A 41,935-nucleotide genomic window follows, 5' to 3' on the forward strand; every position below is an offset into this window, starting at 1 on the left:
CGTTTATCAATTCGTTTAGGGGGTTGTTCATTTTTAATTACTCATTTTATTAATTGAGTAATTAACTAGATTTAAGACATGCAAAATAGCGATGTTCATCGCAATAAATTTAAGAAAATACAAAATAGAAACGGGTACATTCGTCAATATACCCGCGATTAACCTGTGTTTAACTTGTATTCATGGTTTTAACTCTTAATTAAAATAAAATCTGAGTGCACTCTTCGGATCTCAACACCCCTGGCAAACAATCCATATATCGAACAGCGCTGGCTTATAAATTATGCGCGCACCAGATGTTCGTCGCCCGTGCTTCGGTGGCGTCATCTTATGAAATGATTACAAATAGCAAAAACTTTGATTAAGCCGTTCTTTGCACCCAGTGTTTTTTATTATTGGGTGAACGAATGATTTTATTTGCTTTATTTAATGAGGTAATAGCGCGGCAGAAATCGGCTTTAGTTAACCCTAATTGCTTTTGTAATTTATCGTTTAGAGGCCTTGGTTGATGTAACGCTTCAAACACTAGCTCAACATGTGTTTTTGGCTGAATAGGAACAACTGTATCGTCTTTTGTTTTTATGATGCTAGTCTTTGCGCCAAACAACGCACACTGAAACTCAAACGCATCAATCAGGCTTGTGTCGTTCGTGTATAAACAAAACTCAACGTTTTTAATTTGTGATTTTGGTATTGAGGTGAGAATACGCGATAAGTAAGCGATGATGTAAAAATCAGCTTGGTTAGACGAACTAGGGTAATCTGATAAGCACAAAAATAGTTGCTGTTCGCATACGCGTTTAATGCTTTCAACTTTTGAAAAAACAAACACTTTATCAATAATTGTGGCGTTTACTTTCTCAAGTTCCTTAAGGCCGATATTTTCGGCATCAACAAAAATCATTTTCATCATAAAATCCTTTTACACTAATGTTGAATTTTGATTATTCAATACTTACATGTAGCAGTCAAACACACCAACTAGCAATATTCATTGCTAGTTACTACAAAATTAGGCTCGATATGATTCTCGTAATCACTGTGTGATGAAAATAGCCTTCGACTAATAGCCTCATTGCTTTGCAATTCAACTATAGGCACTTTAACCGCTCGTCATTGCTGGGTTTTGCTACGCAAAGCAATGACTCTGCGTGCTACGCACTGGGCGCTTAAAGTGCTCGCGCTATCTACCGAGCTACGCTCTGTAGTAACCGCCTTTCCGCCCGTTTTTAATTGTGGCTGTTTTTACAAAACGTTTAGCCACTATTAACGTGCTGCTTTCTGACGAAAGCTGAGGTTCGCTTTCGAGTTTTACAAACTCTTAGCGAATTTTGCTGAAGGCAAAACGAAAATGCGGTTACTACAGACCAGCTGTAGATAGCGCGGCTTCATTTGACTTGTCATGCTGACAACTAAAATTACGCGCTTGTTGGCATCATGCTGATGCGCTTTTTATTGCATTTTGCTTGCAGCAAACTGCTGCTTTTGTTCTTTCAGAAGGCGCTATATTTTGACTATTTGCCAATCTGATCCGCGTAAGTCGTTATAGGCGTCTGTCATTTTTTGTTCGCTATGGCCACAGAGCTGGCGAGTGTCGATGCCTTGTTCACGGTACAAGCGCTCAGATAAAGATCTTATTTCATGGAAGCTCGCTGGTGTGCTGCTCCAATTAATACCTGTTTTATCGCGGGCATTTTTAAAATGACGAGTTAAAAGAATAGGGCTCACTGCATCACCTATTTTAGCTTTATTACGGTTTTTTGTATGGTGTAATACAAAGTCACTTTCAATATTGTGATGCGCTAATTTAATGACATCATGTATTGATTGATCAATTATTCTTAACTTAAGAGCTAACGGTATTTTTAAAAGCTTGCCAGTCTTTAACTGAAAAACATGTAAATAGTCGTTTTCAAGATAGGAGTAGGGAGCAAATCTAACTAACTTTTGAAACGAATCGCCCGCATCATTGGTGTCGATAAAGTGGTTTGGGTTTTCTTTATATTTATTGAAACGTTCTTCCCAATCGCTACCTTTGAATTTTCTTAGAAGACATAGGTCAGTCCTACGTTGTGCCGTGACGAGAGCTAAAAGACTCGCTAATTTGAAGGGCTTGTAATCAAATTGAGCTGAGATTTGCTCAAATTGCGATAGTGATAAACGAGATTTTGTGACTTTAGCAACGGGCTTTTTAGTTGTTTTAGCTGGATTAAACATAGAATCGACTTCACCAGCTTGTGCCGCTTCTGTGAATATGTCGATGTACACACTTCTCACAGCCTGAGCTGAGCGCACTTTTCCTTCTTTTAAATAGCTATCAAGTAAAGCTTTAACGAGTTTAGTTGTGATGGCATCAAGTTTGTATTTACCATGTGCTTTATTAATTCGGTTAATTAATCCGCGGCGAACTTTCCAAGTGTTTGGTTTCAAAGCACCAGATTTTAGTTTATCTTCTTGAACAGCTGTGTATTGAGTAAGCCATGTGCTGAGTTTAATGCTTTTGCTCGAAGTTTTGGCTGTGTTTACTATCAAAGTAACCTTAGCACTAGCAACTAATGGGATAAGGCAAGCATTGAGCTTCCGTGCTGTTTCTATAGCTTGTGTTACATCGCTACCAAGGCCTCGATATTGCTTGACGCCAGTGAATTCTTTAAATCCAAATCTGGGGTCTTTATACTGGCAAGCAACACCTGTTCGACTTCTTCTATCACGTCTTACGTAAAGATTTTCGACGCCATGTTGGTTTAGCTCATTTCTCATCTAATCCAAGGCCTGTTTTATTTATAACTCTTTAATTCTCCTAATTTATATGATAAAAGTCATGAATATGTTTTACGCCTGTAAAAGATATTCTTATGCTATTCAATCTCAGCAAAGCTAGTGCGTGGTGCTAGATAAGTTTCAGTTATTTTACTTTTTGGTGAATGCCCTAATGAGGATCTAACTCCTTTGCTCGCACATTGTGAATTTTCAATTTCGTCATCTATGGTGCTTGTTTTAGTTTCTTGTACAAGGCGTTCACCATCGCGACCATTGTATTTTTCTGATAGTCTGGCTGCAAGACTCCGAAGTTCATATAATGAAGGCGGAGTGCCACTTGCCCAGGTTAAATTAAGTTTAGCAATCTGCTTTTTAAAATTATCTGCTACAGCTTTTGGTGAGATTGGATCTCCCGATTTTGCTCGCCCGCGCCCTTTTTGATAACTTAAAACGAAATCCGATTCTACTGTTATGTATTCCTCTATTTCTTTTAGTATTTCACCTGCGCTTTTGATATTTTCATCTACCTTATGTGAGAATGGTACAGTACGAAATGTTCCTTTTTTTGTTTCGAAAATACGAAATACTTGAGCATCTTTATCAATATAAGAATATGGTAAGTTTTTAATTACATCTTTAAACGTTTTGACTTCAGAATTCGAAAATTTCCCGTCGTTATAGTTTTGTACTCTTTGTTCATAATCTTGCCCTCTCTCTTTTCTCATTATGGATACTTCAATAGGTCTTGCATTTAGTACGAGACAAAGGTCATTGAATAATTTATATATTTTTGGTTGACTATTATTCGCCTGAATTTTAATAAATACCTTATATTCAAGTCTCGATCGCTTAACTTTTACTTTTATAGACTTGAGCTTGTTTAGGTCGTTTAGATTAAAGTCAAAGTAACCTTGTTGTGATCCATGTTTTAAAAGTCTTTTGTAACCATTTTTAAGTTGTTGAGCAGCTCTTTTTTTTCCTTTACTTATTAAAACGGCCATATGTTTTGATATATTTTCTATTGTTAGATACTCAGGCGAGAGATTACCAAAAATCTTTGCGATTCTGTTATAAGGCGTGTTGTATGTTTTAATAGTAGCAGCTGCTAAATTATCTCGAATGTGCTCTTGTTTAATTGAGCTAATTACGGAATTCACTGTTAATTGTTCATTATTGGTTTGCACCAACTTATGCTCAATAGGGCTGATTGTAATTTCTGGTTCGACAGTTTTTAAGTATGTTCCATTATTTCTAATTTTGTATTCCTCTTTGTAAGCTTTAATCTCGGCAATTGATAATTGTGCGAATGCTTCTAGGATTTCATTTGCCTTTGTATTTGCGGTCTCTTTACAGCTGCCAAGTGATAGTCGCTTTACGTTGCTTTTGTATAAGCCATGTAAACCATAAAATGGATTGTTCATTTGGAAACTTTCCTTAGTTGCTGATCTATCGTCTGACTTGCCATAGACGCCAGTAGGAAGGCCTATTGATAATGAATTTATTTTTTGTACAGGCATAATTATCCTAAAAGTTGTTGTAATTTTTGGTTTATTTTATTGCGTTCATCTATGGTTTTTAGCTTGGGCTTCAAATCAACAAGCTTATTAATATATTTGGCATTTCTAATAACTTTATATTTACCACCATGTTTTTCTGGGGTAGGAAAAATTAAACCTTTTTGGCACCATCGGCGAACTGTTTGTGCACAGTAAGCATCGCCATAATTTAAGTGCCACCAAGTTTTTAGATCTACGAAGTTATTCAAGTTTTGTACTCCAAGTAGTTAATTTCCCCTATTAGAAAATAATTTTTGAAATGTACAAAACTTCGATTAAGCAAAAAAAATAATATCTTTTTCTAGTTAAAACAGTGCAATAGGAGGAGGGTTTTATATATTTTGCTTATTTTTAATAAAAATATTTTTAGCATTGAATACTGTTAGCCTAAAAAATAAACAAAAATTACTGGTTGTGATTTATGTAGGAAATCAATAGTAGGTTTAACTTTAATAAGGATTAACGTTAAAAATATGGTTTGTTGGGCATGTTAGGAATATATTATCTAGAATTTAAAAATGCTTATTAATTGAATTTTATGACAATTAACAAAAATGGAATTAATTTGAATGACAAACTCTAATGTTTCCCAAATAGATAACCTCGAAGAACTTTTAGTTGATTGGCAAAGCAAATTTCCTGAAGGCTTACATTTTAATATAGATGGAATTATTTCTGTTGATGATTGGGAAAAATGCGATGTAAAAGTTTTGTTTGTTTTAAAAGAAACTAATAAAGCTAAGCAAAATATAGTCTCGGCAATTAATAGAGCTTTAACAACAAAAAAAAGCGGTTGGTGGAAGGGTAAAGTTCTTCGTAGAGTTGGACGTTGGGCCTATGGTTTACAAAATTATAATGGTGAAGTCCCTGCTATAAGAGATGCAAAACTAAATTTAAAAGCAGCAATTAAAAGTATTGCATATATTAACATTAGAAAAACCGCTGGAGGGGCTAGAACTAATAAAAAGTCTTTTGATGCTCATGCAGCTGAGTTTGCTCCTTACGTTCGTAGGCAAATTGAATTAATAAAACCGGATATAATAGTTCTTGGTGGTACTTATAAGCAAATTAAGAAGTATGTATTTCCAGAACTTAGTAAAGTAAGTGAACGAGTGCATAAGCATGAGGACATGTTGTTTATTAACGCTTTCCATCCGGCGGCTGTTAAGCAGGCATCAATTCTTTACCAACAAGTTGTAGGAAATTACCATAATTATAAAAAAGAGAATATGAACTGACTTGACTGCTGTATAACAAGAAAGTGTAGCAACCTTAATCGATGATCGCGATTGAGGTTTTTCACTAAATTAGGAAAGTCTATTACTTTGGTTTCAGCAATAGCTGATAATTTATAACGTTAATCAGAATTAAAGTGAATTATTCTTTAAATTCTGACAGCTTGCCGAATAGTCCACTTTTTGACTTTGCGTCATTATTTCACCTTTTATTTCACTCAATTTCATAGGCCTCTTAAACTTGTCAGAAGCAACGTTAGTTGTTCTCTAAACCACTATTTATTCGTTTCACATCGTTAAAATAAATCAGCTTAATCGTAATTTCGTGTACTCATTCCGTTTGTTTACTATTGTCAAAAATTGGAGGCTTTTCTCCTAGAATTCTCCTAAAATATTCCCCACAAAAAATGTAACCTATTGATAGCTAAAGATATGTTATGATAGGTGTAAGAAGTGTCAAAAACTGGAGTAAGTTATTGTGGATAAAGGGAAAAATCGGCCTTTTCGAGTGCTAGTCGTATGCATGGGTAATATTTGCCGTTCGCCTACGGGTGAAGCGGTGCTTAAAGCTAAGGCGATTGATACGGGTATAGCTATAGAAGTGGATTCGGCTGGCACTATTGCTTATCACGCTGGGGAGCGCTCAGATCCGCGTTCTCGTGCTGCGGGTGAGGCGCGTGGCTATGATTTCTCGATGATCCGTGCGCGGCAAGTAACAGCAAATGATTTTGAATATTTTGATGAGATCCTTTGTGCGGATAAGCAAAACTTGGCGGACTTACAAGCGATATGTCCGAATCAATATCAAGACAAAATAAAGTTATTTTTAAGTTACGGTGATATGGGCGAAAACGAAATACCCGACCCTTATTATGGTGGTGATCAAGGGTTTGAAACCGTGTTGGACTTGGTTGAAAATGCCTGTGATGCTTTTTTAAAATCACTCGATAACAAACGAGTGTGATTTAGTAGATTAATTAAAAAATTACGATAATTTTAAAAGGCACAAATCAGTTTGTGCCTTTTAACTTTGCCTGTAACGTAAAGGTTTACAGGGTAATTACACAATTGCGCCCTGCATCTTTTGCTTTGTATACAGCAACATCAGCTCTTTTGATGGTTTCTTCAATGGTGTGTTCTAAGCCCATTTCAGCGACCCCAAAGCTTGCGGTCAGTTTAATAATTTTATGTTCATGTTGGATTGACATGTTTTCAACTGATACGCGCAATCGCTCAGCCAATAGCGATGCTTGTTTTTCTGTAGTGTATGGCAAAATGATTATAAACTCTTCGCCACCATATCTACATAGAACATCCTCTAATCGCAATTGTGTTAAGCAGTTTTTTGCAAACTGTGCGAGTACAATATCGCCCGCTTCGTGACCAAATTCATCATTAACTTGTTTAAAGTGATCTAAATCGATCATTATCAGTGATAGTGGTGTTTGCAAACGATATTGCGAATTTTTAGCACTTTGAACCCGTTCGTTAAAATAGCGGCGATTTTTGAGACCTGTAAGGGTGTCTACAAATGCCATTTCTTTAAGTTGATTTTGAAGCTTTAGTGTTTCTAAAGCCATCAATCGTCTACTACAACTATCAGCGAGTGATTCAGCGTAAACAATATCCTCGTTAGTCCAAATATGATGATTTGCATAAGATTCGCAGCTCACCACGCCATGTGGTTTACCATTATGATAAATCACCGTATCGAGTAGCGCTCGTGAACAATTATTGTTATGAATTTTCAACTCGATGGTTCGATTATCTAGTTCGACATTGTTCGCGGCAACAGTATGCCCTAAAAGTATTTGTTCAAAATACACCGGATATTGTTGTATTGCTAAGCTTTGACAAAACTCTTCTTGATTGTGGGTACTTGCAATACAGTTTAATTGGCTTGGTTTGTCTAAATCATTAACTAACCAAACGGATATTTTATCAACACAGAGAAAGTGTAAGCCTTCACTAAGCAGATCTTTTAACAGTTCATCAAAGCTTTCAGCAAACTCAATGCTATGAGAACTAACGCGACGCAACCTTTGGCGTGCTTGTTGAGGTGTCAACATACAACTACAGCCCTTTAAAAGTGTGCTTCCATACACAGGAAAATAACTTTTTCACCAACTATAGTATTGCTTTTGGGTAATTATTGTTTGATGTAGCGCAATAAACCAACGTTATTAGAGCTAATAATCGATTTAACGTATTAGATAAGCTCCTCGTAATAAGTCGAGATAGTATTCTTAAACGACTTCCCCTAATATACGCCTAGTTTTTATTTAAGGAGAAAATTAAGGCTATGTCACAGCAAAAAGACACGCTGAGAGACTATGCTATGACCTTTTTGAAAGGTGCAGGTATGGGCGCAGCTGATGTAGTACCTGGCGTTTCGGGTGGCACCATTGCATTTATCACGGGGATTTACGAACGATTACTTACCGCCATACGCAGTGTTAATTTAACCGCATTTAAAGTATTAAAAGACCAGGGTATCAAGTCACTTTGGCAACATATTGACGGGAACTTTTTAGTGGCTGTGTTTAGTGGATTGGCTATCAGTGCATTATCACTTGCTAAAATAATTACTTATTTATTAGCACATCATCAAACCTTTGTGTGGTCTTTTTTCTTTGGATTGATTATTGCCTCATTTTTACATATTGCTAAACAGCTTGAAAAATGGGATATCAAAACTGTTTTAGCATGTATTTTAGGAACCGTGATTGCCTTTACCATTACCTCTTTAGCGCCAGCTGAGGCTAATGCGAGCTGGTGGTATTATTTTGTGGCAGGCGCAATCGCTATTTGTGCCATGATTTTACCGGGTATTTCTGGCAGTTTTATTTTATTGTTGCTTGGTATGTATGGTCATGTTTTAGCAGCCGTAACATCGTTAAATTTCACGCTGATAGGCCTGTTTTTAGGCGGTTGTGTTGTTGGCTTAATGACGTTTTCACACTTCTTAGGCTGGTTATTAGCGCGCTTTAGAGATGTCACTTTTGCATTACTGGCTGGATTTTTATTTGGTTCGCTTAATTTACTATGGCCTTGGAAGCAAGTAGTAAGTACTTATACCAATTCAAAAGGTATTGAGAAGCCATTAAGCCAAACTAATATTGGCCCGGAAACCTATCAAATGGTGACAGGGCAAGATCCACAAACATTGATCTGTTTTGCCTTAGCTGTATTTGGCTTAGGCTTAATTTTAGCGATTGAAAAAATCACTGCGGATAAGCCAAAAGGCTAAATTTACAGTATTTTATAGAGTAAAGCCCGAGCTGTTGCCTCGGGCTTTTTAATGGCTTAAATAATGATGGCTGAATAATACCAATTCACTTAACTAGCTGAGCACAGTAGTGGACTAAATATCATGCTAACTGTGTTAAATTTTATACATGTAAAACAACGGCATAAGAAAATTATGCCTTTATATCATTTTATTTTTCAGCGCTATTATTGATCACATACTTAATATATTTAGTATAAAAAGTGTGCTAAATCTATTTTTTATGATACAAATTACTTGAACATAAAATAACCGTTAGTGAAGTGTTATGTGTCGTAAAAATAAGTTAATAATGCGCGTGGTATTGAGCGAACTGATGACGAATCATCCAAAGCCAATTAAGCGCCATGAATTAGTTTTGTCGGGAGTGGCAGAAAGCGATGTTGATACGGTAATCGATTATTTAACACAAGAGAACTACGTTAGCTGTGATGAACAAGGGCATCTTATTCTCTCCAGTGAGTTTGAACCTAATAGTTAACTGTTGTTTATTTTGTATAAAAAAGCCCGAAACACTGTTTCGGGCTTTTTAGTGCTTTGCTTAATTGTTAATTAGAAAGCGTAACGTGCTTCAAAGCTAATGTAACGAGCACCTAAACGACCTGATGTCATTCCCCAATTTGGGTTAACTTCTTGACCGTTTGCGCCATCACGAGCATTCGCTTGCACAACCGATGTTTGTGTATCGAAGTTAAACAAGTTATATGCTGTCGCTTTTAGCTCTAACGGATTACCTGCAACTGAAATATTGTATGCAAGGCTTAAATCAAACTCTTTTAACCAGTCAGTTTCGCCAAAAGTGCCACGTGGTGCTGGGTTACCGTCTGCATCATAGAAAGACACATGATCATAACCACGACTATTACATTCATCCCATACCGAGCCTTCAGCACAGCTATCTACACCCAGAGGGTGACGAGAGAATTTACTGATTGGTACACCTGATGTGATACGCATATTAAAGCCAAGTACTAATTCATCCGTAATGTTGTAATAACCATTCATTTTGAATGAATGACGGCGGTCATTTGGTAGATTACCATTTGAGTGATCCATTAAATCAGCATAGTCATATGAGGTTGTCCAACCTGGATCGGCTTGGCCGTTATCAGTTCGCACTAAACCTTCTGTGTTACCCCAACTATGCGACCAAGTGTATGACGCGTTATAGTGGAAATCTCTGCCAATTTTGCCAGATAAGGTATTTTCGATTGCACCGTACTTACGCTCAGGATCAGGTAAACCGATGTAATCTGCTGGGATCAGTATGCGCTCTGCAGTACCATCGCCATTTGTATCGTAAAATACTTCTAAATCAGTGCCTGGGTTATTAAGAATATAAGCATAACCTGGATCGCTATTGATACCATTTTCAGCAAACCATTTACGCATTACAGGTGCATAGTTGGTATCTTCAATTGATTCTTTTAGGTCACGGTAAATACCGCGAACACCATAAACTAGGTCGCCATCAAGAAATTCGCCTTGATAACCAATGGTGATTTCATCAGAGTACATGGCTTCTAGGTCTTGGCTAACAATCATGCCAGTATCAATTTCACCAGTTTGTACTACTTCTTCACCAATATATGCGCCTGTGCTTGGTGAACCATCAGGAAGCAGAACGGCTTGACCATCAGCATCCACTTCACCTACTTCGTAGTAATAACTAATATCACGACGTTGACCACCTTGTGTAATGTTCATATTTGCTGAAACAGGTTGGTAGTAACGACCAAATGTTGCAAATACTTTTGATGTGCCGTCACCTAAGTCATAGATAGCTTGTAAACGAGGCGCAATTTGGTTATCCACATCAACATATTTTTCACCGGTTGAAACCGTGTTGTAAACGCTTGAATAACGTAAGCCTAGGTTAAGCGTTAGTTGATCGGTTACTGTCCAAGTATCTTGAATATAAAATGCGGTTGAATTTACTTCTGAATCAGTAAAGTCAGTACGTACACGCTGCTCAATAAATGCTTCGCCTGCCGGATGGTCAACAGGGTTGCCATTCCATGCATACATTGGATACCACCAACCTGCACGATCACCAACACCGTTCGGACTATTTACATAATCTACGTCGATATTAACGTAATCAAAGCCAACTTTGATGTCATGATCTTCTAACGTCCAGCTAAAGTCAGCACGTAATTGGTCGCGAATAAATTCACTTTCTGTGATTGAAGAAGCTGATTCTTGTGATAGCTTTACCCAACCGCCAGTTAGTTGTGACCAAACCAGTGGATCAGAGCTTGTTGCTGAATTATATGTTTTATCAACAGTACGTCCCGCAACAACTTCAACTGACATATCGTCATTGATAATGCCTGAATAAGTTAAACCAAAAATATCACCGCCTGAGCGAGATTTGTAATCACTTAAATATTCGCCAACTTCTTGCGTTTCCCAATCATTTGCATAGGTTTTACCTTTGCCTTTGTTGGTAAAACCAATAGCAGTTGCAGTAAGTGAATGATCATCAGTAATAAACCAGTCTACTGTTGCAAGGTAACGGTCAGATGTGCTCTCGCCAATATCAATGGTATTGCTACCAGCTGCTTCATAATCGCTTTTTTGTGGCGCATAAACACCGTAGAAGAAAAGCGTGTCTTCAATTAAAGCGCCACCTGCGGAGAATGAAAAACGTGTGAAGGTGCTTTCATCTTGTGCGCTGTTCGAGAAGTAATTTCCTTCACGATCAATCATATTTTTATGATGAGAACGCGTCGCTTCTGGGTCAATACGTGCGTATGCTTCGAATTCCCAGTCGTTACTACCTGATTTTGAAATAGCATTAACAATGCCGCCTAAAGCACCGCCAAATTTAGGGTCAATGCCACCCGTCATTACTTCAGTTTGTTCAACACCTTCCCAAGGCAGGTTAATTGAACCGATACCCGTTTTGATATTGGTAATGTTAATACCATTTAAGTAATACGCATTTTCTGCAGAAGAGCTACCACCAATACTGGCAGCGCCAAACTCACCATTACTTACAACACCAGGAGAAAGTAGGGCAATGGCTTCAAAACCTGTTTCAACGGGTAATCGTTTTAATTCCGCTTGTGTTACAACAATGCCGCCTGTAGATGATTCCATATCTACACGGGCAATTCTGCTGCCAGTGATTTCAATGGTTTCCATATTTGTACCAACTGAGTACATGGTGTTGTTAAATACAACTGAACCACCTACAGTTACTAGGATATTCTGCTCTAAGACTTGCTCATAACCTTCTTTTTCAATAGTAAGTGTGTACTCACCAATCGGAAGTTTACGAAGTGTATAACTACCATCATCTGATGTTGTAATGGAACGAGTAACACCTTTGGTTTTATGTTTAAGCGTAACTGTAGCGTTTGCGAGTTGCTGCTGTTCGGCGCTTGATACCACCCCTTTCACAGTGCCGTTAAAGGTATCGTTAGCTAAAGCAGGTAAACTAACAGCCATTGCAGATGCCACAGCAAGTGCGCAAGCAGAGCGTTTAAGTATGTTGCTTGTTTTTATCATTATTGCTTATCCTGATTGATTTATAGGTATAATGTATACAGTATGTAAATTGATGTTACAGATCAGGTTGTCACTTGTAAAGATTGTATACATTATAATTTATTCTTAGTCAGATAAGGCTTTCTTATAAATTGCTTGAGAATTTGATGTGCTTAATTTAAGTGTTTGATTATAAATAAATTTAAATTTTTTGAAGAGAAGGGTTGTAGTCTTCTTAATATTTTAAAACGTATTTATTATGTAGAGAATAAATTAAATTGTATTTTCTGCATTAATTTGAATGTTGGCTATATAGGGTTTTACCCACGCAAACCTGTAGTTAGTTGAAACTAATTAAATAGTTCATCTAACGTATAAATGGCTTGGTGCTCCGTTTGATTTTGATAAACATCAAGTAGTTTATGTGCTACCTGCTGCCCAGAAATTGGTCTGTAGCGTTTTAACCAAGGAAGTTTACAAAGTGTTGGTAGAATAACACTTGCGAGAGTTTCAATTATTCTAAACTCTTGCCGTTTACCAAGTAATAATGACGGTTGTAAAATTGAAATGCGTTTAAAACAAAGTGCTTTTACTTTTTCTTCAAGCTCTCCTTTCATTTTAAGGTAAGGGCTGCGGCTATTGCTATTTGCACCGCTAGAAGATACGAGTAAGTAATCTTGTATATTGTTATTAGCTGCCATTTCGGCAATTAAATATTGGTAATTTAGGTCAACTCTTCGCTGCGCCTCAATTGTTTTAGCTTTCTTTTTAGTAGTACCTAAGCATGAAAAAAGCACATCACCTTTAAATAAATGGCTGTGTTCTGCTAACTTTTCGAAATCAACAATGTGGCATTTTAGTTTTGCATGGTTAAAAACGAGTTCTCTTCTTGCAATTACAACGACTTCTGAAATGTCATTTGTTTTACAGAGTAATTTAACAAGCTCATTTCCAACTAAGCCTGTTGCACCAATAACGATTGCTTTTTTCGACATGAAAAGGCCTAAATATTTGTAATTACAACGCGTAAAGCCAGCAATAAAAAGGCAAAAGCTAATAGTTTATTGATAATATGTGCGTAGCGGGTAAGGTCGAATTTTTGGTTCGCTTTACTTGTGATAACACTCACAATGCAATACCAAAGTGTATCAATGGTAAATACCGTTAAGCACATAATGAACCCTTGATACACAGTAATGGTTTCAGGATCTATAAATTGTGAGAAAAGTGCCAAAAAGAAAATTGCCAATTTAGGGTTTAAAAAAGCAATCGCAAAACCATCTCTAGCAGCGTAAAGAGAACTGCTTGAAGATGCTTTATCAAAACTAAACTTGCTGTTACCTGCCTTTAAAATGTTATAAGCCAAATACACTAAATAAATAGCGCCACCAAATAACAACACTTTGTAAGCAATTGGAAATTGGTGAATAAGTCCCGCTAAACCAACAACAGCAAGCGCTGCGTAAATGCCTACACCAATACCATGTGCGACACTCGCAACTAATCCGTGTTTTAAACCTTGTGCCATCGAATGCGACAAAACTACAGCTAAACTAGGGCCTGGTGACATCGCACCAACAGCACAAATTCCAGCTAAGCTAAGCCAAAGTCCCAACTCCATATTCACTCCAATTTATTATAATGCCCACTTAGGGTTATTTTTATTCATTAAGCCAAAAAAACGCAGACTTTTATAGACTAATATTTGCTTAAGTAATTTATGGCTTGTATATCTTATTTTGATATTAACAGTTATAGCCATGGCCTTTTGGCTCGTTAACTAAGTCACTAACCAAGTGATTAAACCGTGTTTCTTCTCATTAGAACTAAGGTGAATCGAGAGATAAACAGCAGCGCTTTTGCTTTTAAAAGCGATTTCTTATTCGAACTAACCTACTACACAAAGGTAATTAGCTTCTAATTATTTTCGCAATCAGATTGGTAAATAATCTTGACCCATTCTGGGTGATCAATAAAAGGGTTGCGATTAGCTTGAAACTCATAAATGGTGTCGTTTCTATTTATTTCAAAAGCATCAATAGGGTCGGCAAAGTGCCAGCGGTATAAAGTACATAAATCGCCAAGCTGACCAACTTCACTGGTTAAATCGGTTCGTTTTGTATCGTAATATGAAACTACTTCGAGATCGGGCATATCTTTATGGGAGTCAATCTCATACATCACATCCATATAAAAAATCATACGCGCTATGTCACCTTTTACACCATCATTGGGCTCAAACCACAGCGATTTATTCTTTTTATTATTTGGCGCCTCTTTTAAAGGGTACCCCCCTTCAAAAAAATCATTATCACTGCGCTTAGTATTCAATGAAACATCGGCAGGCTTAAGATGATGTAAATCGGTATAACCTTGTTGGGACTTTTTAGGAAACCCATGACTTTTGGGCCAGATATGTTCTCTATTCCAATAATCTTGTTGACGGCTATTAATGCCACTGCCATTATTTTTCTTTGCAATAGAGGTGTTTTTATAAATTAAACGAATATTGTTCGCATTATTTGGATCTTCATCTGTGAAGGTAAGGGCTGTCCAAACTTGTTTATAACTTAAGTTATTAAATTCACGGTTAATGTCTTTGTGCACAGCGTGTTTAAATGCTTTTATATTCTGTTTATCAACCTTATAACTGCTAAGATAATAATCCTCTGCATCAAAATTCGCGCGATTTTTCACTTTAACTAATGAAGGGCAATTCGTACAAATACTTGTTTGTGAAAGAAGATCAAAGCTTGTTAAAAAAATGACAAGCGCAAGAGCAAACCACATTTTTGGCATAAAACACATTATTATTCTTATTATCGGCAGGCGAATTGTAACGACTTTATTGCTAAATTTGCAATCAAAGTTGTACTGGAACAGACTCCGCTAGAAACTATTACGCGGTTCGTTCAGAAAACCTGCACTTTAAGTAAGTGTTTGACTTGGTTGATTTTGTTTTTAGCGTTATGGCGTTTTAAATTTCGCCATAAGACTAAATTGCTATATACTTGAGCAAATTAAAGGCTATTGTTCACGCCCAAAATTGCTTTGGCACACAAATTTATTATATCGCGATAAGCAATACCGATTTTATTGATTACACGATCAAGAAACGAGCCAAATACCTCATTGAGAGCGTTGAAAAACTCTAATGTAGAGCAACTACATTTTATATTTTTAACAGATTACTGAGTCGAGTTTCTATTGCAATGAGTGCCAGTAAATTAATGCAATTGTATAAATAATTCTTCGGAATATAAACGTTAGGTGATAAATGACTGCAGAGTTAAAAAAGAGAGTTGCTATTTTAGAGGGCATGCTAAGCATTGTTGGTGCCTGTATTTTTAGCAAAGATTTAGAAGGACGCTACACCTACGTTAATCAAGCAGTATTAGATGTGTTTGATTTGCCCGAAGAAGAAGTGCTCGGAAAAGACGATAGCCATTTTTTTGATTTAGCACAGTCAAGAGAAGTTATCGAAAACGACCAAATGGTAATGCGTACCGGTAAGATTTTACAAAAAGAAGAAACTAATTTTGTAAAAGCATTTAACCGTGAAATAACTTATCAAATCATTAAAAAACCACTTTATGACGAGAATAATAACTTAATTGGCGTTTGTGGCATCGCAAACGATATTACTGAGCAACGCCAGCTGCAAAGTAAAGTAGAAGACCAAAACAAGTTACTTGATATTGTGCTCGATAATGTGGCTGCCCATATTTACATGAAAGACGATTCCCGAGAGTTTATTTATGTAAATGCTAAAGTTTCCGAATTATTTGGACTGCCAGTTGAACAAATTATTGGTGCAAAAGAACAAGATATTTTGCCACCAGAGATGGCTGCACATTTTCATGAAAGTGACTCAGAATTATTTGTCAGTGGTGTAAAACAAACCATTGAAGAAACAGTGTCAGATGACGATGGTAATACACGTCATTACTTAAGTGTTAAGGTGCCGTTTGAACAACACGGGCGCAAATCGCTTATTGGGTTTTCAACCGAAGTTACAGAGCTTTATCAGCTAAAAGAGCAGTTCCGTAAACAAGCTAACACAGACTATTTAACCAATTTGTATAATCGTCGCTATTTTGTTGAAACGGCAGAGCGCGAGTTTAAGCGCGCAGAGCGAAGCAACGCGCCGTTTGCGCTGATGTCATTAGATATTGATCATTTCAAAAAAATTAATGATAAACACGGTCATCCAATTGGTGATGTTGTTTTACAGTCTTTTGCGACTAGTTTATCTGCAAACCTACGTGACGAAGATGTGCTGGCACGTATCGGAGGCGAAGAGTTTGCAATACTATTGCCAAATACGCCATTTGAGAAAGCCCAAATGGTGGCTGAACGTATTCGTGAATATCAAGCGAGCAATCCAATCAAGACCGAAAAAGGCGACATTTTAGCTAAAGTAAGTATCGGATTGGTGATGAAAGCAAGTGATGATATTAATTTTGAAACCATGTTTAAACGTGTAGATAAAGCACTTTACCAAGCTAAAGAGCAAGGCCGTAACCGAGTTGTTGCACATAATTAAAGAGTAACAGTTTGCACTGCATTCAATCTTCTTGATTGTTTAACTGTTATTTAATTTCATTTGTGAGTTTTAAAAAAGGTGCTAATTGTAGCGGACTGACTTAAATATTAGTTAGATTTTTTTAGAGAATGCTCTTTAAAACCTTATAGCGCAGTGTGTTTATTGTTAATAACCACTCGCTTAATAGGGTTTAATCTATTAAAATAACGGTAAAATAAAACAGGAACAGAGAATTATTATGTCGTTACCTCCTTGCCCAAGCTGCAAATCAGAATACGTTTACCAAGATCAAGAAAATTTAGTGTGTCCAGAGTGTGCGTTCGAGTGGAACCCTGAAGAGCAAGCACAGGAAGATGCGATTGAAGTGAAAGATGCAAATGGTGCGTTACTTGCTGAAGGCGATAAAGTGACTGTTATTAAAGATCTTAAAATCAAAGGCAGTTCACAAGTAATTAAAATTGGTACTAAAGCACTTGTTCGCCGTGTATTTGATAAAAAAGACCACGAGTTAGACTGTCGCGTTGATGGTGTAGGCGAGATGATGGTTACCGCTAGATTCGTTAAAAAAGCATAATTGATTTATGTTTTTTAACGGCGAGCGCGAGCTCGCCGTTTTTGTTTTTAAACCTACCAAATACGATTAATTGACACTTTGCATCATACGTAATTGTTCAACCATTTGATTAATTTGCGGGTTATTTGGCACCAAGGTTGCCAAATTTTCTGCGTAGTAAAGCGCTTGTTTAAACTGGTTTAGTTGAATATAGCTTTGTGCCAAACTATAGCTGATATCAGGGTTGTTAGGGGTTATGGCAAAGGCCTTTTCGAAATTACGGATTGCAAGCAGTGGTTTATTTTGGTCTTGCAGCAATAGCGCATAAGTATATACATAGCTTGCATTGTTTGGTGCAAATTGAGCGGCCTTTTCTAAACTACTTAATGCTTGTTCTTTTTGATTACTACGAATTTGACTCATCGATAAAGCGTAGTGAACTTCACTTGCCTGATTATTAATTTTCAATGCTTGATTGAGAATATCTGCTACCTTGTGCTCTTTGCCTTGTTGGCGATATAAATCAGCCAAATTGACATAGGCAGGCATAAAGATTGGCTCTATTTTAATTGCATTTTGATAATGCGTTTCAGCTTGGTTTTGCTGATTTAATTCAAGCGCCAAAATACCTAAGTTTGTGTGTGAAAAGCCTCGCTCGCTATTGTATTGTTGGCTTTCTTTGTATTCTTCGAGTCCTTTCGCTAAACGTGCCTTATCAGCTTTGGCCAGCTCACTTGGAAAAGGCTCAACCATCATCGCAGCTAAACCACGTGCAGCTTCAATGCGAACACTTTTATGTTTATCTTCCAATAAATGATTATAAATACGCCATCTATCTGTTACGGGGTAAGGCGTTGCAGCATTAATAGCTGCTAAGCGTTGTAAGGGCTCGGCAGCTTTCACCGCGCGCGCGATTGCCACCAGTGCATTATTGCCGGGAGTGTTTCGCATACGTGTTAAGGCAGATGCGCGGATAATATCCGAATAGTTGTTGTCTTGCGCAATGCGAGTCAGCAATGTATCTGCTCCCGGTGCACGGTTATCTGCGCGGTAAAAACTAGTGGCAAAATGTTCAGCACCAATATGCTTGGGTGTTTTATGTAGTTGATTAAGTTGTTTTACAGCCCAGTTAGCCGATTTATCTTGATGGCATGTATTACATGCGTTAGAAACACCGGTTGTGATTGTTAAGTCAGGTCGTGGCACTTTAAAGCTATGATCGCGTCTAGCATCAACTTGCATATAGGTTGTGGTTGGCATATGACAATCAACACATTGACTACCCGGCTGATTAATAGGGTGGCCATGGTGCTTTGGTGTATCAAAAGTTGTGCTTGCGTGGCACTGCGTACAAGTTTGATTGCCAGCAAATTTAAGTTTTCCACTATGTGGATTGTGGCAGTTGGTACAAGTAACGCCTGCGTCATGCATTTTGCTCTGTGCAAAAGAGCCCCAAACATAGTTTTCATCCCATACTTGCCCGTCTACTTGATAAAGTTCGGAAGTAATTAATGCCGGTTGAAATGCATTTAAAAAGTCATGGGGGTGTTGTCGGTCGTTTAGGTTTGAGCGTCTTCCATGGCAGCTAGCACACATAGGTACTTGCTCTGATGGTTTAAGTGCTTGCACACTTGTCATTTTGCCGTTGCTGTCACTTTTAAAAAGCGGGGTTTGTGGCCCAATGTTTATATCAAAACCTTTGTTATTTATAGTGTTATCGCCATTTGCCCATTTTAAGTGTTGTTCGCTATTTCCGTGGCATGCATTACAGCTCACATTGATAGCAGAATAACTTGAGTTAAAAGTGTTAGTGCTTAAATCAAAATTCTTTTTAAATTCAGTGGAATGACAATCAGCGCACATATGATTCCAATTTTGGCCCTTTTGACTCCAATGGAACTCATCTTGTGCTTTTTGCTCTGGGTGCAAAACAAACCAACGTTGACCGCCCTCAGCTTTCTCTCGGCTATCCCATGCAAACGGAAAAAACTGATAGTGGCCATTGCCAAAGTCAAACATATATTGCTGGAGTGGTAAATAACCGAAGGTATAAGCAACATGATAGCGAGTCATTTCGCCTGCCAAATTAGGCATTTCGATGGCATAGTTTTCGCCGTCTTTAAAAAAGCGTACTTGCGTGTTTTGAAATGGAAAAGTTACATTATCAAAGTTGCCTAAAACCGAGGTTGCATTTGGCTTTTCCATGGCATGAAAATGGTGCGACGTTTGCCAGTCTTTAACTTGGCTTTGATGGCATGAAACGCATCTTTGTTCAGCTGTGTTAGTAGATAGTGCATTTGCAGATGTTACAACTGAGAGGCAACCTATAAAAACGAAAGCAAAAAACGCTTTAACCATATTCCATTATCTTTTTGTAGAGTTTTGATACTTATAACAAGTTGCTTTGATAAAGGCAAAAAATAGACATTAAATTTGATTTAACGTGTTATAAGTTATAGCTATTTTAATCTGTGTATTTTGCTAAATTAATCGTTATAGTATGTTATTCAGAACCAGAATAAACACCTTTGTGCATCGAAAGTTCAGGGAGAATTTTATGCAAATACCACATCTTCAGAGCCTTTTTCTTGCACTGCTAATCGTGTTTTTTAATCAAACTTTATTAGCTTCAGAGCAAACACCACAGCAGCGTTTAGATATTGAAATCAGTAACTATACAAAAATATGCACTACCAGTGAGTGCGCAAAAAGCATGCAAAAAATGCGTAAGTTTGCCCGCTGGAAAGAGGCAAAAGCACAGTTGATTTTAGGTTTTGCTTATTTATATGGCGATGGTGTTGAACAAGATACAGAAGAAGCCATTAAATGGTTAAAACGAACGGTTTTTAATGATAATCCGGGGGCAAAAAAGTTCGCGTTAAAAGCAACGCAAACCCTTGAAAAAATGTACCGCCAAGGTATCGGTGTAGAGCAAAACGTAGCGCAAGCGGATGAGTATTTCTCACTTCTTGTGGAGCAAGGTTATGCGCCAACACTTTATAAACTAGCACTATCATATGAAGAAAAAGACATTAAAAAGAGCATTAGCTACTTAGTTCAAGCTAGCGAAACACATTATGCCCCTGCAATTTATCGCTTAGCGCAAATTCATCAATTAGGTTATGGCGTTGCACAAAATGATTTGTTGGCAGGTAGTTATTATAAACAGTTGGTAGTAAAAGATTATCTTGATAGTCGCGAACAGCTAAGTGGCATTATTGCATCACTTAAAACTAACCCTACACCAGAGGGAACTGAGCAACTAGTTGAATTTGAAAGAATGCTCAATATCGAAGTGATTACTGTTAACCCCGATGGTGTTGTTGCAGAAGATAAATTAAGTAATTCACTTGCACAATTCAAGCGTAGCAAAGGAAAATTTACACCCGCGACAGGTAGCCGTATTAAAGGGCGTAGTTGCGGTAAAACCTCAAATTCATGTGGCACAATTCAAAGTGATGAATTAGAAGATTTAATTAATGAAGGTGCTGGTAGTACTGATGGCAATTAGCCTCATTAAACATGTTTGCTCGAACTAAGTCGAGCAAACTTAACTCGCGAGCTTTTAAGTTATTTAAAACAGCAATACTCAGTTCTAAATCTAGCTAGCAACGGTGTTTTTACTTTTGCGCTTGTAGTTTTAGCCGCTTTTCTCACATTCAAACGGAGTTTTGCTTGCTGCAAACTCTGCTCAATCTTATCATCTAAATAGACCGCCAAAACAAGCGCTAAGATAGTAAAAATAGGTGCATAAATAAATGACGAAACAATATCGCCTTTGATTGTTAGGTTGATTATGAGTGGCATTGAAATTACCAAGGCCGCAACCAAGCGATAAGCTATTAACAGTGTTTGAGACATAACTAACATCCTTTTAGAGTAAGCAATATTTATGTCTTTACTTTAGTGGTTTTGATTGGAAACGACAAAAGGATAATATTCACCTAATAGGTGAATGAAATTCACCTATATTGATTTATTATTGCTTTTTAAAGGATCAGATTCGAGAGGGCTTTAGGTATAGAGTTCGGGTGAAGATACGAGCCAGTTGATAAAACAGCGAATATCATGACGATTAGCATCTTCTTCTCGATAAACAGCATACAAACCTCGTTTGAATGGCACAAATTCATTAAAAGGTGTAGTTAATGTATTGTTGTTTATTTTACTGTTTTCTATAGGGAAAATGCCAAGTGCCAATCCTAAACCTTGGCTTGCAGCGTTAATTGATGAATCATAATCAGAAAAGGTAAGTGAGCGTTTGGTTTGGGTAAGCAATGTACCTGTTGCTTTAGACCATTGTGACCACACATCGTCCATGTAGGATAAATCAATTAAGGGTAACGCATTCACATCGTCAGGCGCATTCACTTGGTATTTATTTAAAAACGACTTCGAACATACTGCGGAGATGGTTAAATCGAGTAATTTTTGGCTTATCGTATCTGGCCAGTTACCCTGACCAATGCGAATAGCTAAGTCAATGTCGTCGAAGCGTAAATCAGACACATGGTTACCTGTTTCAATGCGTAATTCAATTTCCGGGTGCATTGCTTGAAAGGCGCCCAATTTAGGGATGATGATATGACTTGCCATTGTCGTAAAGCATGAAATTTTAAGTGATTGTGATGAAAACCGATTTCGTACTTTACGTGTTCCTTGCTCGAAACATTCAAGCCCCTGTTGCACAAAATTTAAATACATTTCACCTGCATTATTCAACACCACACCACGGCTTTTACGTTGGAACAAACTAAAACCGAGCTGCTCTTCAAGCGCTTTAATTTGATGGCTTACTGCTGAAGGTGTGATGCATAGTTCGTTACTCGCCGATTTAAAGTTTTGATGACGGGCTGCGGCCTCAAAGATACTAAGTAAATGCAGAGGTGGGTATTTAGAGCGCATATTCTAAACCTTGCTGTGATTTTTATCTTAGCAACTGTATTCAATTGATGAATCAAATTCAACACAAAGCTGGTTGCGATTGTGCTCTACAAATGGACTTTCTTATAAAATGAATGAAAGCCTAATAATGTGACCAGTCGCTATGGTGTTTGGTATTTATCTAGGTACAATTGAAAACGTTTAATTTTTAATTAGTTAGCTAGAGTTTCTTGTGAAAAAAATAATAAGTAAAGTCGCCTTTGAGTTAATTGTTATCACCCTTGGTGTGTTAATCGCACTAGGTATTAATGCCTGGTATAACAATTTCCAACAACGCCAAGATGCAGAGCAATTACTAACGAAAATTGCTTACGAATTACAACAGAATATCCATCGCTTAGAGCTTGCTTCGGCCAGTTATAATGCAAGCATTGAGCAGTCTAAAAAGTACGAACAATTATTTGAAGAGACTGGCGAAAGCGACGGTTATGAATTTGTGCTAAAAATGTTGATTATTGAACAAGGCGCTTGGCAGTTTTCAAAAACGCGTCAGGAACTAAATACTTTACCTGTTGAATTATTGATTTCATTGGATATGGCCAGTCGCAGTACATCTGAGGCGAAAGAAATGGTGAATCAGTTTATATTTCAAGGTCATGATGAACTAAATGAGTTAGTCGATAACGATATGAATGCACGCTACCTTGATGGCATGGAAAGAGAATTAAAGCAAATTAAATTTTATCTTGATTATGCTTTGTTAAGCTCAAAAAATGCGTTATCTCATTTAGAAGAGTTTCGTGAAAGTGGCAAAATTAGCGCTAAAAAAGAAAACGTTGAGCTCTCTACGACCTTATAAACACCATTTTAAATAAACGCAAAGCATCAGGCCGATATATGACTTTAACAAGCTAAATATTGATGCTTTGCCTTTGTAAAAACCCCCTTAATTGTAAAACCCATTTATGATTGCTATTGAAAAGTTAACTGCGCAACATTTAGAACAGCTGAGCAAAGTTGTTTTAGCGAAAGATCAAATTCAATTTGCATGCAGTGCTGAAGAGTTTTTTAAAAGAGAGCAATCAGCGCGTGCATTTACATGTAATTAAGCACACTTCAAAAGTGATTGGCTTTTTTAAACTTGATTGCGGCTATCACGAAGATTATGCATTTTGCCCAAGTAATGGATTAGGGCTGCGCTCATTTGTAATTGATAAGCGTCTGCAAGGGCAAGGCTTAGGTCAAGTTACCATAAAGGTGTTAATTGCGTATTTAAAACAACATTACTCACATTACTGTTGGCTTTATTTAACGGTTAATTGTAAAGATAGATTGGCAAAAAGTTGTTACCAAAAAGCGGGGTTCTTGGAAGAAAAGGCGCTGTATTTAGATGGCCCGGCTGGCCCCCAACATATTATGTACATGGCGCTTTAATGCTTAATTTTTTAAATAATAAATTAGGCCTTTTATTTAAGCTGGTTAAATATGAAGTGTTGTTTTGAATAAGGAATGCCACTATGAAATATACCGGAAGTTGCCACTGTAAAGCGGTGCAATTTGAATTTGAAAGCGCACCTATTTATGATGCATTGCAGTGTAATTGCTCCATTTGTATTCGTAAAAATGCCATTATGTCGAAAGAATATTTCGGTGCTGATAGGTTTAGATTACTCTCTGGCGAGTCATTTTTAAAAACGTATCGCTTTGGCGATCATGATGTGCATCATTACTTTTGTCAGCAATGTGGTATCTATCCATTCCACGACACACTTTATCAACCAGGCAGTTACCGCATCAATTTAGGCTGTGTTGACAATTTAGAGCCGCGCGAACTGGCGATTACATATTTTGATGGTCGCAATGAATTGTGATTCATTTAAAAAAATGAATGTAACATTCGTTTTAATTTGTTTTATTGTTTAGAGGTTCAGTTGCATACTAGTGATGTGAATTAAACAATGGAGAGAAAATATGAATGCAATAATACACACTATAAAACAAGTGCTTAATGCTCCAGTTACTGAGCCAAAACAAGTCTGTAATTACCCAAATAATTATTATGGCGATCAATACTGTAAATAATGGCGATTTGATTTCGTTTTACGCGCTGGTATCAAGTAATTAGTTGATACCACGCTAGTTTCTTTTTATCAAAAACTCGTTAATTTTTAATTATAAGCCTTGTTGCAATTCTATCTTCCCTTGGCAGGCGCTGCTAAAACAGTGTATTTTACCGCTTTGTAGTTTTGCTAGGAGTTGGTCGTGTCTTCAAAAAACCTATTAAAAGAACAACGGGTTGCTTTTATTTTAGACGATCTTGAAAAACGTTACCCGAACCCGCCCATTCCATTAGATCATAACGATCCGTATACCTTGTTAGTGGCAGTGTTATTGTCAGCGCAATGTACAGACGAACGCGTCAATCAGGTTACGCCTAAACTTTGGCAACTTGCAGATAACCCTTTCGATATGGCGTTGCAGAATGTTGAAGATATTCAAGCGATTATTCGCCCTTGTGGGTTATCACCGCAAAAGTCTAAAGCCATAAAACGTTTGTCGGAAATTTTGGTCGCTGACTATAACGGGGTGGTGCCACAAGATATGGCATTATTAGAAACACTACCAGGGGTTGGTCATAAAACTGCAGGTGTTGTTATGGCGCAAGCTTTTGGCGTGCCATCATTCCCGGTAGATACGCATATTCATCGCCTTGCACAGCGTTGGGGTTTAACCAATGGTAAAAATGTAGAGCAAACAGAGAAAGATCTTAAACGCTTGTTTCCTAAAGAGCGGTGGAATGACCTACACCTTCAAATAATCTATTACGGACGTGAGTTTTGTACAGCGCGAGGTTGCCATGGTTTGGTGTGCCCAATTTGCACAACCTGCTACCCAAATCGCAAACATGCAAAAATAATCAAAAAGCCTTAAAGAACCCTTATATTGTTAAATAGGCTGTTTTTGTTTTAGGGGCACAGTGTAAGAATAAATTCTGTTTGCTATCTTAAGTGTTAGTTCAAAATTCTTATTTGTGATTTTAACAGTGACAAATTGTTAACATTTTTAATGTTCAGACCGATAGCAACTAGGTATAGTTAAATCGTTTAGCTGTTAAAAAAACAACAATAAAGGCTGTATTATGAAAATGCGCACCAAACTTATTGCGGGATTTGCGATCACCGTAATTGTTCCTATTTTAGCAATCTCAATGCTCTCGTTATCGCAAGCCAAAAGTGATGGTTTTACTCGTTTCTTAGCAACCACGCATGCCGAAATACGACAAGTGGAAAAAGGATTCAATTTATTTTTCCAGCAAGTCAAACACAATGCCGATTTCCTCGCCGAGGCTTCTGCTGTTAAAAATGTACCCAGTGACGTGACCACTTACATGGACGCAGAAAAGTCGATGTTGCCACTTGATGCTGTACCTGGCGAGGCAGATATTTACAGGCTTTACGAAACATTTGGCAAAACCCATCAAGAATTACTCTTTGTATATTTAGGAACAGAGCAGGGCGGTTTTATTCAATACCCTGCAGAGCCATTAGGCAATTACGACCCACGTCAGCGCCCGTGGTATAAATTGGCGCAAAGCGCACGCGGACAAACAGTTATTACCGAACCATACCAAGGTGTAACAGGACAGGCGATGGTGTCTGTTGCAAAAGCAATCAATAATGAAATGGGGGAGTTTGTAGGGGTGCAATCGCTAGATGTAACGCTTGCAACCCTTACCGATATTGTTTCTAGCATTAAAATTGGCAATACAGGCTATTTAATTTTAGTGGATGGTTCAGGCACTGTGCTTGCCGATCCACGCAATGCGCAAAATAACTTTAAGCCGATATCAGAGCTTTCATCACCAATTTATAAATCGCTAGCTGGTAATTTATCAAGCAAGTCTTTCACCATTGAAAATCAAGGTAAAACACTAGAAGCGACAACTTATTTCTCCGAAGACTTAAATTGGCGCTTTGTTGCTGTGATTGAACAAGATGAAATCCTGCAGTCTGCTTCTGAAATGAAAGTATTTATTGGCATTATCGCCTTTATCATGATTGCGTGTTTTGTAGTGGTAGGTGTTGTGCTTGCAAACCGTATTGTTTACCCAATTGAAAAAGTGTCAGCAGGGCTTAAAGAGATAGCACAAGGGGAAGGTGACTTATCTAAGCGGTTAGATGTGATTGGCAATGATGAAATTAGCCAGCTGGCAAAATGGTTTAATCAATTTCTTTCAACCATTAATGATTTAGTGAAAGACATCAATCATAAGTCTCAAATTTTAAACGAATCTGCTACTGCATCGGGTGCGAAAGTGACCGAAATTATGCGTGCAAGTCATGAGCAAGAAGGCAGTAGTGAAGTTGCTGCAAGAGGCACAGCCAACCTTGCTGATGTTGCTAAACAAGTATCAGATGATTGTTCAACCGCAATGAGCGATATTGAGCAAGCCGAGCACTATGCGCTTGAAGGTAATAACGATGTTAAACTTGCTGTGACGGAAGTATCTAGCCTCAATGATTCTCTTAGCGAATCATCACAGGCCATGACGCAGCTTGAAAAAGAAAGTGAAAATATTACTAAAATTCTCGATGTTATTCGTGGCATTGCAGAGCAAACAAACTTACTTGCACTGAATGCGGCTATTGAAGCTGCAAGGGCAGGTGAGCAAGGGCGTGGTTTTGCAGTTGTGGCAGATGAAGTTCGCACACTTGCTAAGCGCTCTCACGAATCGACAGAAGAAATTGATAAAGTACTTAGTAGTTTAATTGAACAAACACGTTTGGTTTCTGACAAAATGGCGAGCAGTGTAACACACTCAGCAGATGCCATTGAAAAGGCAGAAAAAGCACATAATTCGTTTGATGATATTAGCCGTGCGGTGAATACAGTAAAACAGTTAATCTCACAAATATCGGACGCTGCACAATCACAATATGATGCCGCTGACGAAATAAATCGTGATATTTCTGGCATTAGTGATTCGGTTAAACATACTGCGCACTCGGCTGACGAACTCGCTGAGGGTTCGCAACAATTAGTCGCATTATCAGAAGATTTACGTAATCTAGTGAATCGATTCCATGTAAAATAATCGTTTTGGCTTAGTGAAATACTAAGCCAATCTTAAATGCTATTAAACGGGCAAAACACGTATCGACAGCCTTAGCTGCAAAACTGGTCTACACTTTAGTGGAAACAGTTATAGGTGAATACGATGTCACGTTTTGCTCTGTCTTTTATTTTCTATATTGGCTGTATTTTAACGCTCTCAGCTAACCAAGTTACCCCGCCAGATGTAAATGCGCCAGCCAGCGAAGCAATATCTTTCTTTGAAGAAAATGCCATTAATAACCCGCAATCTGTAATTGAGTTTATCGAAAAAAATAACTTTTTAACGCGAATTAATACGCCTGATGACAAAGTGCATGTATACAGTTATTACGCTCAAGCTTATCAATACAAAGGGGACCGAAAAAAGGCTATAGAACTATTAACAAGTGCGTTAGAAGTAATTACTCAACACAGTGTTTCCGTTGATACACGTAGTGATTTTCTGGCGATCCGTGCATCGGTGTATGCTGAACTTACCCAATATCAAGATGCAATAAACGACTTGCTTGCCATTATTAACCTGTACCCTGAAGACTCGAATAATAGAAATATCGGCCTTGCCTACAAATCTTTGGGGGACACTTACTTATCAGCAAACGAACACAAAAATGCGTTTGATGCCCTTTATAAAAGCCAATTTGTTTTTAAAGCACTCAAAGATCAAGGCATGTTAGCCGTTACTTTTGGGCGTTTGGGGTCAATTTATCGCACCATTGGTGATTTTGATAAAGCGCTTGAAAATATGCTTAAGGCTTTAAAAGTACTCGAAGGCATGCAAGACGAACGTCGCCTTGCCATTACTTATAATAATACTGCCATAATTTACAAAGACTTAGCGCGATATGATGAAGCAATTAATTTACATAAACGCTCGCTTAATCTAAAAGAAAAAATAGGCTACCAACGTGGTATGGTTTACTCGTACAACAATTTAGGTGAAACACATCGCTTAAAAGGCGATTTAGTTGAAGCGCAGCGCTATTTAGATCAAGCGCAATTACTTGCGACTCAAATTAACAATCCAATGTTACTCGGGTCGACTTACTTATATCGCGCGCGTATTGCTAAGCAACAAAATAACCTTGATGCAGCGTTAAACCATCTCGACAACGCTATGGCGATTTATCGAAAGCGCAATGCGAAATCGCGAATTGCGGAAGCAAATGTTGAATATGGCGACATTTATTTTAGCCAAAATAACTATGAAAAAGCGCAACAAAGTTATCAAGATGCGCTTGATTTAAGTAAAGAAGTTAAAAAGAACGTTGTCACATTTTCGGCATACGAAGGTTTAGTAAAAGCATTAAAAGAACAAGCGCGTTATAAGCAGGCACTTGATGCACTAACAGAATATCAAGCAACTAAGGCAGCCCTGTTTGATAAACAAAGTCAGCAACGGTTAGAATCATTAATTGTTGAAAATCAACTCTTTAGTGCTCAGCAGAAATTAAAACTCGCACAGCAAGAAAGTAAAATAAAACAAGCAGAGCTGGAAAGTGTTGAAACAACGCGCAATTGGGTCGCGTTATTACTGTTTTCGATTTTTATAATTAGTTGGCTAATTTATCGCAAAGTCCAGCAACATAACCGTATGCAACTCGAAATAAAAGCACGTAAAGAACTCGAGCTTAGCGAGCGTCGCCTTAATTTAGCATTGTGGGGAAGTGGTGATACGTTATGGGATTGGGATTTAACAACGGGGGATATAAAACGAGAAAATTTGCCACGTCATTCTCGCTTTTCTGAAACGGCGACTGGGCTAGATGCAAGCAGTTTAAAGGAGTTTGTTCACCCTGATGATTATGAATTCCTCAATCAAACATTAGCTGAGCATATCAATAACAAGACACCATTTTTTGAAGCCAGTTATCGTGTTTTAAATAAACAAGGGGAATGGTGCTGGCTTTTAGATCGAGGCAAAGTGGTTGAGTTTGATGAAACAACTGGAAAAGGTTTACGCATCACAGGCACACAGCGTGATATTACCAAATTAAAGCAACAAGAGGTGGCATTAAAGGAACTTAATAGTGAACTCGAGTTGCGGGTGTTAGAGCGCACAACCGAGCTTGCCAATATGAACCAGCAGCTAATGCATACCATCGAAAAGCTGGAAGTGGCTCAAGAATATATTATTGAAGCTGAGAAACACGCAGCCCTTGGTAGTATGGTGGCAGGGCTTGCCCACGAAATTAACACGCCTCTCGGTACAGCTATTACTGCGGTAAGTCATTTAAAAATGCAAACACTATCCACAGAGTCGCAATTTAAAAGCAAAACGCTTTCCAGTCACGATTTTGAAAGTTTCTTGAGCGATGTAAACAACAGTAGTCAGCTCATTGAAAGTGGTGTTGGGAAAGCGGGCGAATTGGTAGAGCGCTTTAAACTACTCGCTGGTAAAAATAGCGCACAACGACCGGAAAATATAAATATCAACCACTTGCTTACCGAAAGCTTTAAAGTGGCGTTAAATACCCTGCAAATTAATAACGAAAAGGCGCAGCTTGTAATGCATGGAGAGGCGCTACTTTACAGTTATCCTGCCACGCTTGCGCAAGTATTCAATATACTAATTGAAAACGCATTGCTTCATGCTGATGTACCGCTTGTACAAATTACTTGTGAAATGAAAGAGGAATACCAACAACTTACTCTCGATTTTTTTGATAATGGCAAGAGTATTGAAAAAGCAGAAGAAAAACGGATTTTCGAGCCGTTTTACACTACCAAACGGCATCGCGGCCATTCAGGTTTAGGCCTTCATATTGCGTACAACAATATCACTCAAGATTTAAATGGCAGTATTGAATGTTTCAAAATAAAAGGCGGCTTAGGTTATCGCATAAAACTGCCTGAGATAAAGCCAAATTAGACGCGCCACTGTTTAGCGTTGCATAACGGTTATTGAACATATTTCAACACCGAAAAGAATGAAAAATTTTGATAATTTCTCCTGCTAATTAAATGGTTTTAGATTCCAAGTTGTTGAAAGTAATTTAGTACCCGTTTTAATTACAAAATGATATAACTTATTGTTTTACTTGACGTGAAAAATGAAATAGTCTGGAGTACTTATTCTAAGAGCAATTAAAAAAGGATATTTTAAGTGACTAGAATGGATTCAAATGTTTATTTGCAACTCGCATCTCAAATGCAACATCACAACACTGCCAATATTATTTTAAAAGTGCTTGAAACATTGTGCTTTAAAGTGAAAGTTGAATCAGTTTTTCCAACCAAAACAGATATAGAAAAGCACTTCGATTTGTACCTTATTTGTGCAAAAGGCGCCCCTTGGAACGATATGTTGCCCAGCACTTTAATGGAGTTGGCAATGGATCGGAATGTGCTGATTTATAATGCTGAAAAAGACAATATATGCGAGCAGTTACTCTTACTAGCAAATGTTAAAGGGGTTTTTTATCAAGATGAAGCACCCGATTTGTTATTTAAAGGTATTCAAAAGGTTTTGAGCAATGAATTATGGTTTAAGCGAGGTGAAATCTGCAGCGCTTTTTCGAATTTACTTGCATCTCAACCTAAACAGAAAGTGATTAGCAAAGAGAATGATGCGTTGGAAAAATTAACTAATCGTGAGCGGACAATTATTCGTCTTATATCCCAAGGTGCTCAAAATAAGGATGTTGCAGAGCAATTGCACATTAGTGACCATACCGTAAAAACCCACCTTTACAGTGCTTTTCGAAAAACAAAAGCACGAAATCGCATCGAACTTGTAAATTGGGCACAACAGTTTTTACCCACGATTATGAAAAGTGGCATTGATATAAGCCATCAGAATTAATATAAAAAAAGCGCAATTATTGCGCTTTTTTATTTTAGGAGAAGGGAGTTAACTGGGTTTCACGTTGATGATAACGCGCCTATCAAAAAAGAGTCCTTCATTATCATGTTTTGCATATTGCGCATCATTTTCACCTCTAGCCATAATGTTTATTCGCTCTTTAGCAATCCCGTTCTTCATTAAATATGCTGCAATTGCTTCGGAGCGAGACAAAGATAAGGTTTCGTTAGCAGTGTTAGCCCCTCGTTTATCTGCATAACCAAAAAGTTCAACCTGTGCTTTTGGTTGTTGTGATAGTAACGACAGAATTTGCTGTAATTGTTGTTTATAAACAGGTTCTATGTCGGCTGTTGCTGTTCTAAACTGCACCATAAAGCTGATGTTAGGAAGTGACTGTGCTTTTTGTTTTGCTTTTAATTGCGCCATATGTGCTGCCATCTGTTTTTGCTGTTTAGCTTTAGCAATTTGCATGCTTTGCTCTTTGGTATTCCAAACGCCCTTGTTTATTCCTTTGTGAACTAGTTCGGTAAGGGCTTTCTCGATAGCTTGTTTTACACAGATATGCATTGGCTCATTTTCACTGAAACCAGCTTCAGCTTCGGCAAGGCGTTTGTAGCTGACGTATCTGAAGAATCCAGCACGCATTTCTAAGCTGAGTACTTTCTTTGTTGTGGCAACAGAGAGTAATACTTGACCAGTGCGAACATCAACCGCTCTTAAATAGATTGAAATAACATCTTCACGGTAAAGTTCAGACGCCCCTATACCAAAATATTCTGCTCCCAAGCCACCTGTTTTAACATTTGAGTCGTAGCTAATAACGCCACCTTCGAGAATAATTTTTGCCGTTGTAAGTGGTGGAAGCTGTACTTCTTCTTCCTCTTTGTTTGATAGTGCTGCTCTAACAATTTTTCGTTCAGTGAGAATGTTTTGTAATCCCTCACGTTCCACAGGCACAAACCAATCTGACTCATGAAGAGCTTGAACAAGAATTGAATTTGCCCCTTGCGTGACTGCTGTTGAAAATGAGCTGACATTCGCTTGCGGTTTATATTGCCCGGTTTGATCGCGAAATGAATATACCGATACAGGAATACTGCCAGCAGGATCAGGCAAATTTGCCAATTCATTAAATGTTTGAGTTTCTTCAAGTTGTTTAGCAAGTTCAAGATCGGGTGGCAGTGTTTTTTTGATGGTGCTACATCCAGAAAGCGCTACTAATAAGCAAGTAATAAAAATTCGTAACATCATTCGCCAAACCTCGGTACTTCAATAACAACAACTTCACCAGTTACGGTATTGGTGATTTGAACAGTGATGGAGTCGCTGCCACTGGTTAAAATTTGAATTTCATAATCGCCACTCATAAATACTGAGTCTTGATTAAACATGCTATCTTCAACTCCTTCACCAAAGGCGAGATCGGTGATCTCTCGCACCATGCGATTTATATATGCACGTTCAAGAGACTCTTGAAACTTTTCTGCATACGTTTTTTCATTTATTGGCGCACGATGTTTGTTTTGTGATTGTGCTTTATTTAATAGCATCGCCCCGTTTAGTGGGCTGCCGCCAAAACTTGGGTTGATAGGGGTATAAACGAGCTCGGTTGATATTGTTTGGTTTGAGAAAAGCAGCATCCAGCTGCAAGCTATTATTATTTTTTTCATTCTTTAATTACCATCCACTACTTGCTAAATCGTCACTTTGCTCAACAAATTGTGATTTTGCGATTGCATCAATTGTTGCAAAAATTGCTTGTTCGACTTTATCTTCGACAGGTTCTATTCGTCTTCCCATATAGGTGGCATAAATGGCTTTTGAATTAACTTCAACAAATAACTTGGTACCAGCTCTTGGCACCACAGCTTCTTTGATAACAACATTAATACCTGTAGTACTGGGCATGTCTTGCCATAGCAAACTGAATTTGTGATAAAACTCTTTCCCTGAACGGCTCAAGGTTCGATCAAGTAGTAATCCACTGATTTCAATATCATCACTTTTTGCAAACCCTTTTGTGGGCACACAAACAAGGAAGATTGATAAAATAAAATTGATTAAGAGTTTCATAGAAATAGGGCCTTTTCAGGCCCTTACCTTGTTATTTATTGCTGAATAATTGTTGCGGTGTTGTAGTCACCTGTTTGCGTAACAGTTACGCTTCCTGATGCACTATAAATACCACCGTCAACTAAGTTACCGTCACCAACTTGTGTGATAGTTAATTCAACATCAGATCCTTGTACTAAAAATGCACCAGAACCCATGCCGCCAATCATGTTGTAGTTACCAGTTTGAGCAATGTTTAGCATGTTGCCACTGCCTTCAATCAACAAGTCAAGTGAGTTGATATCACCGTCTTGTGCAATATCAAGCGTGTTATCATTGCTATCTACGGCCGTGCTAAAGGTCACAGCTGATGCATTCTGATTACCAAGCTGCTGCACTGTAATTTGATTGTTGTAGCTTGTCAGAGATTGGTCGGGGTATGATGATTGGATATAACTCGTGTTTTCATTGCCAACTTGCGTTATTTCAACGTCATTATCGCTACCGTTAAAGTGCGCTAAATGACTTTCGTTGTTATTACCATTTTGGTGAACAATTAACTCATTGTTATCGCCAATTGCACCTACATAAGAGGCATTTTCATTACCTAGCTGAGTTACTTGGAAATCGTTGTCATTACCAACCACATCGCTACTAGACTCATTGTTTTCACCACGTTGTTCTACAATTAACTCATTGTCTTCACCAATAATAATTGTACTTTCAAAGCGGTTAGCAACACCTTCTTGATCAATTGACACCGTGTTATCGTTGCCTTCAATTAATGTTGCTGTAAACTCGTTTTCAGCCCCTTCTTGATCAATGCTAATGTCATTGTCATCACCAGACACCGAACCGATAGACACGCGATGTAAATCACCATCTTGCATCACTTCAATTTCGTTATTGTTGCCAGTGAGTTCTTCAACCTTTGTTATATTCCAAAAACCGGATTGTTCAATTTCAATATCATTCATGTCACCTTGCACACTCTCTAAATGCGCTTCGTTCCATACTCCAGATTGATTGATATAAACGGTATTATCGTTACCTTCCATGGCATTGTTATAAGCCCAATGCCCGCCATCGCCTTGCTCAATGGTAATGTCGTTGTTATCACCTGTTACGATATTGATTGCTTCATTGGAAATACCAAAAAAACCTTCACCCGATTGAGTTACGTTAATTTGGTTAGCATTACCAGTTAGGTCACTCAGAGCGATATTATTTGAGCCGTTTTGCGTGTAGGTTTCAGTATTATCATTACCTTGTGTGCTGAGTAATAAAATATTGCCAATACCCACTTGGCTTGTTTGCATGCTATTTGCAGTGCCTTGTGTGTCAGTCTCAAGATAGTGAAGATCACCGTCTTGCAGTGCGACTAAGTCATTACCAAATGCTACTCCAGTACCTGATGTTTGATTCACAATCATTGTGTTAGCAAAATTTTGAATTGTGTTGTTTGCTTTAACTGACGCACTTTCATCTTTAGTATTTGCAGCAGCGCTAGCAGAGCCAAGTGCGAGTGCAACAGCACACGTCACTAACGATAGTTTTTTATTCACGGAGTATCTCCTTTACATTTATTGCTTATGGAACGTCACGTTGACCTCAATACCATTGCCAATTTGTTGAACTTTGAATGCTTGTTCACCGGCTTGAGATATGTTGGCAATATTGGCATCTCCTTGCTGGAGAATTTCGGCATGGTTATTATTCCCGTGTTGGGAAAGGTTAATTTTGTTTTCAGTACCATACTGAAATACTTCAGCGAGATTATTGCTGCCATACTGAACAACATGTGCCTGATTTGACGCTTCGTTTATTTGGTTAACTGTTGCTTTATTTAAAATCCCGTACTGAGTGACTACGACATGATGCTGTTGCGCACCGACTCTGTAATGAAGGGATGAGTTTAGACTGAGTGAAAGAGGTGATTCTTGCAGGTCCTTGGCCAAAACAGATTGGGCTAAAAGTGAACTACTCACTAGCGAAATCATATACATATAAGATATTGACTGCATACAAAATTTGCTTGTGGGTGGTTTACTAGTGTTAGTTTTCATCTGATTAAAGCTTGTTAGAACACGACGAAATTAAACTACACCTTTTGCTAGTTGTTTCGCCATCAGTCAAATTTGTGCTTCTTATAAAAGTGATTTAAATCAAATGATTACAATGTTTTTTACAGGTTTGTTAAGTAATTGTTACCTAGTGGCTCACAAAAAAGTAGTAGTCTGAAAAACACGCTTTTTTGTTGTTTTGTTTAATTGTGATGTTAAATAAATCTAATTTAATCAATGTGTTAATTTTATTTTTGGAATTAATTGTATTTCCTGCTTGCTCGAATCACGATATCTGTGTTTGATAAATAAGTTGCTTTAAAATTTAGACTGCTGAAAGTTGAGATAGGTGCTCGTACTACGAGCTTACATTTTATTTAATAAATGGAATTTCAATAATGAAAGCAAAACTTTCCGCATTAACTATTGCGATGCTGCCAATGTTAGCAAGTGCATCAGCAGCGATTACGCCTAATAAAAAAAGCGGCGATAGCTACAAACCAAACTCAGTCATTGTTGTATATAAACAAAGTGCTCAACTGGCTGAAAAAGCAGCTGCACGAAAACTTGTTGCTGCAAAAATTTCAGACGCCAACCTAGATGAAATTGATGATCGCTATAAGCATATTTTGCAAGGGCGATTAGCACAGTTCACACTTGATAAAACCAATGTTAAAGACGCTATTGCCAAACTGCAAAATCACCCTGCTGTAGCTTATGCTGAGCCTGACTTTGTTGTTTCTATTAATGGTCAACCTGATGACCCACAATTCTCAAGCCTTTGGGGATTAAACAATACAGGGCAAACAGGTGGTGTAGATGATGCTGATATTGACGCTCCAGAAGCGTGGGATATCACAACGGGTAGTCGTGAAGTTGTCGTAGGTATTATTGATACTGGTGTAGATTATCTTCACCAAGATCTTCAGGCAAATGCATGGCAAAACCCAAATGAAATCCCTGGCGATGGTATTGATAACGATGGTAACGGATATATTGATGATATTCATGGTATCAATGCAATCACTAACTCGGGCGATCCGATGGACGATCAAGGCCATGGGACCCATGTAGCAGGTACTATTGGCGCGACAGGAAATAACGGCCAAGGTGTTGTTGGCGTTAACCACCAAGTATCAATGGTTGGTTGTAAGTTCTTAACTGCTTCAGGTACAGGTTCAACTTCAGATGCGATTAAATGTATCAACTACATGGTTGGCCTTAAAGACGCTGGAGTAGATGTTAAGGTGCTTAATAACAGCTGGGGTGGCGGTGGTTATAGCCAAGCTTTAGCTGATGCAATTACAGCATCAGAGCAAGCAGATATTTTATTTGTGGCTGCTGCAGGTAATGATGCAGTTGATAATGACGCAAACCCGCATTATCCATCAAGCTATGAACATGACAGTGTTTTAGCTGTTGCAAGTACCGATCATTCAGACAATATGTCGAATTTCTCACAATGGGGTTTAACTAGTGTTGATTTAGGTGCACCTGGCTCAAGTATTTTGTCGACGGTACCAGGTGACAGTTATGCGACTTATTCAGGCACATCAATGGCAACACCGCATGTAGCAGGTGCAGCTGCTCTCGTATTATCAATCAATCCAACACTCAATTTCCAAGAGTTAAAAGATTTGTTGATGAACTCGGGCGATGCAAATACAGCATTACAAGGTAAAACGGTATCGGGTAACCGCCTAAATGCATTATCTGCAGTTGAGCAGTCTAACCCAGAACCTGGTTTTAGATTTGTGACCAGTCCAACGTCTCAAGTTATTACAGCTGGTGGTTCAGCAACTTATGAATTTGAAATTGCATCTGTAGCTGAATGGAATGATGTGGTTAATTTAAGTTTAGAAAGCACCCTTGAAGGCGCGTCACTATCGGCAGAAAGTGCAACGCCAGGCCAAGTAGTAACACTTACAGTTCCAACAACGGCTGAAACACCTTGGGGCGAGTACAGCTTTACTGTGACAGGTCAAAGTGGTGACTTAGAAAAAACCAGTGCAGTAAAGTTGTATGTTAATCCTCAAGGCTTAGCTGACTTTAGCTATGGCAATGATACCAGTGTTGCTATTCCAGATAATGATCCAGCCGGGGTTTCATCCGTTATTAATGTTCCTGAAGATCTGACTATTTTTAATACATTGGCAAGTGTGAACATTACTCATACTTACATTGGAGATTTGGTTGTTACATTAACGTCGCCATCAGGTACAGTTACGACCCTTCACAATAAGTCAGGTGGTTCTGCTGATAATATTAACCAAACTTACGAAGCGGTTATTTTTAATGGTGAAAATGCGGCAGGTGATTGGACATTGAGCGTTGTTGATACATTCAGTGCAGATACTGGCTCGATAGATAACTGGTCTTTAACATTTAGCGCAATTGGTGATGTAGCCCCTGTGGCGCCAGTAGCCGATTTTTCATTTGAACTAGATGGTTACAATGTGAACTTCACAAACACGAGCTCAGATAGAAATAACGATATTGTATCGTATGCTTGGGATTTTGGTGATGGCAATACATCAAGTGAAGATAACCCTGTTCATGCATATGCTGCAGCGGGCACTTACAGTGTTACGCTAACAACAACGGATGCAGAAGGTTTATCAGATACTGTGACCAAAGAAGTTCAGATTTCTGATGCTACTATTGAAGTTGCTGTTAAACGCGCGAACTTATCACGTACAGGGTTTATGCGTGTTGAACTGATTATTGATGGCGCAGCACCAGGTATGGTCGATATTTATCGCAATGGTGTGCTTTTCGATACAGTTGAAAACAACGGTGTGTACCGTGACTTTAGTCGTGGAGTAACAGAAACAACATTCACCTACAAAGTATGTCAGGCAGGTGATGTATGCTCAAATGAAGTAACTGTAAACTTCTAATAAGCATATAGAATAAAACAAGTTTTCTCGTTTTAACCTCACCAAGAGCGAATGTGAAAGCATTCGCTCTTTTTATTCACCAATAGAATTTATCGGGGAGGTTTGTGTAAAAACAGGTTTCAGTTTAGTTGTTCAATCCGTCTTGCCTGCCAGTAGGCTTTTTGCCAATAGCTGTTTTTGAGCGATGATAAGGTCACACCTTGACTGGTTGATGCATGTAAAAATTGATGGTTTTCAATATACATGCCGACATGATAGCTGCGAAATCCAGTTTTAAAGAAAATCAGATCGCCCGCTTGTAATTTATCTTTACTAATTGCTGTGCCAAATTGCGCTTGTTGTAAGGTGGTTCTGGGTAATAAAAAACCAAAGCGATCGATAAACGTTTTTTGCACAAAGGCGGAACAGTCGATGCCTTTTTTAGAGGTACCTCCCAACTTGTAGGGCACACCTTGCCATTCAGTTAACTGTTGATAAAGTTGATGTTTAGCGTGTGTTTTTAATGGTGACGTTGAGTTTGTATCGTGTTTAATCGTTTGCGAAACGGGATTTGAACACCCTATTAGCATCGCGCTAAGTAAACAAAGCCATAATAAATAGGTGTTTGTTGGTGTCTTCATCATGCGTTTAAGTCCTTTTAAATCATTGCAATAAGATTAAAACTTGGTGAACTCAGGTTTACGATGGTAATCAATCGCTTTGCCACAATAGTCGAATTCAAAGTGGCAACACTCATCAAATAATGCACGTAACGCCTTTCGGCTTGATTGAACGCGAGATTTTAATGTGGAGTAACTCACACCCATTTTCTCCGCTAAGGCCTTTTGCTCTTCATTTTCCAAGTCCACTGCAATTAACAATGCTTGCTGCTCTTGTGGTAAGTTTTGAATAAAAGGCGCTAAGCAATTCATTAAGTCATGTTTGACTTGTTCATTGTCATCTAATATTTGAGGTGTCTCAGCTTGGTTTTGTTGTTTGGCGCGTGCTCTATAAAAATCAATGATGGTGTTATTGGCAACTTGAAAAAGCCACGATTTGACCTTGCTGATGTCCTTAACCAAATGCAAATTTTGGTAGGTTTTTATAAAAATTTCCTGCATTAAATCATCAACATCTGCTTTATTTTCAATTTTACTGTGAAGAAAGCCTTTTAATGCTTTTTGATATTCTTGCCAGACATTTTCGATATTCATTGTCACTTACTGCCTTAATATTATTACTAAAAAGTGTATATATAAGACGTCAACTTTCACAGTAAGACGAAAAATTTTCGTCTTTTGCTGATGTCACACGTCTTAAGAGGTGTAAATGAAATAATAAAGGTAGTCATTATGCACTTTTTAAGTAACGAAATATTTAAATTAAAACCTGAAATCAAAGCATTGAGTACACACAAACCAAAGGTGTTAATGCTGTATGGTTCATTGCGTGAAACTTCATATAGCAAATTGGCAATACAGACAGCAGCTAATATTCTGACGCATATGGGCGCCGAAGTTCGTATCTTTGACCCAACAGGCTTACCTGTTTTTGATAATGATGAATCGGCCTCACATAGTAAAGTAAAAGAACTGCGAGAGTTGGCTAATTGGTCTGAAGCGCAAGTGTGGTGTTCACCCGAGATCCACGGCAATATGTCAGCGGTTTTTAAAAATCAAATTGACTGGCTGCCGTTATCATCTGGGGCTATTCGCCCTTCACAAGGTAAGGTACTGGCTTTAATGCAGGTCAGTGGGGGCTCTCAAAGTTTTAATGCGTTAAATAATATGCGTCTTTTAGGTCGTTGGATGCGCATGTTTACCATTGCTAACCAATCATCAATTGCTAAGGTGTACCAAGAATTTGAACCTTCAGGTGAAATGAAAGCGTCTAATTATCGTAATAGAGTGGTTGATGTGATGGAAGAGTTGATGCGTTTTACGTATTTATTAAGAGATCATGATAGCTTTATGGTGGATAGATTTAGTGAGCGAAATGCATCCAAGCAAGAAACCGCAGCGTTAAATAACACCCTTAAAAAACATATCAGTACATCAGAAACCACATGTTGCAATTAAATACTTGAGAAATCGCATTACACCTTTGTGGTGCGATTTAAGATAAATTTAATTAATGTTTGGCTAATTTTAACGTCTTTAATCTCAAGTCACCTATTGACTATCAAAGTGTGAATTTTAGAATGCTCACAGCATTTTTATACGGAATAATTTGATGAAAAAATTCGCATGGTTTTTCGCGTTAATCGCACTTACCTTATCGTTTTCGTTTGACGCTGAAGCTCGCAAGAAATTCGGCAGTAAAAGCAAAGGCAAAACGCAGCAAACCACAACAACACAACAAAAAGAACAAGCTAATACCACTAATCCAACATTGCCTGCCAAAAAGTCATCTAAAAAAGGCTTAATGGGTGGCATTTTAGGTGGTTTACTTGCGGGTGGCTTAATTGCGGCTATGCTGGGCGGCGATTTTGAGGGCTTCCAGTTTATGGACTTCATTATTATTGCCTTGGTTGCCTTCGTGTTATTTAAACTATTTAAAATGATGATGGTGAAAAAAGCACAAAGCCAAGCGCAATATGCGGGAATGCCGCCAATGGGTCAGCCAGAAGCACCAAGCCAAGCACCACAACAATTTCAGTCGCAAGGGTTTGGACAAAGCCAGTCAGTGCCAATGAACTTACCAATTAACTTTGACTTAAATGGCTTTTTACAAGGTGCCCGTGATCATTACCACACGCTGCAAAAAGCATGGAATGACAATAACTTTGACGTGATCTCAGAATACGTGAGCGAGCAGTTATTGGCTGAGTTAAAAGCTGAACGTGCTGAGGTAACTGAAGTTGCTACAGAGGTAATGTTTATTGACGCAGAGCTTGCGCGTGCAAATACATCTCCGATGCTGTGGGAAATTAGCGTACGTTTTCGTGGAAAATACCGCGACCTTGGCGATAAACAAGAAGAGCCAATTGATGAAGTGTGGCACCTTGAGCGTAATTTATCGGCGCAAGATGCACCTTGGATCATTGTCGGTATTGAAGATAATGCCGCTTAAATAACCAAAGGTTATTTTTTGAAAGAGCAGCCACTTGGCTGCTCTTTTTGTTTGGAATTTAAGCTTGAGAATGTTCTTTCAATAAAATAGAGAGATGCTGCTTTAATTCTTGTGGGCTATCTGGGGTATGTAAAAAACCGCCAATTTTAGCACCAGATAACTCTTGGCGAATATCGTATTTCAGCGAATTTAAACGTGAAACAACGTTTTCACCTTCAACAAAATACATATCTAAGTCCATTAAAAATGGCACTCTTAACGACATGGTAATACGCGCCATTACATTTGGATAAAGCGCCATTAAGTCGGCAAAAGTGAGGTTTATCTTTTTCTTACCAATGATTTTTAAACCCGCAGCTTTAATTTTTTTGCGAATAAAATAGTGTTTACCAAACAGGTAAGTTTCAGGCTTTAATAAGTAAAACGAAATGCAATTTTTGTTTAGTGCTACTGCCATTCGCGAACTCCCTTACGTCTTATAAAAAGTAAAACCGCAATGAATAGCTTGCTAATCTAATACCAATTCTGTTAAGTACGTGATCAGGGATGGCGCTGGATAAATGAAATGTTAACAAGGCGGAATTTTTCTTATGTAGTTGTTCTACATTGATAAATTCTAACGCAGTTAGCATGT

Annotated in this window: 38 protein-coding genes and 1 pseudogene; 18 read left to right on the forward strand and 21 right to left on the reverse strand. The window is 38.1% G+C overall.

Going from position 1 to position 41,935, the window contains the following annotated elements:
- Positions 1-361: 361 nt before the first annotated feature.
- The 4 genes from ON073_RS10800 to ON073_RS10815 form a co-directional block, all read right to left on the reverse strand.
- Positions 362-913, reverse strand: coding sequence for a hypothetical protein (locus tag ON073_RS10800; protein ID WP_274761901.1), 552 nt, complete (start codon positions 911-913; stop codon positions 362-364).
- A gap of 590 nt (positions 914-1,503) precedes the next feature.
- Complete coding sequence (locus ON073_RS10805; RefSeq protein WP_274761902.1) at positions 1,504-2,760, reverse strand: tyrosine-type recombinase/integrase; 1,257 nt, start codon at positions 2,758-2,760, stop codon at positions 1,504-1,506.
- A 98-nt stretch (positions 2,761-2,858) separates the two neighbouring features.
- Positions 2,859-4,277, reverse strand: coding sequence for a hypothetical protein (locus tag ON073_RS10810; protein ID WP_274761903.1), 1,419 nt, complete (start codon positions 4,275-4,277; stop codon positions 2,859-2,861).
- Positions 4,278-4,279: 2 nt separating this feature from the next.
- Positions 4,280-4,525: an excisionase gene (locus tag ON073_RS10815; protein ID WP_274761904.1), complete on the reverse strand. Its 246-nt coding sequence runs from the start codon at positions 4,523-4,525 to the stop codon at positions 4,280-4,282.
- A 360-nt stretch (positions 4,526-4,885) separates the two neighbouring features.
- Here ON073_RS10815 and ON073_RS10820 point away from each other — a divergent pair, with 360 nt between their 5' ends.
- Both ON073_RS10820 and ON073_RS10825 read left to right on the forward strand, forming a co-directional pair.
- Positions 4,886-5,554, forward strand: coding sequence for a hypothetical protein (locus ON073_RS10820; RefSeq protein ID WP_274761905.1), 669 nt, complete (start codon positions 4,886-4,888; stop codon positions 5,552-5,554).
- A 475-nt stretch (positions 5,555-6,029) separates the two neighbouring features.
- Complete coding sequence (locus tag ON073_RS10825) at positions 6,030-6,515, forward strand: low molecular weight protein-tyrosine-phosphatase (protein ID WP_274761906.1); 486 nt, start codon at positions 6,030-6,032, stop codon at positions 6,513-6,515.
- Between the two features lie 85 nt (positions 6,516-6,600).
- Here ON073_RS10825 and ON073_RS10830 read toward each other — a convergent pair whose 3' ends face one another.
- Positions 6,601-7,620, reverse strand: a complete 1,020-nt coding sequence (locus ON073_RS10830) for a sensor domain-containing diguanylate cyclase (protein ID WP_274761907.1) — start codon at positions 7,618-7,620, stop codon at positions 6,601-6,603.
- A gap of 233 nt (positions 7,621-7,853) precedes the next feature.
- Between ON073_RS10830 and ON073_RS10835 the strand changes: the two genes are divergently transcribed.
- Together ON073_RS10835 and ON073_RS10840 are read left to right on the forward strand one after the other, a co-directional pair.
- Complete coding sequence (locus ON073_RS10835) at positions 7,854-8,801, forward strand: DUF368 domain-containing protein (RefSeq protein WP_274761908.1); 948 nt, start codon at positions 7,854-7,856, stop codon at positions 8,799-8,801.
- A gap of 307 nt (positions 8,802-9,108) precedes the next feature.
- Positions 9,109-9,321 carry a hypothetical protein gene (locus tag ON073_RS10840; protein WP_274761909.1) on the forward strand — a complete coding sequence of 71 codons (213 nt, stop codon included), beginning with the start codon at positions 9,109-9,111 and terminating at the stop codon, positions 9,319-9,321.
- Between the two features lie 71 nt (positions 9,322-9,392).
- On the opposite strand, the gene ON073_RS10845 is transcribed toward ON073_RS10840, so the two are convergent.
- From ON073_RS10845 to ON073_RS10860, 4 genes are all read right to left on the reverse strand, one after another.
- Positions 9,393-12,356 carry a TonB-dependent receptor gene (locus tag ON073_RS10845; protein ID WP_274761910.1) on the reverse strand — a complete coding sequence of 988 codons (2,964 nt, stop codon included), beginning with the start codon at positions 12,354-12,356 and terminating at the stop codon, positions 9,393-9,395.
- A 329-nt stretch (positions 12,357-12,685) separates the two neighbouring features.
- Complete coding sequence (locus ON073_RS10850; protein ID WP_274761911.1) at positions 12,686-13,330, reverse strand: NAD-dependent epimerase/dehydratase family protein; 645 nt, start codon at positions 13,328-13,330, stop codon at positions 12,686-12,688.
- A gap of 8 nt (positions 13,331-13,338) precedes the next feature.
- Complete coding sequence (locus tag ON073_RS10855) at positions 13,339-13,956, reverse strand: LysE family translocator (protein WP_274761913.1); 618 nt, start codon at positions 13,954-13,956, stop codon at positions 13,339-13,341.
- Between the two features lie 296 nt (positions 13,957-14,252).
- A complete protein-coding gene (locus ON073_RS10860) occupies positions 14,253-15,134 on the reverse strand; it encodes an endonuclease I family protein (protein WP_274761914.1) in 882 nt (293 codons plus the stop codon).
- A 478-nt stretch (positions 15,135-15,612) separates the two neighbouring features.
- Between ON073_RS10860 and ON073_RS10865 the strand changes: the two genes are divergently transcribed.
- Both ON073_RS10865 and ON073_RS10870 read left to right on the forward strand, forming a co-directional pair.
- Positions 15,613-16,881, forward strand: coding sequence for a sensor domain-containing diguanylate cyclase (locus ON073_RS10865; RefSeq protein WP_274761915.1), 1,269 nt, complete (start codon positions 15,613-15,615; stop codon positions 16,879-16,881).
- Between the two features lie 238 nt (positions 16,882-17,119).
- The gene (locus ON073_RS10870) at positions 17,120-17,455 is read left to right on the forward strand and encodes a zinc ribbon domain-containing protein YjdM (RefSeq protein WP_274761916.1); all 336 of its coding nucleotides are present in this window, start codon (positions 17,120-17,122) and stop codon (positions 17,453-17,455) included.
- 66 nt (positions 17,456-17,521) lie between these two features.
- On the opposite strand, the gene ON073_RS10875 is transcribed toward ON073_RS10870, so the two are convergent.
- On the reverse strand, positions 17,522-19,792 hold the full coding sequence (locus ON073_RS10875) for a tetratricopeptide repeat protein (protein WP_274761917.1): 2,271 nt from the start codon (positions 19,790-19,792) through the stop codon (positions 17,522-17,524).
- A gap of 199 nt (positions 19,793-19,991) precedes the next feature.
- On the opposite strand from ON073_RS10875, the gene ON073_RS10880 reads away from it, so the two are divergent.
- Positions 19,992-20,945, forward strand: a complete 954-nt coding sequence (locus ON073_RS10880; RefSeq protein ID WP_274761918.1) for a tetratricopeptide repeat protein — start codon at positions 19,992-19,994, stop codon at positions 20,943-20,945.
- 59 nt (positions 20,946-21,004) lie between these two features.
- Here ON073_RS10880 and ON073_RS10885 read toward each other — a convergent pair whose 3' ends face one another.
- Together ON073_RS10885 and ON073_RS10890 are read right to left on the reverse strand one after the other, a co-directional pair.
- Positions 21,005-21,295: a hypothetical protein gene (locus tag ON073_RS10885; protein WP_274761919.1), complete on the reverse strand. Its 291-nt coding sequence runs from the start codon at positions 21,293-21,295 to the stop codon at positions 21,005-21,007.
- A gap of 153 nt (positions 21,296-21,448) precedes the next feature.
- The gene (locus tag ON073_RS10890; RefSeq protein ID WP_274761920.1) at positions 21,449-22,339 is read right to left on the reverse strand and encodes a LysR substrate-binding domain-containing protein; all 891 of its coding nucleotides are present in this window, start codon (positions 22,337-22,339) and stop codon (positions 21,449-21,451) included.
- A gap of 211 nt (positions 22,340-22,550) precedes the next feature.
- Here ON073_RS10890 and ON073_RS10895 point away from each other — a divergent pair, with 211 nt between their 5' ends.
- From ON073_RS10895 to ON073_RS10930, 8 genes are all read left to right on the forward strand, one after another.
- On the forward strand, positions 22,551-23,177 hold the full coding sequence (locus ON073_RS10895; RefSeq protein ID WP_274761921.1) for a hypothetical protein: 627 nt from the start codon (positions 22,551-22,553) through the stop codon (positions 23,175-23,177).
- 106 nt (positions 23,178-23,283) lie between these two features.
- Complete coding sequence (locus tag ON073_RS10900) at positions 23,284-23,427, forward strand: hypothetical protein (protein ID WP_274761922.1); 144 nt, start codon at positions 23,284-23,286, stop codon at positions 23,425-23,427.
- Complete coding sequence (locus ON073_RS10905) at positions 23,408-23,752, forward strand: GNAT family N-acetyltransferase (RefSeq protein ID WP_274761923.1); 345 nt, start codon at positions 23,408-23,410, stop codon at positions 23,750-23,752. Before ON073_RS10900 ends, ON073_RS10905 begins: the two co-directional genes overlap by 20 nt.
- Positions 23,753-23,835: 83 nt before the next feature.
- Entirely contained in the window at positions 23,836-24,189 is a 354-nt protein-coding gene (locus ON073_RS10910) for a GFA family protein (RefSeq protein WP_274761924.1), read from the forward strand.
- 391 nt (positions 24,190-24,580) lie between these two features.
- The gene (gene nth / locus ON073_RS10915; RefSeq protein WP_274761925.1) at positions 24,581-25,249 is read left to right on the forward strand and encodes an endonuclease III; all 669 of its coding nucleotides are present in this window, start codon (positions 24,581-24,583) and stop codon (positions 25,247-25,249) included.
- 208 nt (positions 25,250-25,457) lie between these two features.
- Positions 25,458-27,413: a methyl-accepting chemotaxis protein gene (locus ON073_RS10920; RefSeq protein ID WP_274761926.1), complete on the forward strand. Its 1,956-nt coding sequence runs from the start codon at positions 25,458-25,460 to the stop codon at positions 27,411-27,413.
- 123 nt (positions 27,414-27,536) lie between these two features.
- Positions 27,537-30,302, forward strand: a complete 2,766-nt coding sequence (locus ON073_RS10925; protein WP_274761927.1) for a tetratricopeptide repeat protein — start codon at positions 27,537-27,539, stop codon at positions 30,300-30,302.
- A 243-nt stretch (positions 30,303-30,545) separates the two neighbouring features.
- The gene (locus ON073_RS10930; RefSeq protein WP_274761928.1) at positions 30,546-31,235 is read left to right on the forward strand and encodes a helix-turn-helix transcriptional regulator; all 690 of its coding nucleotides are present in this window, start codon (positions 30,546-30,548) and stop codon (positions 31,233-31,235) included.
- Between the two features lie 48 nt (positions 31,236-31,283).
- Here the strand turns inward: ON073_RS10930 and ON073_RS10935 are convergent, their stop codons facing one another.
- From ON073_RS10935 to ON073_RS10960, 6 genes and pseudogenes are all read right to left on the reverse strand, one after another.
- On the reverse strand, positions 31,284-31,706 hold the full coding sequence (locus ON073_RS10935; RefSeq protein WP_342455415.1) for an OmpA family protein: 423 nt from the start codon (positions 31,704-31,706) through the stop codon (positions 31,284-31,286).
- Between the two features lie 9 nt (positions 31,707-31,715).
- Positions 31,716-32,483: pseudogene (locus tag ON073_RS10940) on the reverse strand (CsgG/HfaB family protein); the annotation flags it as partial.
- Entirely contained in the window at positions 32,483-32,905 is a 423-nt protein-coding gene (locus ON073_RS10945) for a curli assembly protein CsgF (protein ID WP_274761929.1), read from the reverse strand. The pseudogene ON073_RS10940 and the gene ON073_RS10945, both read right to left, overlap by 1 nt.
- A 7-nt stretch (positions 32,906-32,912) precedes the next feature.
- Entirely contained in the window at positions 32,913-33,308 is a 396-nt protein-coding gene (locus ON073_RS10950; protein WP_274761930.1) for a CsgE family curli-type amyloid fiber assembly protein, read from the reverse strand.
- Between the two features lie 35 nt (positions 33,309-33,343).
- The gene (locus tag ON073_RS10955) at positions 33,344-34,852 is read right to left on the reverse strand and encodes a curlin (RefSeq protein WP_274761931.1); all 1,509 of its coding nucleotides are present in this window, start codon (positions 34,850-34,852) and stop codon (positions 33,344-33,346) included.
- 18 nt (positions 34,853-34,870) lie between these two features.
- Positions 34,871-35,311: a curlin subunit CsgB gene (locus ON073_RS10960; protein ID WP_274761932.1), complete on the reverse strand. Its 441-nt coding sequence runs from the start codon at positions 35,309-35,311 to the stop codon at positions 34,871-34,873.
- A 437-nt stretch (positions 35,312-35,748) separates the two neighbouring features.
- Here ON073_RS10960 and ON073_RS10965 point away from each other — a divergent pair, with 437 nt between their 5' ends.
- Positions 35,749-38,250 (forward strand): S8 family serine peptidase, encoded by a 2,502-nt coding sequence (locus tag ON073_RS10965; protein ID WP_274761933.1) that lies wholly within the window; start codon positions 35,749-35,751, stop codon positions 38,248-38,250.
- Positions 38,251-38,369: 119 nt separating this feature from the next.
- Here ON073_RS10965 and ON073_RS10970 read toward each other — a convergent pair whose 3' ends face one another.
- Positions 38,370-38,873: an NlpC/P60 family protein gene (locus tag ON073_RS10970; protein ID WP_342455414.1), complete on the reverse strand. Its 504-nt coding sequence runs from the start codon at positions 38,871-38,873 to the stop codon at positions 38,370-38,372.
- A gap of 33 nt (positions 38,874-38,906) precedes the next feature.
- On the reverse strand, positions 38,907-39,443 hold the full coding sequence (gene sigZ / locus ON073_RS10975) for an RNA polymerase sigma factor SigZ (protein ID WP_274761940.1): 537 nt from the start codon (positions 39,441-39,443) through the stop codon (positions 38,907-38,909).
- 138 nt (positions 39,444-39,581) lie between these two features.
- Here sigZ and arsH point away from each other — a divergent pair, with 138 nt between their 5' ends.
- A complete protein-coding gene (arsH, locus tag ON073_RS10980) occupies positions 39,582-40,307 on the forward strand; it encodes an arsenical resistance protein ArsH (protein ID WP_274761935.1) in 726 nt (241 codons plus the stop codon).
- A 154-nt stretch (positions 40,308-40,461) separates the two neighbouring features.
- A complete protein-coding gene (locus ON073_RS10985; protein WP_274761936.1) occupies positions 40,462-41,301 on the forward strand; it encodes a Tim44 domain-containing protein in 840 nt (279 codons plus the stop codon).
- A 58-nt stretch (positions 41,302-41,359) separates the two neighbouring features.
- On the opposite strand, the gene ON073_RS10990 is transcribed toward ON073_RS10985, so the two are convergent.
- Complete coding sequence (locus ON073_RS10990) at positions 41,360-41,758, reverse strand: hypothetical protein (RefSeq protein ID WP_274761937.1); 399 nt, start codon at positions 41,756-41,758, stop codon at positions 41,360-41,362.
- Positions 41,759-41,935: the final 177 nt, after the last annotated feature.

The organism is Pseudoalteromonas sp. G4, from assembly GCF_028875915.1.
Lineage (GTDB): Bacteria > Pseudomonadota > Gammaproteobacteria > Enterobacterales > Alteromonadaceae > Pseudoalteromonas.

Bases quoted from the DNA above. Each gene is read 5' to 3' on its own strand.
- ON073_RS10820 (WP_274761905.1), top strand. From the start codon at position 4,886: ATGACAAACTCTAATGTTTCCCAAATAGATAACCTCGAAGAACTTTTA.
- ON073_RS10830 (WP_274761907.1), bottom strand. From the start codon at position 7,620: ATGTTGACACCTCAACAAGCACGCCAAAGGTTGCGTCGCGTTAGTTCT.
- ON073_RS10800 (WP_274761901.1), bottom strand. From the start codon at position 913: ATGATGAAAATGATTTTTGTTGATGCCGAAAATATCGGCCTTAAGGAA.
- ON073_RS10945 (WP_274761929.1), bottom strand. From the start codon at position 32,905: ATGAAAAAAATAATAATAGCTTGCAGCTGGATGCTGCTTTTCTCAAAC.
- ON073_RS10875 (WP_274761917.1), bottom strand. From the start codon at position 19,792: ATGGTTAAAGCGTTTTTTGCTTTCGTTTTTATAGGTTGCCTCTCAGTT.
- ON073_RS10935 (WP_342455415.1), bottom strand. From the start codon at position 31,706: ATGCAAATTGCTAAAGCTAAACAGCAAAAACAGATGGCAGCACATATG.
- ON073_RS10870 (WP_274761916.1), top strand. From the start codon at position 17,120: ATGTCGTTACCTCCTTGCCCAAGCTGCAAATCAGAATACGTTTACCAA.
- ON073_RS10835 (WP_274761908.1), top strand. From the start codon at position 7,854: ATGTCACAGCAAAAAGACACGCTGAGAGACTATGCTATGACCTTTTTG.
- ON073_RS10880 (WP_274761918.1), top strand. From the start codon at position 19,992: ATGCAAATACCACATCTTCAGAGCCTTTTTCTTGCACTGCTAATCGTG.
- ON073_RS10860 (WP_274761914.1), bottom strand. From the start codon at position 15,134: ATGCCAAAAATGTGGTTTGCTCTTGCGCTTGTCATTTTTTTAACAAGC.
- ON073_RS10960 (WP_274761932.1), bottom strand. From the start codon at position 35,311: ATGCAGTCAATATCTTATATGTATATGATTTCGCTAGTGAGTAGTTCA.
- ON073_RS10985 (WP_274761936.1), top strand. From the start codon at position 40,462: ATGAAAAAATTCGCATGGTTTTTCGCGTTAATCGCACTTACCTTATCG.
- ON073_RS10845 (WP_274761910.1), bottom strand. From the start codon at position 12,356: ATGATAAAAACAAGCAACATACTTAAACGCTCTGCTTGCGCACTTGCT.
- ON073_RS10970 (WP_342455414.1), bottom strand. From the start codon at position 38,873: ATGATGAAGACACCAACAAACACCTATTTATTATGGCTTTGTTTACTT.
- sigZ (WP_274761940.1), bottom strand. From the start codon at position 39,443: ATGAATATCGAAAATGTCTGGCAAGAATATCAAAAAGCATTAAAAGGC.
- ON073_RS10885 (WP_274761919.1), bottom strand. From the start codon at position 21,295: ATGTCTCAAACACTGTTAATAGCTTATCGCTTGGTTGCGGCCTTGGTA.
- ON073_RS10950 (WP_274761930.1), bottom strand. From the start codon at position 33,308: ATGAAACTCTTAATCAATTTTATTTTATCAATCTTCCTTGTTTGTGTG.
- ON073_RS10865 (WP_274761915.1), top strand. From the start codon at position 15,613: ATGACTGCAGAGTTAAAAAAGAGAGTTGCTATTTTAGAGGGCATGCTA.
- ON073_RS10920 (WP_274761926.1), top strand. From the start codon at position 25,458: ATGAAAATGCGCACCAAACTTATTGCGGGATTTGCGATCACCGTAATT.
- ON073_RS10850 (WP_274761911.1), bottom strand. From the start codon at position 13,330: ATGTCGAAAAAAGCAATCGTTATTGGTGCAACAGGCTTAGTTGGAAAT.
- ON073_RS10965 (WP_274761933.1), top strand. From the start codon at position 35,749: ATGAAAGCAAAACTTTCCGCATTAACTATTGCGATGCTGCCAATGTTA.
- ON073_RS10900 (WP_274761922.1), top strand. From the start codon at position 23,284: ATGATTGCTATTGAAAAGTTAACTGCGCAACATTTAGAACAGCTGAGC.
- ON073_RS10910 (WP_274761924.1), top strand. From the start codon at position 23,836: ATGAAATATACCGGAAGTTGCCACTGTAAAGCGGTGCAATTTGAATTT.
- ON073_RS10810 (WP_274761903.1), bottom strand. From the start codon at position 4,277: ATGCCTGTACAAAAAATAAATTCATTATCAATAGGCCTTCCTACTGGC.
- ON073_RS10890 (WP_274761920.1), bottom strand. From the start codon at position 22,339: ATGCGCTCTAAATACCCACCTCTGCATTTACTTAGTATCTTTGAGGCC.
- ON073_RS10855 (WP_274761913.1), bottom strand. From the start codon at position 13,956: ATGGAGTTGGGACTTTGGCTTAGCTTAGCTGGAATTTGTGCTGTTGGT.
- ON073_RS10930 (WP_274761928.1), top strand. From the start codon at position 30,546: ATGGATTCAAATGTTTATTTGCAACTCGCATCTCAAATGCAACATCAC.
- ON073_RS10840 (WP_274761909.1), top strand. From the start codon at position 9,109: ATGTGTCGTAAAAATAAGTTAATAATGCGCGTGGTATTGAGCGAACTG.
- arsH (WP_274761935.1), top strand. From the start codon at position 39,582: ATGCACTTTTTAAGTAACGAAATATTTAAATTAAAACCTGAAATCAAA.
- ON073_RS10925 (WP_274761927.1), top strand. From the start codon at position 27,537: ATGTCACGTTTTGCTCTGTCTTTTATTTTCTATATTGGCTGTATTTTA.
- ON073_RS10805 (WP_274761902.1), bottom strand. From the start codon at position 2,760: ATGAGAAATGAGCTAAACCAACATGGCGTCGAAAATCTTTACGTAAGA.
- ON073_RS10990 (WP_274761937.1), bottom strand. From the start codon at position 41,758: ATGGCAGTAGCACTAAACAAAAATTGCATTTCGTTTTACTTATTAAAG.